Annotated in this window: 27 protein-coding genes; 8 read left to right on the top strand and 19 right to left on the bottom strand. The window is 67.7% G+C overall.

The window, feature by feature from the left end:
• Both I2H31_RS16420 and I2H31_RS16415 read left to right on the top strand, forming a co-directional pair.
• A partial coding sequence (locus tag I2H31_RS16420) for a hypothetical protein (protein ID WP_196294132.1) occupies positions 1 to 777 on the top strand: 777 nt, incomplete at its 5' end.
• A 117-nt stretch (positions 778 to 894) separates the two neighbouring features.
• The gene (locus I2H31_RS16415) at positions 895 to 5,310 is read left to right on the top strand and encodes an nSTAND1 domain-containing NTPase (RefSeq protein ID WP_196294131.1); all 4,416 of its coding nucleotides are present in this window, start codon (positions 895 to 897) and stop codon (positions 5,308 to 5,310) included.
• 90 nt (positions 5,311 to 5,400) lie between these two features.
• Here I2H31_RS16415 and I2H31_RS16410 read toward each other — a convergent pair whose 3' ends face one another.
• Both I2H31_RS16410 and I2H31_RS16405 read right to left on the bottom strand, forming a co-directional pair.
• Positions 5,401 to 7,398, bottom strand: a complete 1,998-nt coding sequence (locus I2H31_RS16410; RefSeq protein WP_196294130.1) for a DUF4231 domain-containing protein — start codon at positions 7,396 to 7,398, stop codon at positions 5,401 to 5,403.
• A 53-nt stretch (positions 7,399 to 7,451) separates the two neighbouring features.
• Positions 7,452 to 8,114, bottom strand: a complete 663-nt coding sequence (locus I2H31_RS16405; RefSeq protein ID WP_196294129.1) for a glycoside hydrolase family 108 protein — start codon at positions 8,112 to 8,114, stop codon at positions 7,452 to 7,454.
• A 217-nt stretch (positions 8,115 to 8,331) separates the two neighbouring features.
• Here I2H31_RS16405 and I2H31_RS16400 point away from each other — a divergent pair, with 217 nt between their 5' ends.
• The 3 genes from I2H31_RS16400 (at position 8,332) to I2H31_RS16390 (ending at position 11,416) form a co-directional block, all read left to right on the top strand.
• Positions 8,332 to 10,029: a hypothetical protein gene (locus I2H31_RS16400; protein ID WP_196294128.1), complete on the top strand. Its 1,698-nt coding sequence runs from the start codon at positions 8,332 to 8,334 to the stop codon at positions 10,027 to 10,029.
• An 84-nt stretch (positions 10,030 to 10,113) separates the two neighbouring features.
• On the top strand, positions 10,114 to 10,968 hold the full coding sequence (locus I2H31_RS25260) for a peptidoglycan recognition protein family protein (protein ID WP_230687873.1): 855 nt from the start codon (positions 10,114 to 10,116) through the stop codon (positions 10,966 to 10,968).
• Positions 10,969 to 11,113: 145 nt separating this feature from the next.
• Complete coding sequence (locus tag I2H31_RS16390) at positions 11,114 to 11,416, top strand: hypothetical protein (protein ID WP_196294127.1); 303 nt, start codon at positions 11,114 to 11,116, stop codon at positions 11,414 to 11,416.
• A 7-nt stretch (positions 11,417 to 11,423) separates the two neighbouring features.
• Here the strand turns inward: I2H31_RS16390 and I2H31_RS16385 are convergent, their stop codons facing one another.
• Positions 11,424 to 13,442: a glycoside hydrolase family 18 protein gene (locus I2H31_RS16385; protein WP_196294126.1), complete on the bottom strand. Its 2,019-nt coding sequence runs from the start codon at positions 13,440 to 13,442 to the stop codon at positions 11,424 to 11,426.
• Positions 13,443 to 13,677: 235 nt separating this feature from the next.
• On the opposite strand from I2H31_RS16385, the gene I2H31_RS16380 reads away from it, so the two are divergent.
• On the top strand, positions 13,678 to 16,818 hold the full coding sequence (locus I2H31_RS16380; protein ID WP_196294125.1) for an eCIS core domain-containing protein: 3,141 nt from the start codon (positions 13,678 to 13,680) through the stop codon (positions 16,816 to 16,818).
• A gap of 29 nt (positions 16,819 to 16,847) precedes the next feature.
• Here the strand turns inward: I2H31_RS16380 and I2H31_RS16375 are convergent, their stop codons facing one another.
• Entirely contained in the window at positions 16,848 to 17,468 is a 621-nt protein-coding gene (locus tag I2H31_RS16375; protein ID WP_196294124.1) for a class I SAM-dependent methyltransferase, read from the bottom strand.
• A gap of 97 nt (positions 17,469 to 17,565) precedes the next feature.
• Here I2H31_RS16375 and I2H31_RS16370 point away from each other — a divergent pair, with 97 nt between their 5' ends.
• Entirely contained in the window at positions 17,566 to 19,014 is a 1,449-nt protein-coding gene (locus I2H31_RS16370) for an eCIS core domain-containing protein (protein WP_196294123.1), read from the top strand.
• Between the two features lie 16 nt (positions 19,015 to 19,030).
• Here I2H31_RS16370 and I2H31_RS16365 read toward each other — a convergent pair whose 3' ends face one another.
• From I2H31_RS16365 to I2H31_RS16295, 15 genes are all read right to left on the bottom strand, one after another.
• Positions 19,031 to 20,386 carry an ATP-binding protein gene (locus I2H31_RS16365; RefSeq protein ID WP_196294122.1) on the bottom strand — a complete coding sequence of 452 codons (1,356 nt, stop codon included), beginning with the start codon at positions 20,384 to 20,386 and terminating at the stop codon, positions 19,031 to 19,033.
• A complete protein-coding gene (locus tag I2H31_RS25500; RefSeq protein ID WP_196294121.1) occupies positions 20,377 to 24,951 on the bottom strand; it encodes a contractile injection system tape measure protein in 4,575 nt (1,524 codons plus the stop codon). The genes I2H31_RS16365 and I2H31_RS25500 overlap by 10 nt, the downstream gene beginning before the upstream one ends.
• A gap of 6 nt (positions 24,952 to 24,957) precedes the next feature.
• Positions 24,958 to 27,516, bottom strand: coding sequence for a hypothetical protein (locus I2H31_RS16355; RefSeq protein ID WP_196294120.1), 2,559 nt, complete (start codon positions 27,514 to 27,516; stop codon positions 24,958 to 24,960).
• 70 nt (positions 27,517 to 27,586) lie between these two features.
• Positions 27,587 to 28,486: a hypothetical protein gene (locus tag I2H31_RS16350; protein WP_196294119.1), complete on the bottom strand. Its 900-nt coding sequence runs from the start codon at positions 28,484 to 28,486 to the stop codon at positions 27,587 to 27,589.
• 270 nt (positions 28,487 to 28,756) lie between these two features.
• Positions 28,757 to 32,518, bottom strand: coding sequence for a baseplate J/gp47 family protein (locus I2H31_RS16345; RefSeq protein ID WP_196294118.1), 3,762 nt, complete (start codon positions 32,516 to 32,518; stop codon positions 28,757 to 28,759).
• 3 nt (positions 32,519 to 32,521) lie between these two features.
• The gene (locus I2H31_RS16340; RefSeq protein WP_196294117.1) at positions 32,522 to 32,944 is read right to left on the bottom strand and encodes a GPW/gp25 family protein; all 423 of its coding nucleotides are present in this window, start codon (positions 32,942 to 32,944) and stop codon (positions 32,522 to 32,524) included.
• A 5-nt stretch (positions 32,945 to 32,949) separates the two neighbouring features.
• Positions 32,950 to 33,249: a PAAR domain-containing protein gene (locus tag I2H31_RS16335; protein ID WP_196294116.1), complete on the bottom strand. Its 300-nt coding sequence runs from the start codon at positions 33,247 to 33,249 to the stop codon at positions 32,950 to 32,952.
• 61 nt (positions 33,250 to 33,310) lie between these two features.
• Positions 33,311 to 35,122, bottom strand: coding sequence for a type VI secretion system tip protein VgrG (vgrG, locus tag I2H31_RS16330; protein WP_196294115.1), 1,812 nt, complete (start codon positions 35,120 to 35,122; stop codon positions 33,311 to 33,313).
• A 38-nt stretch (positions 35,123 to 35,160) separates the two neighbouring features.
• Positions 35,161 to 35,820, bottom strand: a complete 660-nt coding sequence (locus I2H31_RS16325) for a CIS tube protein (protein ID WP_196294114.1) — start codon at positions 35,818 to 35,820, stop codon at positions 35,161 to 35,163.
• 79 nt (positions 35,821 to 35,899) lie between these two features.
• Entirely contained in the window at positions 35,900 to 36,079 is a 180-nt protein-coding gene (locus I2H31_RS16320) for a DUF5908 family protein (protein WP_196294113.1), read from the bottom strand.
• A 6-nt stretch (positions 36,080 to 36,085) separates the two neighbouring features.
• Positions 36,086 to 36,544 carry a phage tail protein gene (locus tag I2H31_RS16315; protein WP_196294112.1) on the bottom strand — a complete coding sequence of 153 codons (459 nt, stop codon included), beginning with the start codon at positions 36,542 to 36,544 and terminating at the stop codon, positions 36,086 to 36,088.
• An 18-nt stretch (positions 36,545 to 36,562) separates the two neighbouring features.
• Positions 36,563 to 37,027 (bottom strand): phage tail protein, encoded by a 465-nt coding sequence (locus I2H31_RS16310; RefSeq protein ID WP_196294111.1) that lies wholly within the window; start codon positions 37,025 to 37,027, stop codon positions 36,563 to 36,565.
• A gap of 69 nt (positions 37,028 to 37,096) precedes the next feature.
• On the bottom strand, positions 37,097 to 38,746 hold the full coding sequence (locus I2H31_RS16305; RefSeq protein ID WP_196294110.1) for a phage tail sheath family protein: 1,650 nt from the start codon (positions 38,744 to 38,746) through the stop codon (positions 37,097 to 37,099).
• Positions 38,747 to 38,793: 47 nt separating this feature from the next.
• Positions 38,794 to 39,843 carry a hypothetical protein gene (locus I2H31_RS16300; RefSeq protein ID WP_196294109.1) on the bottom strand — a complete coding sequence of 350 codons (1,050 nt, stop codon included), beginning with the start codon at positions 39,841 to 39,843 and terminating at the stop codon, positions 38,794 to 38,796.
• Complete coding sequence (locus tag I2H31_RS16295) at positions 39,840 to 40,415, bottom strand: DUF4255 domain-containing protein (protein ID WP_196294108.1); 576 nt, start codon at positions 40,413 to 40,415, stop codon at positions 39,840 to 39,842. Before I2H31_RS16295 ends, I2H31_RS16300 begins: the two co-directional genes overlap by 4 nt.
• An 847-nt stretch (positions 40,416 to 41,262) precedes the next feature.
• Between I2H31_RS16295 and I2H31_RS16290 the strand changes: the two genes are divergently transcribed.
• A complete protein-coding gene (locus I2H31_RS16290; protein ID WP_196294107.1) occupies positions 41,263 to 42,348 on the top strand; it encodes an efflux RND transporter periplasmic adaptor subunit in 1,086 nt (361 codons plus the stop codon).
• Positions 42,349 to 42,365: the final 17 nt, after the last annotated feature.

The raw sequence follows: 42,365 nt of genomic DNA, 5'->3' as shown, positions 1-42,365 counted from the left end.
AACTTCGACTGCCCGCTCGACGAGGACGAGTACCGGGCGCGCACGGGCGAGGCGCTGGCCCAGGCCGACTGCGCCATCCACCTGCTGGGCAACGAGTTCGGCCGCCGCTTCGAGGAAGACGAGGACTGCTCCTTTCCCATGTTTGCCTACCGCGAAGCCCGGGCCGCGGCAGCCAGCCGGCCGTTTTTCCGGCAAGTGGTCTGGTTTTGCCCCGATGAGGCGCAGCCCGTGAAGCCGGCCCAACAGGCGTTCATGGCCACCATCCGCAACGAGCTGACGCGGCAATGCACCCTCACCAACGCCACCAGCGCCATGCAGGTGGTGGAAGACGTGCGCACCTCCCTGGGCCGGGCCACCCCGCCGCCGGCCGCCGCCGTGGAAAAGGAAAACGACATTTTCTTCGTGTACAACGCGCAGGACAGCGAGGAGGCCAACGCCATCACGGACGAGCTGAGCGAGGCGTTTCCGCTGGAAATCCTGACCATTGAGCCCGACAGCGAAGACGCCTACAAGGACCTGGCGGTGAGTGCCATCCCGAAAAGCCGGCTGGCGGTGGTGTACTTCAAGCACAGCGCCGACTGGGCCCTGCCCTTCGTCAAGCAGGTCTGGCGCCTGGTGGGCGGGGCCGGCTCCACCACCCCCATCCTGTTCGTGGGCGAGGACGACCCGGTGCAAAACAAGATGCGCGGCTTCAAAGCCCCCAAGGTCATTTCCAGCATTCAACCCCACCTGGGCGTGAGCGAGGAAGTTCGCCGCGTGCTCAGCCAGCAACCGTAAGCCGCCGGGCGGCCCGGCAGCGGTGCCGCCGGACTTCCGGGTATTTACGCCACTATTTTTCTTTCCGGCCCCGCCTTACGCAAGTGAAGGCCCCGGGTCTTTTCCGCTTACCCTGCCATGGCCCCTTCTCCCGACTCTGACCCGCTGGTGCTAGGCGCTGACGAACCAATCTGCCCGTACACGGGGCTGCGCACGTTCACGGAGGAGGAGGCCATCTATTTCCGGGGGCGGGAGGGGCACGTGGGCAAGTGCCTGGCGTTGCTGGCGGCCGAGCGGTTCGTGATGATAACTGGGGCCTCGGGCGACGGCAAGTCGTCGCTGGTGTTTGCCGGGCTGCTGCCCGAGGTGCGCGCCGGCTTCGTGCGCGCCCGCCACGGCACCTGGGCCGTGGCCACCTTCCGCCCCGAGCGAAGCCCCCTGCACAACCTGGCCCGCGCCCTGGCCCCGGCCCTGGGCCTGCCCGACCAGGTGAGCAGCGTCGAAACCGAGCTGCAGCAGGGCTTCTCGGCCTTGGTGCAGCTCTACCAAACGTCGGCCCTGAACCCGCCCGCGCCCGACCCGGCCCTGCCCGCGGCGGACCAGCGCCGGCAGCAGCGGCAAGCCGCGAACCTGCTGCTGGTGGTGGACCAGTTCGAGGAGTTCTTCACCAACCCCGAGAACTACGAGGGCGATGCCCCCAACGCGGCGGCCCAAACCACGGTGAACCTGCTGCTGGAAACCGCCCGCCTGGCCCGCGAGCAGCAGCTGCCGCTCTACATCGTGTGCACCATGCGCTCGGACTTCGTGGGCCAGTGCGCCGAGTTCCGCGGCCTGATTGAGCAGGTCGGTGCCAGCCAGTACTTCGTGCCCCGCCTGCTGCGCCACGAGTTTGCTCAGGTCATCCGCGACCCGGCTTTGCTCAGCGGCAACCGCATCAGCGAGCGGCTGGTGCAGCGGCTGCTGCTCGACACCGACCAGGGGCAGGACCAACTGCCGGTGTTGCAACATGCGCTGCGCCGCATCTGGCTGGCCGCCGACGAAGGGCGCGAGCAGATGGACCTCCTTCACTACGCCATGGTGGGCGGGCTCAGCGACGAGCTGCCCCCCGCCGACCGCCCCCGCTTCGAGGCCTGGAAAGCCACCCTGCCGCCGGCCGAACGCGGGTTTTTGCTCGATAACCCCGGGCTGCGCAACGTGCTGGACGCTCACGCCAACCAGCTGCATTTCGAAGCCAACGACTTATACAACCGCGACTTCGCGCCGCCCTTGCCGCCGGGCACGGCCGAGCGGGTCATCGAGCAAACCTTCCGGGTGCTCACGCGCACCGATGGCCAGCGCGTGGTGCGCAACCGCCTCACCGGCGCCCAAATCACGGCCATCATCGACGACCCGCTGCTGCCCTGGCCGGTCATCTGCCGCATCCTGCGCCCGTTTCGGCGGCCCGATTCCACGTTTCTGTCGCCCTTTCTGAGCGAAGACGAGGACGACCGCGCCGTGCTGCCGCCCGACGCCGTGCTCGACATCAGCCACGAGAGCCTGATTCGCAACTGGCAGCATCTCAGCGCCTGGTCGAAGACTGAGGCCCAGAACGTGCGCATCGCCGCCAACCTGCTGCAAGAAGCCGCCCGCTGGCAGGCCAGCGACGAGAGCGTGGGCTTTCTGCTGCCCATCGGCCTCTACACGTTTTTTGCGCAGTGGGTGGCCGCTAAGGGCGGCCTGACGGCCTGGCTGGCTTATTACTACCAAACCGGCTCGGACCCGGCCCAGCGCCTGGCCCACGCCGAAGAGCTGCGGGCCCTGCTTGCGCGCTACCTCCAGAAGAGTAAAAACCGGCTGTGGGCGCAGCTGCAGCTGGCCCGCTACGGCGTGCGCCGCCTGCTGCTGGCCGTGCTGCTGCCGCTGGTGCTGGGCGGGCTGGCCTGGACGGCCTGGCAGTGGCGGCAGCGGCAGGACGACTACGTGGCCTACAACATTGTGGAACAGCGCGCCCCGCTGCTGACGTCGTCGTACGTGCCGGTGCGGGAAAAGGCCCTGTTTGTGCTGGCCGCCGACCGCCTCGGGGGCATGGCTTACACGCCCTGGCTGGGCGGGCGCGCCGCCGCTGACTACGCCTTCCCGCGCATGCTGGACGCGCTGCACAACGACACGCTGGCCCTGAACATCGAACTGGGCATGTTTTCGGCCGTGGACCGGGGCGGGCTGAGCTTCGACTCGGTGGAGCGCGAAAACCCCATCATTCTGCGCCTGCTGCACGACCTGACCCACCGCCTCGACCAGGCCGGGGGCCTCACGCAGCTGCCCGCCGGCCCGCCGGCCCCTGGCCCCCAGCAGCGGGCCCTGGCCGTGCTCACGGCCCGCGCCGTGATGGCGCTCACCTACTACCAGCTCAACAGCGAGCAGCAGCGCACCGGCCTGCCCGCCCCGCCCGCCGCCCGGGCCGCCGAAATGGCCCGCCTGCTGGCCACGCGGGCGCGCCTGCTGGAGCGGCTGCGGGCCTACGTGGCGCAGGAGGTGCGCACCGCCGCCGGCGCGCCGCCCAGCCCGGTGGCCCTGAGCTTTTGCCTGCGGGTGCTGCTGGGGCAGGGCACGTTTGCGCCGGCCCAGCTGGCGTTTCTGGAAGGCATGAACCCCTATGGGACGGCCGCGGCGCGGGCCCAGTTCCAGCGGCTGTACTCGCCCACCTACTACCTCTACGACGAGCGCGGGGCCTACACCGGCAACAGCGGCGGCTACCTCACGGCCGCCATCGTGCTGGCCGCGCTGCGCCAGCCGGCCCAGGTGCAGCAGTGCCTCGCGCAGCTGAAAAATGACGCCGTCAACATCCGGGAAATCGACGGGGCCTTCGTGCTGCTGCCCTACCTGGTGAAGTACGAGCTGCTGACGCCCACCAACGTGTACCCGCTGCTGAACGCGTGCAGCCAAGTGGGCAATTTTTCGCTGAACGAGGCGTACTCGGCGCTGGTGTACAGCCTGCTGAGCGTGCGGCCCGTGAACCGGTCGCACGACGTGAGCCAGCCGTATAGTCCCGTCACCCTCAACCAGGTCGACGTGGTGCGGCTGGGGGGAGTCAACCCGGCTGTGCTCAACATCGACCGCGTTAGCTTCTCCATTCCGCTGGCCAGCCGCGACAAAGCCTGGCAGGCCGTGCTGGCCGCCACTCCCGTCGTGGCCGACCACGCCACCATCTTCACCGTGAGCAGCCTGGGGCAGGCCGATATCCTGCGGGTGAAGGTGGTGATGAGCGAAAACAAGCTCCCGCCCGGCCTCAACTACCTCCGCTACCTGTTTATGAGTGCGTTTGCGGCGCCATTGTATGCCACGTACCTGCAGGAATTCAAACACCAGCCAGCCGAGGCGGCCCGCACGTTTGCGCGCGCGGCCGCCGAAATAGAACAGTTGAACAGCCTGCTGGATAAGCTGGCTGCTCCGCGGCAAAAAGGGCAGGAGGGACCCATTTTTCGGCTGGGCATCAGCCCCTGGCACTGGAACCTGGGGCCGAACCAGAGCACGCAGGTCCGGGCTATCGCCGAGGGAGAAGACCCCATCGCCTTTCTGCGCCAGCCCAGCCGGCCCAAGACGCGCGACTTTGGCGGGTTTTACACCTGCCCATTTGATGCCTTCTTTGCGTACGAGGTGCGCCAGCTTGCCGCCAGCCCCAACCCCCTGCGCGGAGAAATAGACCAACTTGACAGCCTGGCCTTTGTGGAAGCCGTTTTCCCCGACCGCTACTCCCGCACCCGCACCCGCTCGCTGTGGGCCGAGGCCATGAGCCGGCCGCCTCAGTTCCAGCCCAACCTGGTGTGGCTGCGCGCCGTGGCCCGCTACCAGATGCCCGGCGACACCCTGCGCCGGCGGCGCAACGCCGTGCTGCTGACCGTGTCGGAGGCGTTGCAGGACACGGCCAAGCTCCAGCGCATCCGGCTCACGCCGGCGCTGCGCCGGTTCCTGCAGGAGGTGGACCGGCAGCCCCGGTTCTGCCACGACCTGCTGCTGGTGCTGTTTTCGGACCTGGCCGCGGCCCTGGCCCACGCCGGGCGCACGCCCGAAGCCTTTGCCCTGGCCAAGCAGCTGGACCTCTGGGACGAGGACCCCACCCAGCTGCGGGTGGCCGAGCAGGTGCTGCTCACCGGCCGCTCGGTGCGCCCGGCGCAGGCCGACAGCTTCCTGCTGAGCTACGGCGAACGCATTCGCCTCAGCCCCCAAACCACGCCCCTCAACGCCTTCGCGCTGTTTTATTCGCGCAGCTACCTCACCACGCCCCACGCCGGGCAGCTGCGCGACATCGTGAACCGGCTGGCCGAGGAGGTGAACGCGCCTTCCCTGTTCTGCGAGCGGGCCATTGGCTACACCCTGGCCGGGCAGAGCCACTTGGCCGTGCGCGAAGCCCCTACCTACCTGCCCGAGCAGCAGCGCCAGATGTATTTCAACAACATCCTGGTCAGCCTGGCCCACCTGCACACCCAGTCCCACGCCGACGGCTGGCACGAATACGACCACACCATGATTTGCGGCCCCATTCCCGGCACGCCGGACTACATCGGGCCGATGTACTAGGGCTTAATGCCGCGGGCGTTTGGGCGGGCTGATGACCAAAGCCGTCAGCCCGCCCAAACGCCCGCGAACCTGTTGTTGCATTACCGGGAATTATCCCAGCGCTTCCTCTTCTTCCTCTTCCGCTACTGGCGCTTTGCTGGCCGCGGCGCGCGAGCGTTGGGGCCCTGCTTCGTCTGCTTCTTCGCCGAGCTCATCGTCGGGATTCTCGTCTTCGAGGATGCGGGGGCCGCCGGGAGCGTCGTCGCCGGCCACGGGCGGGAGCTTCGCGCCGTAGAGGAACAGCGGGTCGGCGGGGCCGCCGGCGGCGCCCTCTTCCTCGCCGCTGGCGGCCAGCTGTTTCTCGCGCCGGGCCACCAGGGCCGCCACTTTGGCTTCTTCGCGCTCGCGGGCCGCGTTTTGATTTTTGTGCAGCTCGGCCAGCGCGTTTTGCATGTGCTGCACCCAGCCTTCGAGGTCGATTTGCAGCACCTGCTCGGTTTTTTCCACCAGCGTGTCGGCGCTGGCGGCGGTGCTGCGGTCTTCGGGCGGCAGGGCCAGCCACCAGGCGCGCACATTAGCCAGGTTGGTGGCGGCCAGGTTGTATTTGCCGAGGTTGGTGCCCACTTGCCGGTAGCCCAGGTAGGTGCCGATGCCCGCCACCACGGCCGTGGTCAGGGCAATCCAAATTTGCATCCCAATGGCCGCCAGGTAAGTGCCCAAAGCCCCTATCAGAAACGTGGCCCACGACAGCGCCTTGAGCTGCCGCTCCAACTGCACCGCCTTACCCCGAAAATACCCCAGCTGGTCGTCGAGGCGCACTTCCACGTAGCGCGCCGGGCTGAGGTAGCCCAGGCCGTCGTCGTGGGGCCCGGAGTAGGGCGGGAAGCCCTGCCGCTTATCGTAGGGCACCAGCGAGGACGTGTTGACCTCCGTGCTCATGGTGTGGCTGGTGATGTCCATAACGCGCTGGGCCAGCTCGCCGGGCGGGTTGGCGGCGGCGCCCTCGGCATAGTACATGGCCCGGGCCCGGTAGCGGTAGATTTCGCGCTTCACAGCCTCGGCCCCGGCCCGCAACTGCAGCCACTTGTTGCCCTGCTTAAACTGGTTGGCCACCGTCACGAGCAGCGTGAGCGTGATGGGCACCAGCAGCAGCACCTGGTAGAGGCCCCACCACTGGTACTGCCGCGTCTGCCAGAGCGCACCCAGGCCAATTTTGGGCGCGTACATCTGCTGCACCAGGGCCAGGGCCGTGCCCGCAATGCCGAGCCAGATGATGGCCCGCTGCAGCCGGTCGAACTTGACCTGCTGGCGGTTGGCGTTGTGGTCGTAGTCGGCAAAGGTTTCCCAGGCCTGCAGCAGCACCGGGTCGTTGCCCAGCTCGCGCAGCAAGGCATTTTCCAGGCCTTCCACCGATTTTTTCAGGGGGTAGAAGCGCAGGCGGCCTTCGGTCAGGATTTCGGCCCAGGCCGGGTCGTCGGCCAGTTCGGCACGGGCAGCCCAGGCAGTGGCCAGCTGGTCGGCCAGCCCGCCGGAGCCGGTGAGCACCACAATGGGCAGGCCCAGGCGCACGGCCTGCACCACCTCGGTGCGGGCCACCGGGCCGCCGCCCACCAGCAGCACCACCGCCGGGCGCGGCTGCCCCCCGCGGCCGGCCAGCTCGTGCACCAGCCCCAGCAGAGTGGGGGTTTCGTCGCCCCAGTGGGTGCCCGGCGTGAGCACGAAGTGCGAATGGTTGGGCTCGGCCACGGCCCCGCCGGCCGGGGCCTGCGGGTAGCCCACCAGGCTGGCCGGGGCCACGCCCACCAGCGGCGTGCGGTGGGCCAGCACGGCCACGGCCTCGCCCAGCAGCGCCATCACCCCCGACTGAGTGCCGCCGTCCACCAGCACGGCCCGGGCGCCCAGCGCCGCGTGGGCCACCCCGCGCTCAAACAGCAGGCCGAGCCGGGGCAGCAGGTCGGGGTCCAGGCTGTTGGCGCCGCCGATGACGGCCATCACCGCGTCGTAGGCGGGCAGGCCCAGCTGGTCGGCAATGGCGGGCAGGTCCTCGCCCTCGCTGGTGCGCAGCACGGTGCTCAGCCGGGGCCCGAAGGCGATGGTCGACTTGTTCATCTCAATCTAGAAGGAAGGAAAGTGGTAGAAGCAAAAAAGCGGGCCGGGGCCTTTCAGGAAACAAACGGCACCTGGGTGCGGCTGAGCCAGGACGCCAGGTACTGCTTCATGCGCCCGTCGGGCCGCACGTTCAGCTTGTTGTGCAGGAAGTCGCGCCAGGCGGCCATGTTGGGCGTCGACGTGAGGGGGCAGCCGGCCCGGTAGTAGTAGAAGGCGCGGCGCATTTCCACCAGGCTCAGGTAAAAGAGGGGCGGCAGGGTGCTGTTGAGGGCCTCAATGGTCAGCGGCCCAATCTTGCCGTCAACCTGTATCGCCGCGCCGTACTCGGTGCTGAGCAGGAATTGGAGCATTTTGGCCGGGCGGCTGATGCCGGCGTTCACGCCGTGGTCGGCCAGCTGCTCGGCCACCGATTGCGACTCGACCTCGTTGAGGCGCAGCGGGTTCCAGTACAGGGCCTGGTAAAACTGCTTGATGTTTTCTCCCAGCCCGGCGTTGCTGCCCAGCGCTTTGTTGATGGTGCCCCAGGAGGCCTTCGGCACGGGGCTGGTGAGGCCCAGCTGTTTTTTTACGGCGTCGACGATGGGCCATCCCGCCCAGTTGCGGTTGTAGACGCGGGCAATGCCGCGGTAGGTTTCGCCGCCCGGGTCGGTCGGGTGGTGGCAGTAGTTGCCCTCGTTGCGCAGGAGCTTGGGAAAGTACCCCGAAAAATCTGCCATGAAAATATAGAAGGTAACAGGAGTGGGTAGATGAACGATGGGCCGCGGCAGCTGTAAATTGTTCAGCGCTCGCAAGGTAAGGCCGCTTTGGCCAGCAATCAAAGCCCCAAACCATAGCCCCGAACCAGCCAGTTGCGGAAGACCGGCGCTGCGGTCCGGGGCAGTATATTGGCCCCCGATTGACCGGCCGGCCCTTCGGCGCTGCTTCCTGATATATATGCACATACCATTACGGATTTCCAGCCGCCTGCTGATGGCCGGCGGGCTAGTGTTCGGGCTGGCCGGCGCGGCCTCGGGGCAGCAGCCCACGCTGCGCCGCGTTTACCCCACGGGCGCCTTCGGGCAGGATTCTACGCTCCGGCTCGGCAGCACTGTCACGCTGGAAGTCAGCGGGCTGCCCGTCGGGCAGGCTGGTGGCCGTTCGGCCCGCGGCCTGACACTTTACCTCAACGGCATCCCCCTGCACGGGCTGGCCCCGCTGGCCGTGTACACCCTGGCTGATACGGCCGCGCCGGCCGCGGCCGTCCGCCGAACCGCCGCCCGCCCGGCCCCCGCCCGCGCCGACAGCCTGGGTGCCGGCGGCTGGCCCGGGGCTGCGGCCCCCGCCGCCGTGGCACCTGTCGCCGCCGCGCCGCCCGATTCCTCAGCCGCACCGAGCGGCGCCCTTACCCGCGTGGTGTTTGCCCTGCGACGCGATGCTGCTCGCGACTACTGGGCCCTGGCCGACGGCGCGCCCTGGCAGGAGGCCCACCCGGTGCGCCTGGGCCTGGGCACGGCCCGCCAGCTGCTCACCCACCCGGCCACCCGCCGGGCCGGCACCGTGCTGCTGGCGCCCGGCCAGGGCTGGCTGGTGGGGCTGGGGCTGGCGGCATTGGCGGGCATTTTGCTGCTGGTGGCCGCGGCCCGCTCGTGGCTGCTCCGGGTGCCCGTGCCCCGGCCCACCGACGACGACGGCTACCTGCTGCCCCTGGCCGATGCCGCACCGCCCTACAGCTTGGCCCGCGCGCAGCTGGCGTGGTGGGGCTTCCTGGTGCTGGGCGGCGGGCTGGCGAGCGGCGGCCTCACGGGGGCGCTGCCGGCCGTGCCGGTGGCCACGCTGGTGCTGCTGGGCATCAGCGCGGGCACGGCGGCGCTGGCCGCCTGGGCCGCGCCGACTGAGGACCCCGACCAACGGCTCCACAGCCGGGGCTGGCTGGCCGATTTGCTGTGCGACGAGCGCGGGCTGGCCATTCAGCGCCTCCAGTTCGTGCTGGTTTCGCTGGTATTGGGCGGTTGCCTCGTGGCGACGGTGTACGCGACGGGCGTGCTGCCGGCCTGGCCGCTCGGGCTGCCCTTGTTGCTGGCTTTCAGCAGCCTGGCCTACTTAGGGTCGAAGCGGTGGTGGCCTTATCGTTTGCCGGCTGAGCCGGCCCTGCCCGCGGCGCCGGCCGTAGTGGCCCCGTTGCCGGCCTGGCCGGCGCCCGCCCCGCCTCCTGCCCCAGCGCCCGCCTGGCCGGCCTTTGCGGAGCCAGCAGCCGCTGCCGCGCCGGTGGTGGCTGTGGCGCCGGCCGCTGTGGCCTGGCCGGAGCCGGCTGCGGCCCCGCAGGAGGTGTTTCCGGCTACACCGGCGCCACCTCCTGCGGAACCCGCGCCGGCCCCTGCTGTACCCGTGTCGCCTCCGGAAGCGCCCGTGCCGGCCCCCGTGGCGCCGAACCTGCCGGTGGTAGCCGCTACGCTGTTGCCGGCGGTGCCGGACGAACCCGCTTCACTGCCGGACCTGCCGAACCTGCCGGCTCCGGCCACGGCGGGCGTGGCGGATGCTCCAGCCCCCAGCCCGTCGCTGGCCGATTTGGAAACGGGCGAGGTGCTCTACCACGAGGAAGACGACATGGGCCCCCCGGAAGGCTACGACGCCGGCTGGCCCGTGGGCGGCTGAGGCCCACCGGGCGGCGCGCCGCCGACGTAACTATTCCTATATTTTACTTAATTTACGCCCTGCTTTCTTCTACCCTGCGAACCCATGCGCCTGTTTCCCGACCGCGAATACACCATTACGCCGAACTGGCTGCCGGCGCCTTCGAAGCGGCGCAGCAAGCTGCCGGCCAACAAAATCCGGTTTTTGGTGGCCCACGACACCGGCAACCCCGGCTCGACGGCGGCCGGCAACGTGAAGTACTACGAGAAGTCCTGCCAGGAGGCCAGCGCCTCGGCGCACATCTTCGTGGATGACAAGCAGATAATTGAATGCGTGCCGGCCCTGACGACGGACCGGCCCGAAAAGGCCTGGCACGTGCGCTACAACTGCCCCGAAAAGGAAGACCTGCGCCGCTACAAGTGCCACGCCAACGACGCGGCCATTGGCTTCGAGTACTGCTACGGCGCCAACATCAATGCCGACGAAGCCTACAAGCGCTTCGTGTGGGTGCTGGCCTACGCCTGCTGGAAGTTTACGCTCGACCCGGCCCGCGACATCATCGGCCACCACGAACTCGACCCTTCCCGCAAAACCGACCCGGTTTCGGGCCTGAAAAAAAGCGGCCGCACCTTCGCCCAACTGCTGCGCGACGTGGCCGACGCCCTGGCCCGCTACAGCGGCGCGGGCGTCGGCCCGGCCGGGCTTGCGCCCGCGGCCCCGGCTCTTGGGCCCGATGCCTGGATGAGCGCGCCGCCCACGGGCACCATCACGGTGCGCGCCCGCCTGAACCTGCGCTACGGCCAACCCTCGCGGGAGGCCCCGGGCCGCGTGGTGCCGGCCGGGCAGCAGCTGGAGTACACCGGCCGCGTGCTGGGCGAAGACATCGGCGGCAACAACCGCTGGTACGCGCTGGAGGACGACGAATACTGCTGGAGCGGCGGCATTCTGGGAAACGGCTAGCGCCGACCAGGCCAGCATCGTCCACGCTTTTTGTTGTTATTTCCGGTCATAGGCCGGACTTTTGCCGGGCTGTCGGGCTGGCCGCCGGTTGTTGCTGAGTGGCAGCGGCTTTCACGGCCCGGTTTACCTTTTTACTCTTTCGTTTATGGCAGCGCCCGCTTCCAAGCCTTTCCTCGTTCGTGAGCTGCTGTGGCTGCTGGTTATTCTGGTGGCGGCCGTGCCGCTGGCCATGCTCCTGTACACGCTCATCGACCACGCCACCAGCCCGGAGCAGTCTACTACCCTGAAGGACGGCCTGCAGAGCCTGCTGGGCACGGAACTGGCGGTGGAAGTGGCGCTCTACGTCCTGGCCGTGCTGAGCTGCTACATGGGCCGGCTGGGCACGGCGGCCGCGGCCCGGCTGGCCCAGGCCATTCCGCAGGAAACCCGCCGGCCCCGCCCGGCCTAGCGCCCGCCTAGGGCAGGTAGGCCGGGCGGGCGCGCCGGTAGGCCAGCCACAGCCCCGCCAGCACCGCAAGGGCCCCCAGCCAGGCCAGCCATATCTTGTACTCGGCGAAGTTGCCCACGCAGCTCACGTAGAGGCCCAGCAGGGCCGCTACGCCCAGCAGCACGGCCAGCATCCAGGTGCGGCGGCGGCCGAAGGGCACCCAGTAGCGGGCCGTGCGGGCCGCGCCCACCACCATGCCCACCCAGGCCCCGGCCAGCAGCACCGCCAGCGCCAGCAGCAGCAGCCGCATCAGCACGGAGGTTTCTATCCAGTGGCCCACCGACTGCGCCGTTTTCAGGAGCGTGCCCGTGCTGTCGGTGGCCAACGGGCTTTCTTTCTGAACCAGGGCCAGCGGCTTGCGGGCGGTGTCGGCCGGCGCCAGGGCCACCGGGGCGGGGGCCAGGGTATCGGCCGCGGCCACGGTGGCGGTGTCGGCCGCGGCCCCGCCGACGGGCTGGGTGAGGCGGGTGCGCAGGTAGCCCCACAGCGGCGCATCGGGCGCATCAAAACCCAGCGCCCAAATGCCCACGCCGCCCACTTGCTGGCTGAGCACCCAATTGTAGCGGGCCGCCAGACTGGCCGAGTCGTCGGCCCAGGCCAGGTACGACGCATTCACCAGCGCGCCCCGGTCGGCAACGGGCGGCGCCGGCCAGCCCAGCCGCAGGCCGCCGCTGGCAATGTCCGACTTTTGCGACGTGGGCGGCCAGGCCGCCAGGGTACGGCTGGTCAGGTACCAGTAGGGGCGGGGGGGAATGGGAGTGCCTTCGGGCGGCATCTTCTTGCCGGGGGCGTCAAACCGCGTCCACACCTTGGCCAGCGAGGCCAGTCCCACCAGCAGCTGTTTCGGCCCAATACGCTGATTCAGGTAATAAGTAACCGACGAGGCCAGCCCCTGCGTGGCCCAGGCGGTGCTGGGCTGCAACGGGGCCAGCGGCCCCGGGTCGGCCGTGCGGAGGGTGGTCGTGTAGTCAAAGGCTTGCAGCACAAACAAATCGACCGATGGGCTGAGGGCCGCCAGCCCGCCATACACCTGCGCCGAATCGACGGCGGGCAGGCCCAGCGTGAGCGTGGCCGTGGCCGGCAGGGCCTTGCGCAAGGCCTGCACCAGGTCCAGCACGGCCACCGGCCGGGTGTCCGAGCTGCCGGCGGCGGGCAGCGCGGGCGCGGGTTTCGGGGCGGCATTTCCGGCGCCCCCCCGGAGCAGGTCGTCGTAGTGCGCGGAGTCGGCCTGCGCCTTCCGGTAGGCATCCAAGTCCTTCGGCCGGGTGGCTTTCCCGGCCTTCTTCTGCTTGGCAAAAGCATCCCGGGTGAGCTGCAGGGTTTTGGTGGTTTGATTTAACGCGTTCTGATTGTTTTTGCGCTCGGTGGGAGTCAGGGCCGGGGCATTGCCGGCGCTTTTGGGGGCGGCGGGGGCGGGCCGGGCCGCCTCCGCCGCCACTGCCCGAAACCGGAAGGCCAGGTCGAGGTGGACGCCGTCGGCCTGCACCGCCTTCACTTGCTGCGCCAGCGCCTGCGCCAACGCTTGCCGCCTCGGCCCGCCCGCCGGCTCAAACAAGGCCGCGTTGCGGGCCGGCTCCTGGTAGCTCACGGCCAGCAGCACCCGGCACTCGGGGTTGGCTTGGTGCACTAGGCCAACGGCTTTGGCGGCGTCGCCGGAGGTTGGGGGCGCCAGCTTGCCCGCCTCGTTGGCTTGGTAGCCGTCGTAGGCCACGTGCGTCAGCAACGAAAATTCCACCTGCTGGGCGTAGTCCAGCGGCATCCAGGCGGGCAGCCAGCCAAACACGTTCGTGCTGGGCCGGCTGCCCGCCGGCATACCGGCCCGCAGCCGGCTGGGCGCGGGCGGCGCGGGTGCCCCGGGCTTGTAGCGGGCTTGGTCGGGGGGGAAGTAAGCGGCGGGGCTGTGGATAGACGGCTGCCCCTGCGCCTGTGCCCACAGCGGCAGCAGCAACGCCCACGCCAGGAGCCGGGTAGGTAAAAGGAAGTTCATACGCTCGACCAAAAACCCGGCGGTGGAAACGGCCCGACGACTACGCAACCAAACGGTCGTCGGCCCGGGCCCTTGTGCCGCCAGGCGTGATGAGTACAAACGTAAGCAGAAAGTAACCAGAAGCACTGCCCGGCCCTGGCGCAAGCAGCAATGCAGAGCCTTCACAATTAGCTGCTTGGCTGCCAGCCATAAAAGCGCTATTATTGCCTGCTGGCATCTACCCGCCTTTCATTGCATGAAAAAGTCTGCTTCCCACCGCCCGGGCGCTCCGGCCGCCGATGCCCAAGCCTCCAGCCAGGCCCAGGCCCAAGCCGATGAGCGCCCGGCCGCCGTGGCCCAGCGCCAGACCCTGAACGCCATTGCCAACAGCCCGCGCCAGGTGGCCCAGCGCCAGCAGGCGCCCGCCGCCCTGCCGGCCCGCAACGCCACGGGCCTGCCCGACCAGCTCAAGGCCGGGGTGGAGCAGCTCTCGGGCCACTCGCTGGACGACGTGCGGGTGCACCGCAACTCCGCGAAACCGGGGCAGCTGCAGGCCCACGCCTACGCCCAGGGCAGCGAGATTCACGTGGCGCCGGGGCAGGAGCAGCACCTGCCCCACGAGGCCTGGCACGTGGTGCAGCAGAAAGAGGGCCGGGTAAAGCCCACGATGCAGCTCAGGGGCGTCGGCATCAACGACGACGCCGGCCTGGAGCGCGAAGCCAGCCAGATGGGCGAGCGGGCCCTGGTAGCCCAGCCCGCGGCCCTTGCCCCCACGGCACCCGCCCCGCCGGTGGCCGCCCCGGGCGTGGCCGTGCAGCGGCACTTCGACGGCCACCCCTCGCCTGAAATGGTGGCCTTCCTTGCCAATGAGCGGGGCTTGGAACCCGACCAGGTCACGGCGTTGGTAAACGCTGCTCGGGACCTCACGCAAAACTTTGGCCCCCTGGAGAATTACCTCCAATCGCCCGGCCTCATTGGCGCGTTGCCGCAACCGGTGGCCGACTTGGCTGGCCCGCCCGATACGGAGATGCAGGAAGAGCCCCAGCCAGTGGGGCTGGGCACGGCTCCACCCCCGGTTTTTGCGTGGGGCGGCATGGAAATGGCCTCAAGCGTGGGCCCCGAAGCACTGGAAGAGCGCACGAGCGGGAGCACCCCGCAGAAAAAGCGCCCCATTACGACCGCCCCGCGGGCGCAAAAAACCGTTTCCTCGAAGGGCAAGGGCAACAAGCACCAGAAGTCGTGGGATGAATCGGCGGAGATTAATAGCTCGCCCGTTCGGTACGTGGACGACTGGCAGGAGCCGAATTCGCCACAACAAGATTTCGATTTTAACCAGACGCGGTCCGAGGAAGATTATCAGCAACAGCAGGCCGAGGAGTATGATAACTGGGAGCAGGAGTACGAAGACTACTTAGCTGAGCTGGGAGCCGGTTACGGTGCCGACGGCGAACAGGCATCTCACCAGGAGGAACGCGAAGAAAAGCAGCCGCACCTGGGGCAGGGCAGCCAGGACGAGGAACTGCTGGAGACTTTGGTGCCAACCGTGGAAGGCAGCAAACAGCCCGAAGAAGAACGCCAAACCGAAGCGCAGGAAGAGGGAAGCCAGAAAGACGAAGAGCTTACGGACGACGAGGAAGAAGCCGAGGTTTTCAACGCGGCCCGCGAGCTGCAGGTCGTCAGCTTCGGCGAGAATGACGTGCAGGTGCTGACCGAAAAATTCCAGCACAAGGGCGTGGACCGGCGCCGGCCCGTGGAATGGAAAATCCCCTTCACGAAGTGGGGTGGCGGCGCGCAGGGCAAAGGCCGGACCACGCCCACGCCCATGAGCTTGTTCAGCGTGTCCGACGATGGGCAGAGCGTGATGCCCGACCAGGATTTTGACGAAGAAGGGCGGTACCAGAAAGGCCACATGGTGCCGGCTTCTTCCGGCGCGCACAACCACTACGCCCTCACCACGCCCATGGAGCAGCACACGAACCAGGTGGGCGCCTGGAAAAAAACGGAAGAAGCCATCGACCGCATCCTGCTCAAGCCCAACCGCGGCAGCCAGACCGCCCGGCCCAAAAGCGATGCCGAGGAAAGCCTGGCCCTGGTCATTCAGGGCTTCTACAACGCCAAAGACCCCGACGAGGGCCGGGGGTTTGTGCACATCAACGCCCAGTACAAAGGCTCCGACGGCCGCATTCCTTCCAGCTACCGGGTGAAGCTGTTCGGCGTCGGCGAAGGCGAAGAAGTACATCTGTTGCACACTTTTGAGGGCATTAAAAACGAGTATAGCGCCGAAAACCGCAACAAAATGCCCTCCGATAACCTGCGGAACCTGTTCCGGCAGATGGACGCGAAAATGCGCGCCCTCGACCAACGGGCGCTGGCCGCAAGCAAGCAAGGCCAGCGGCACCCCACCGACACCCAATGGACCCCGCTGGCGCCAGAAACCGATTCGCTAGGCAAGGCACGCCCGGCGCGGGGAATCCCCGAGAAGCACGTGCCCCGGCCGCACCGAGCTCTTGATGTGCTGGTGGAAGAACTGAGAAATTTAGGGGCTGACCGATACCAGCAGGTGCTGGACACGCTGACGGAAGAAGAACAAGACGTCGTACACGCGGCCGTGGGCACCGCCTATGGCGGCGGGCAGGCCTTCAACTGGGCGCAGCGCGACCTGGCCGAGCGCCACGCCCGCCATCTGGACCCCGACGACCGGCAACGCTTTCTGTCCGACACCCGCAGCGACGTCACGGCTTCGCTGGCCGACGACAAACTCCGGGATATGTACACCGATAGCCACGCCGAGCTTCAGCACGGCGGGGGCGGAAAACGCCCCGAAGCCGACCACCACGTGCCACGCAGCACGGGCTCGGGCACGAACTTTTTCTCGAACCTGCTGTGGGTGAGCCACGACCAGAACCTTTCGGCCAAAGCCCAAAACAAGCCGGTGAATTTGCTGAACCCTCACCGCGTGCCGCCCTCGAACAAGTCGTTGGCTCTCTCCGACGACCAGGAGCTTGACGACAACAGCCTGGGGCTGCCCTCTAAAAAACGCGGGAAACCCAGCAAGCAAGCCCTCAGCACCGTGGCGAAGGGTGGCGATGACCCCGAGACTGTGACGGAAGACACGTGGGATGAATGGCAAGCCGAAACCAAGGGGGAAGGCGTGTCCGTAGCAACGGCCAAAGACCTGGACGAATGGGCAACCACCAGCTACAGCAGCATGCGGAAAGATGCCGAGCAAGTCGCGACCCATAAAATGAATAAAATATTTGCTCTGCCTCTGTATAAAAAACTGCTGGTCGAAGCTGAAAAAAGCCGCAAGGACGACAACAAAGCCAGGGGCGTCATGCCCTGGGACATCATTGCCCTGTCGCAAAAAGCCAAAATGGAAGGGTTGCCTAAGAAGTAAGGAGCAGCCCCGCGCAAGAGCGGACCGCCTCAGCCCCGGTACACAAACACCGTAAAGTCATCGGGCCAGTAGCCCTGCACCAACGCCACCCGCGCGGCCAGCGTTTGGCAGAAGGCCACAATCTCGGCCGGCTCGTAGGCCACCAGCAGCCCGTCGGGGCCGGGCGCCTGGCTCAGCAGGTTGAAGCCCAGCCCCAGCCGGCAGGCGCCGTACAGCCGCTCGATGGCCCGCCAGATGAAGTCCGGGTTTCGGTGCCGGTAGCTGAGCGCGCCGCTGGCCAGCACGTAGTCGGCCGGGGGCAGCGAGGCGCGCAGGAAGTCGCCGCCGCCCAGCGTCACGTGCCGGTCGGCGCCGTGGCGGGCCTGGGCCACGTCGAGCAGCTCGGGCAGCTGCTCGATGCCGCAGTAGCGCACCCCGGCAAAGCGCTGCTGCAGAAACGGGTACAGGTCGGCGTGGCCGCAGCCCACGTCCAGCACGGCGCAGTCGGTGAGGTCGGCAATGCCGGCCAGGGCCGCGAAGCGGGCCTGCTGGCCTTCGGGGCGGGCCCAGCCCAGGGCCGCCACGCTGTCGGCGCCGTGTTCCTGCATGCGCAGGCGGTGGTAGCGCACAATGGCGGCCGTGTCGAGCAGGTGGTTGATGGGGTCGGACATGGCGGAAACAGCTGAGCGCGTGGGCAGCCGCGGAGCACGGCACAAGGATAGCACTTGCTATATTACGGCCGAATTGACGATTGCTACCCCGTTGTCTATGAAGGCTTCCCTCCCCGCGCGGGCTACCCGCGCCGCCGTGCCCGCCCTGCACGCCCACGCCCAGGCGCAGGCCGACCAACGCCCCAGCGCCGTGGCCCAGCGCCAGGCCCTGGCCGCCCTCGACGGCAGCCCCCGCCAAGTGGCCCAGCGCCGGGCCCTGGGCACTCTCGCCGCCAGCCCGCGCCAGACCGCCCAGCGGCAGGCCCGGGTGGCCAATTTGCCGGCCCGCAACACCACCGGCCTGCCCAACCAGTTGAAGGCCGGCGTGGAAAGCCTGTCCGGGCACTCGTTCGACGACGTGCGCGTGCATTACAATTCCAGCAAACCCGCCACGCTGCAGGCGCTGGCCTACGCCCAGGGAACGGACATCCACATTGGGCCGGGGCAGGAGCAGCACCTGCCCCACGAGGCCTGGCACGTGGCCCAGCAAAAGCAGGGCCGCGTGCGGGCCACCACGCAGCTGCGCAGCGGCATGCCGGTCAACGATACCCAGCCCCTCGAACAAGAAGCCGACCTCATGGGCCGCCGGGCGGCCAAAGGCGAAACCAGCCCGGGCCCCGCCCCGGCCCTGACCACCGGCCAGGCCCCGGCCCAAGCCGTGATGCAGCCGCTGTGGGTGTATCTGGACAACCTCAGCGGCACCCGCCTGAACCTGCGGGCCACTTCCGACCCCACCGTGTACGAGCTCAGCAGCGACGGCAGCAAGTACAAGGTTATCAGCACCGCCGGGGGCAACACCATTGTACAAAAAATGCCTGCCCCGACGGCTTCTGCCCCTTACGAGGACTGGATGTATGACGGCTTCTCAGAATACCAGGACTGGACCAAGCAGTCAACCCGCGTTTCGATGCCCGGCCCCTGGGGCGGTGGCAACATCAACGCAACGCACAAGCGGGGAGCTCCGAAGATTTCTTCCCGCCAACAAGATTTTGGCAAAGCCAAGATGGGGGATACGTACACGGAATACGTGCGAGGCGCCACCTCCGGGGGGCATACCGACCAGGAAGTAGCCAACGACCTACTTAGCTTGGATGACACGGTGTTGAGCAGCCATTTGGAGCAGCGGGCGGCTTCCATGCTGCACGTTACGGTGTACCTGGCGGAGGAATGGCGCAAGCAGGGGGCCGCCAAAATCTACCGGGCTTTTCTGCGAAAAGTAATTGCCGGCCAAGCCACCATGGCCGACTTAATCACGGAATTCAAGTTCGTGGCGAGCGCACAGGAAGGCCGCAAGCAAGTGGCCCGTTTTTCGGACGTGCACAATGGTCACCGCGACCAGACGGACCTTTCGGCCTCCGAACAACTGCTTTATGGGCACATGAGCCCGACGCGGGACGAAGACTACGACACCGACGAAGACATGGAAGAGGATAAGAAACTGGCTGGCACCCGGGATTTTAGTGCCGATAACCGAGGCGTGAAGGGCTGGAAGAACCCCTGGCTGTAGCGGTGCCGGCGGCCCGCTAGGCCGTTTTGCCTTCCTTAGCCAGCTCGCGCTGCAAGCCGCGGCGCAGGTCGTCGGCCGTTACGGGCTGGGCGCGCTGCAGGTGCACCAGCACGCAGTAGCGCAGCACGTTGATGATGGCCCCGCCGGCCACTTTGTACTGCTCGGCCAGGGCTCGGAAGTCCACGTCGGGGGCCAGGGGCACGGCTTTGGCGAAAGCCTTGCGCCAGAGCTTTTCGCGCTCGGCCGGGCCGGGCAGCGGAAAGTGAATCATGGCCTGAAAGCGGCGGGCGAAGGCTTCGTCCACGTTGCCCTTGAGGTTGGAGGCCAGCACGATGACGCCCGCGAAGTCCTCGATGCGCTGGAGCAGGTAGGCGATTTCCTGGTTGGCGTGGCGGTCGTTGGCGGTGGTGGCGGTGCTGCGCTTGCCAAACAAGGCGTCGGCTTCGTCGAAAAACAAAATCCACTGCCGCCGCTCGGCCGTGTCGAACACGCGGGCCAGGTTTTTCTCGGTCTCGCCGATGTACTTCGACACTATCATCGACAAGTCGACGCGGTACACCTCGTGGCCCGTGGCCTGGCCCAGCAGGCAGGCCGTGAGGGTTTTGCCGGTGCCGGGCGGGCCGTAGAACAAGGCCCGGTAGCCGGGCTTGAGGTGGCGGCGCAGGTGCGCGTCGGCCATGATGTCGTCCTGATGCGTGAGCCAGGTGCGCATTTCTTCGAGCTGGTCGAGCACCGGGTAGTCGAGCACGAGGTCGTCCCAGGCCAGGGGCGTGGTCACGCGCTGGGCCGGGAAGTCGAGGCTGTAGTGGGGGCGGGGCCGCTCGCCGGTGGTGAGCAGGGCCAGGGCATCGGGCGGCACGGTGAGGCCGCCGCTCAGGGGCGGCTCGCCGGGCTCGGAGCTGCTCAGCTGCACGAGGCGGGCGGCGGCCAGCGGCGACTCGTCCCAGAGGCTGGTTTGGTAGTGCAGGCGGCGGGTCAGGTCGTCACCGGCCAGCAGGAACAGGGCCGTTTCGCCGGTGGGCAAAAAGCCGGCGTGGCCCTTGCCGCGCAAGCCGCCGAACTCGGTGAAGGGCCGGTCGTAGGTGCTGTTGCGGGCAAAAAAGAGGTCGAGCAGCTGCGGGCGCAGGTAGGGGGCCAGCGCCAGGGCCAGCACCAGGCGCTCGTCGCGGCCCAGCTGCTCGCGCGCCACCAGGGCGGCGAAGAAGTCGGTTTTGGCCGATGGCAGCTTGGGCGCGGGCAGCTCGGCGGGGGCGTCAGGAGCTGTTTCCAGGCCAAAGTAGCGCTTCACGCGGGCGTCGAGGGTTTCGGCCAGCCAGTCGAGCTCGCGGGCGAGGGTGCTGCCCGGGGCAGCGGGAGGGGATTTTAACGCCATGTTACGTAGAGGGGCAGCGGCATCCAGGGCAGCTTGATGGTGGAAATGGACCAAGGTAGCCGGTCGACCAGAATGTCGACGGTTTTGGTTTCGACGGTGAGCGTCACGCGCTCGGCCAGGAAGTCGAGCTTGCCCGGCCGCTGCAAAAACGTTTCGCGCAAGCCCGTCACGCTGGTGTTGCCCAGGGCCTGCCACTGCGTTATCACGGCTTGCAGCAGGCCTTCGGCGGTGTTGCGCTCCGCGGGCGTGAGGGGCAGGGCGCGGGCCAGGGGCCGGGCCGTGGCCACGCCGCACAATAGTTTGTTGAGCACCAGCAGGTATTCGGGCGCTTCTTCCTCGCCCGTCACCAGGAACTGCAGCAGGTGGCTGGCCCGCTCGGCCTGGTCCGGCGCCTTGAGCTGCCGCTGCTCCAGGTAGCCCAGCCGGTCGAAAAGCGGCACCAGAAACGGCCACAGCAGCACCAGGCCCGCGTTGGCTATGTACACCGTTTCGGTCGGCCCCGCCTCTTCCCCCGAGGGTCTCAGCTTCAGCGAGCCCGGCCGGCCCTCCGGCGCCCCCGTGCCCGGCGCCAGCGCCGGCCCTGAGCCCGTTCCGCCGCTGCCCGCGCCACCAGCCGCGGCATTCGCCGGAGCCCGCCGGCCCGCCGAAGCCTCGCCGGCACGGGCCGCTAGCAGGGCAGCCAGCGGCCCCGGCACCCGCACCCGGCGGCGTAGCAATGCCTGCAACACTTGCCGGGCCGTTTGGGCGGGCGGCCGGCGGGCGTTTTCGGCCCGCAGCAACTGGTCGAGCAGCGCAGCCAATTGTTGCGGCCGCGCCCCGCCGGCCACCGCCACGGCCAGTACGGCCGCCCACACGCCGGCTGGCCCGTCGGCGGCCTGCACCAGGCCCAGCGTATGCAGGTGCAGCCATCCCCGCGCCACCTGCGCCAGCGGCCGGTACGCGGCCGGCCACCAGTGCCGGAGCACGCGCTCCGGGGCCGTGAGCGGCAGCAGTGCCGCCAGGCGCTGCCGGGCCGTGGCCACGCCCAGGTAAGCCCGGGCCCGGCTTAGCACCGCCGCTGCCTGGGCGGGGGGCAGGGCCGCCAGCGCTCGGGCCGCACTGTCGGCGGCCGGGGCCGCGCCCTGCTGCAGGTAGTGCTCTACCGCGCCCCAGGCTAGCTCGGCTGCCTCTGAGAAAGGAGCTGCGCCGGCCGCCGCGGTAGCGCTTTGCGCTCGTCGCGGCCGGGCAGCATCGGGCACTGCCAGCGTGGCTTGCAGCAGGGCCGCAAAGAAAGGGTCGGCTGCCAGGGTCGGGTGCTGGCGCAGCAGCGCCGCGGCCCAGGCCAGCACCGAGCGCCAGGCCAGCCCGCTGGCCGCGGCCAGGCGTTGGGCGGCCGCCAGCGGGTTGGCCACGGCGGCCGGGGCTCCCGCATAAGCCAGGTAGGCTTCCTGCAAAAACAGTCGTCGCCGCTCCTGGCTGGCCCCGGCTGGCCGGCGCAGGCTGCGGTCGAGCGCCGCCAGGGCCGGCCGCACCAGCTGCCGCCGGCCCCGGCCCACGCCCGGCGGGGGCAAGAGCTCGTGCAGCAAGCTGAAATCGGCCAGCGCGGCCAGGTGCCGCTGCACCGCCGCCTCCCGGCCGTGCCGCTGCAGAAATGCGCGCACTGGCTGGGAGGCCGGCTGCAGCGCCGGGCTCAGGGTGGTGGGCAGCAGCGGCCCGGCGTGCCACCACGGCGCTTTGCCATGCAGCAGGTAATGAAACAACAAGTCGTGGCGGCCCGGCGCGGTGTCGTCCGGGGTCGGTGGCTTGCCCGTCCCGCTGGCCAGCCTCCGGCCGGGAGCAGTAGCGGCTGGCTCTTCCGGCAACCCCACTACCTTGCCCAAGCCAAAAGGCCCTGCCAGTGCTTCGGGACCAATGGTGGCGGTTGCCGGGCGGCTGCTTAGTCTCATTGGGTTCAGAAGCGCAGCTGCCAGCAGCTGCCAGCCGGGCGCCGCCGCCAGGGCCGGCTGGCGCTGCCCCAGCTTGCGCAGCCGGGTGGCAGTGGCCCGGTGAGGCAGGCCGTAGGCCGTGGCCAGGCGCGCGAGCAGGGCACCTGCGCCGGCCGGCCGGAAGTGGCCCAGCAGCACCGCTACCCGCAGCAGGGCGTTCAGCCGTTGGCTCCCGGCCAGCTCCCGACTGGCTAAGCTTTCCAGGGCGGCCAGCCCTTGCCGGGCGGCCGGGCGCGCCCGGGCCAGCAGCCGGCGCAACAAGGGGAAATCAAGCAGTGCCGTTTGGCCCGGCCAGTGCGAGTCGCGGGCAAGCTGGGCACTCAGCCAGGCCGCCACCTGCGCCGGCTCGCGGGCCGCCAGCCAGCGCAGCAACGGCGCGGGCCCTTTCGCCAACGCAGAAGCAGACGGGCGGTAGGCGGCCAATTGGGCCAGCCCTTCGGCCGCAGTGGAGGGCCAGGCCAGATGCAAGTCGGCCGCGCCGCTACCGGCGTGTTTTTGCCAGAAGCGGGAGGCAGCCGTTGCAGCTAGTAGCCACCGGGTGGCTTCGGGTCGTTGGCTGGGAGAGCCGACTGCTTCCTGAATAGGGCTGTCTGATACAACTGGCCGCATTTCTGGCTCGGCCGATGCTTCTTCGTGAAACAGGCCTTCTTCAATCCTTGGCTCACGCTGGCCGGACTTGCTTGTTCGTTTACGTCGGTTCGCAAGCTGCTCACCTTGCTGTGAAGAGTAAGTGCCAACGCCTCTTAATCCATCCACTAGCCATTTAAAAAAGGAGCTGCCGGCCAGCACCGGCCAGCGGTGCAGTTGCTGCCGCAGGTAGCTCAGCAACGCCCGGCCGGGCAGGCGATGCACTTGCAGCACTCGTTGCAGGTCGTTGGCGCCAGGGCCAGCAGTCCCGGCCCGCCCGCGCAGGTGGAACATCAGGTAGGCCTCTCGTAGCAACTGCTGCCGACTGGTTCTGCCGGAGCTTGAAAACTGGCCAGCCGGCTCGCCCAGCAGGGCGGCCAGCGCGGCGCGGGTAGCGGTAAGGCGCTGGCTGGCTCGCGCCGCCGTTGGCAGCAGCTGGCTCAGCAGCTCAAAGCCCGCCAGGGCCGCCAGGCGTTGCAGCACCTCCGGGCGGCCCTGGTGCAGGTGCAGGAAGTCAGTGAGCGCGCCGTCGTGCCGGACCAGCAACTCCCTTAGCTCGCGCCGCAGCTGGGCCGGGGAAGTCAGCTGATTTCCCCGCAAGCTGATTTCGCCGGTCAGCAGATAGTGGAACAGCTGCTCGCGGGTGCTGCCGTCGGCTGCGGCGGCCGCTATCAGCCCTGGCACTTGCACCGGCAGCCAGCGCTGCAAAGCCGGAGTGGCACCATCGGCCGGAAAGGCCAACAGGTGGACCAGGGCTTGCTGCCATAGCTGGGGGCGCTGGGCCGCGCCGGCCGGGCCCGCTAGCTCATCGAGCAAGGCCAGCACGGGCCGGGCCTGGCCCAGCGCCAGCCGCCGTATCAGCTCGGGGTGCTGGCTTGGGGGGAGCAGGGCCAGCAGGCCGGCCGCGGCTTTGCGCGCCCCTGCCGCCCGCGCCAGGGCCAGCAGGGCGCCCCGGCCCTGGCGCAGCACCTGCGCCGCTTCAGCAGCCAGCTCAGCCAGCGTGAGGGGCGGGCCCGGGGCGGGAGGCAAGGAGCCGCGGCGCAGGTAGTAGCTCAGGGCTGCATTCACATCAGGCGGGGCAGCAGGTGCGGCGGCCTGGAGCTCGGGGCCGGATTTTAACTGCTGCTGATAGAGTGTGTGCACGATGCCGGGCAGCGTGGTGGCCTGGGGCTGCGGCGGGCCGGCCAGCGGCAGCACCGCCACCAGCTGCAGCAGCAGCGCGGTCAGGTCGAGGCCGTAGTGGGCGGCCAGCCCACGCAACTGCCGCTCCACGAAGGCCTGGCGGTTGAACTGGGTGTGCCAGCCAGTGAGCAGGTCGGCCAGCACCAGCTCGTGCAGCACCTGGCGCAGCGCTGGCTCGGGAGCCGGCACCAGCGGCCGGCGGCGGTGGGCGGCCAGCGTATCGGTCAAATACGCGCGCACCAGGGGGGCGTCGGTCGGGGCCAGCAGGCCGATTACCTGGTCGATGGTGGCCGGGGCCAGCTGGCCCGCCAGGCGCTGCCGCGGCCACAGCTGCTGCCCCACTTGCCGCAGCAGCGCCACCAGCGCCTGCGGGTGCTGCCGGAGCGCGCGCGCCACCGCCGCATCCAACTCAAAAGCACTGGTGCTCAGCTGCCAGGGAAGCCGGCCGTTCACCAGATAATACCGCAACCCGGCCAGCGGGTCGGCCGCCGCGGTTTGGCCGGGGCCCGCCTGCGCCCCGAGGCTGGCCAGGGCGCGGCGCAGGGCTTCGCGCAGGTGTTCGGGCAGGTCCTGCTCCAGGCGGTCGGGGGCAATGGGGGGCAGCTCCAGCACCAGCTGGGGCAGGTGGCGCACCGGGCCAGGGGCAGCCACGCGGGCCAGCTCGTCGGCCAGCACGGCTTCCAGCTGCGCATGAAACAGCCGGCTGAACCGCTCGGGCAGCTCGCGGCCCAGCCCAACGCTGGCGGTTTGCACATCGAAGCGCAGTTGGCGAATGGTGGCGGCGGGCTCCATCAGGGGCTAGCGGACCGGGGCGGCGCCGGCGGCCAGCAGGTCTTCCAGAAAAGCGCGGGCGCGCAGCTGGGCCGCGGCCAGCGTCACGCGCTCGGGCAGGCCGTCGGCGCGCAGCAGGTCGCTGGTGTGAGCCAGCACGCCGTACAGGTGCTCCCACTCGCGCATCTGCGGATAATCCAGCCACACCATGTTCACCAGCACGTGCGCCGGGGCATACTGGCGGATGAGCCGCTCCAGGGTGGCCCGGTTGGCTGAGGGCTGCCGCACTCCGTCGGGGCCCGGCTGGGTGCGGTAGCGGTAGGCGTAGCCGGGCAGCAGCATGGTGGCCTGGCAGTGGTAAAACTCGTCGGGTACTAGTCCCGAATTGGGTTCGCGGGCGGCCAGAGGCTCCAGCACCACGTGGTCGAGCAGGCACACGCGCTCCAGCTGGCGGTCGAAGTCGGCCGCGAAGGCCAGCAGCCGTTGCGCCACCGAGTCGATGCCCGGGGCGCCGCCGGGCGGGGGCGGGGCGCCGGCCAGCGTCACCTCCCAGATGTCGTGCGGGTGGTCGGAGTCTACGTTCAGGCGCAGCGTGTCGGGGCCCAGGGCCAGCAGGTCGGGGCGGCGGCGCTGGCCTTCCAACACGTCGAGCACCCGCGTAAAATGCTGAGCCGGCCCGCGCACCACCAGCCGGGGCGGGGTGTTGGGGTGGGGCTGGGTGCCCAGCTGCACCTGCCGCTCCAGCAGGTACAGCTGCTCGCCCCGCGCCCACTTGCGGGCCAGCGACTCCACCCCGGCCAGCAAAAACAAAAACAGCTCCAGCCCCGACTCGCCCCGCGCGGGCTGGCCGGGGGCCGTGGGCAGCGGCACCCACGCCGCGCCCCGGTGGTAGGTGGCCTGGTCGAGCTGGGCCAGCAGCTGCTCGTAGCCCACCACGGCGGCTTCCTCCTCGCCCAGGGCCGCGTCCAGGGTTTCGTGGCGCAGCCGCACGGTGTAGCCGAAGCGCGCCAGCATATGGGCCAGGAAATCGCGGCGGCGGGCCAGGTTGGGGCCGTTGCTGGCGGCGAGGGCGGCGAGGCTGCGGCGGTAGGCGTTGCGGGGCTGCGCCTTGTAGGCGTCCCACTTGGCTTCGGTGCCCCGGCGGTCCTTCCAGCCCCAGCTCTCGTCGGGGCTGATGTTGGTGCCGGGCAGCAGCGGGGCCACGTGCGGCACGTCGTAGAGTAGCCCGCTGTAATACGTTTCGGGCTGCGAGGCAATGGAGAAAAAGTCGCCCACGTGCGCCAGCTGCGCGCAAAAGTCGGCCAGCAGCTGGTCAAACAGCAGCATGTAGCCCTTCAGCTGCATAATGTGGGCCCGGCCCAGGGCCGACGTGTCGGGCAGAGGCCCGTCTTCGCCCACGCCGTAAAGGGTAGGTAGCAGGCGCTGCACCGAGCTGTAGCGGCCCAGGTTGGCGTAGCGGCCGGGGCGCCGCGGCAGCCGGAGCTGGCCCGGCCCGCCTTCGCCCTGGCGGCGCTGGTTGGCCGTCCGCACCAGCTTGCGGTAGGCGCGCAGCACCAGCTGCTGGTCCACCACAATGGGCACGCCCTGCCGGGTGAGCGTGAGGCGGCGCAGGCTTTCGGTGGCGTCGAGGCTACCCACCTCGTTGTCGGCGAACACCAGCTGCTCGACGGCGGTGGTTTGGTCGGCACCGGGCGCGCCGTCGTAGAGCTGCAGGTCAATTACCTGGTACTGGCCGGTGAGGCCGCCGGCCAGGCCGGTTTGGCGCAGCAGCGTGCCCAGCACCACCTGCCGGGTCTGGGGCCGGAAAGTGCTTTGCACATACAGCTGGTTTTGCACGCGGGGGCCCGAAAAAATGTCTTCCACGGCCATGTGTTGCCGCAGGGCATCGCGGGCCCGCATGGTTTCCAGGCTGGGGTCGATGACCTCGCTCAGCTCGTGGAGCAGCTCGGCCAGCACGGTCACCGAGTTTTGGTCGGGCCCCAAGTCGAAGCGGCCGCCCACCACCACGGGGTGCAGGTTCAGCAGCACCGCCGGGCCAAATACCTCGCCCAGGTTGCGGTTCCGGTTGAGGGTGTGCTGCACCTGGGCCAGCAGCCGGGCGCGCTCAGGGGCGCCCAGCGGGCTGGCCTCGCCGGGCGGCTCGGGGTAGAGCTCCAGGGCCACGCGGTAGTGGCCGGCGGCGGCCGCGGGCTGGCCGGGGTCGCGGGGCAGCAGAGTCACCCAGGCATTTTCCACCTGCCCATGAAACCGGTCCAGCACCAGCTTTTTGTAGTCGTCCAGCGTCACCGGGTGGTTGGCAAACGCCTGGTGCGGGGGCACCAGCAGGCGGTTGTCGGCGCGGGCCAGCGGGGGCACGGCCAGCAGGTCGGCCATGGGCAGGGCCGCCCGGTAGCTCACGTCGGTCAGCGCGAAGCACAGGGCTTCGAGCAGCGTCACGCCGGGGTCGTGGTCGTTGTAGTCGGTCCAGACCAGCCCGCTCAGCCGCTGCAGATGCCGCAGCCCCTCGGCGCGCAGGGCCGCGTAGTCCTGCCCGGCCGGCAGCGGCAGGTCGGTGACCAGGGGTTTGAGGGTGTCGTCGTCGAGCACGGCGGGCAAAGAAAACAGAAAAGAACGGCCGGCTTAGCTAGCCCGAACCGGCTGGCTGAGCCGGCCCGGTTTATAGCACCTGCGCGGGCGCGGCCGCAGGGACCACCACGGCGGCCGCGGCCGTAGCCGCTGGCGCAACCGGGCGGCGGTCGTCGAACAGCTGGGTAATGTGGTACACAATGCGGCTGCCGTCGCCAAACGAACTGGCCGTGCGCATCTGCAGGGCATAATTGTCGACCCCGCCCACCCAGCGGAACTTGATTTTCTGAAACCAGCCCCAAAACCAGGCATCGCGCTGGTACACGCGGCTGCGCGAGCGCCCAAACGCGCTCAGCGCCGTGGCGTGGGTGATGGCGTAGCGCCCGCTGCCGGAGGGGCCGTAGGCGGCGGCCACTATCTCAAAGGCATTCAGGCCATTCAGGCCCGATATGATGGTTTTCCACTCGCCGTCGGCCGCTACCTCGTTGCTGGGCTGGGCGGCGTCCACGTACATGCCGATGCGGCCCTGGCTGGCCACGAAGCCGCGCACGTCGAGCTGGTCGGTGGGCCGGGTGGTGCCGATGCCCACTTTGCCGTCGGCCTGCAGGTGCAGCCGGCTCACGTTGGGCGGCGGCCCGGTGGCGGCGGGCCGGGCCTTGGCGCCCACTTCGTCGGGCGGGCTCGGCACCGAAAAGCTCAGCCCGCCGCCCGGCTGCCCGTCGGCGGGGGGCGGCAGCTCCAGCAGCCACGAGGGCAGCTTGGCTTCCAGCTTCTTAAGGTCCTGGTAGAGGGCCAATAGGCGGCTGCGCTCCTCCGAGCCGGCCACCTGCCAGCCATTGTCCGGCGAGTGCGTGAAGCCGTCGTCCAGCCGGTTCACAGCCGAGTCAATCAGGTCGGCAAAGTGCTGCTCAGTGGGCAGGCTGCCCTTGCGGAAGTAGTTTTTGAGCGTTTTCCGGTCCTTGGGCACGCTCAGGGGAGTAGAAGCAGGCATAAAGTAAAGGTAGATGGAAATAAAGGTAGACAGAAATGGAGTTTGGCGGAAGCGGTGCCTATGACCTGTGGTTCTGCTTTGAGGCTTTTGATGTCGTTTTTTGGTGTCAATTTAGAAAGAACGTCATGCTGAGCGCAGCCGAATTATCTCGCGGGCAGCAGTACTCAAAATGAATACAACGAAGCGAGCGTCATGCTTCGACAAGCTCAGCATGACGTTCTTTATTATTTATAGGTCATAGAGTTTACAACTTCACTATCCCTACTTTAATCAAAACTCGTCGGCCACCGCCAGGTCCTGCTCAATCCGCAGGTGGCCGATGCCAGTCGGCGCCGGCGCGGCGGGCGTTGTCACCCGGGGCACCACGTACAGCTCGTGGCGGGGCGCCGACACCAGCACGGCCCAGGGCGCCAGCGCCCCCAGCTCGGCCACCGGTTTGCGGGGGTCGGTGGCCGAATCGTAGAAGCGGTGCCGCCCATCAAGCACCCCGGTCTTCACGGCCGAGAGCCCTGTGCTGCCCGCCACATAGGGCTGCTGGTGCAGAAAAGCCGCGATGCCAGGCAGCGTCAGACGCTTGTGAAAACCGCCCTGCTGCACGCTCTCCTGGCCCCAGGGCGAGAGGTAGGCCGCCAGTGCCGCCTGCAGCTGGGGCTCGTAGGCGGCCTGCCCCCCACCGGCCGCCGGCCGAAACGCCACCGTGGCCCGTACCTGCACCTGCTCATAGGCGGGGTTGCGCACCCGCACCCGCACGGCCGGCGAGGCGCGCTCCTGCAAGTACTGTTGCATGAGGACCAACTGTCCGTTGCCGAATAGCGGCAGCGGGTTGCCGGGCACCAAGTCGTACCTCGGCAGGGCCACCACTTCCACCACTCCCGCCGGGCGGCGGGCACGGCGCGGGCCGGTGTCGCCGGGGTCTTCTTCGGGCAGGGGCAGTTGGTCGGCCGTGAGGCACTTGGCGCTGTGCACGTCGGGAAACTGCTCCAGCAGCAGCCGCTCGTAGTCCCAGGGCGTCAGGGCGCGGCCGCGGTGGCGCAATTGCTCGCTCACGCGGGTGTAGTAGGCGGGCTGGGTTTCGGCCGCCCGCCCGCCCCAGGAGGGAACGGGCTGCGTTACGGCCACCACGCCCGGCAGCGGCGAGAGCAGGCGCACCAGCGTGCCGGGCGCCAGCGGCCCCTGAAAGGGCGCCGGCGCGGGGTCGCCGGTGGTGAGGCGAGTGGCCTGCACCAGGCGCAGGTGCAGGGCCCGCACCAGCCCGAAGGCGGCCGTGCGGTCGGGCACGGTAGCCCGCAGCCAGCACCAGCCGCTGGGCAGCAACTGGTGTTGTGTGATGCCCGGGCCGTTGGGCAGCGTCAGCACCACCCGGCAGCTGTTGGCGAAGCCCGGGGCCACATCGGCGTAGCCGCTGGCCTGGGCCAGCGGCCGCCACTCGTCGCCGTCCAGAAACGTCCACTCGGGCGTGGGCGGCACGTCGTCCGTATCCGTCGGCACGGCCAGCTCAAACAGCAGGCTCACGTCGCGACCGGCGGCGTCGGGGCTGAGGCTCACCAGCAGCGTGCCTTCGCGGTCCAGCAGCGGCAGCAGGCGCACGGCGCCGGCGTTGGCCGGCTCGTAGCCGAAAAACGGGTGCAGGTGGTAGAAAGTCGCCGGGCTGTTGGCCTGGCCGGGCACCAGCACTTCCTCGGCCGTGTAGCTGACGGTGAGCTGCTGCAGCACGGGCACGAAGGGCACCTGGGGCAGCGGCCGGGGACGGCGCCGGTGGCGGTGGTTGTAGCGCACGGCGTCAGCCAGGGCCTGCGGGTAGAGGTCGGCGCCGAAGCCCGGGGCCGGGCCGGCCAGTACGAGGCGCACCAGCCCGGTCGAGCCGTTGGGGGCCGGCGTGAGGCGGCCGGGCCGCTCCAGCTTCACCAGCGTCTGGGGGGCCAGGGCGGGCCCGCGCCCCGTGCCGGGGGCAAACAGGCGCGTCTTGGCCTTGGGCACAGCCGCCTGCCAGCGGTAGTCGGCCAGGTAGCCCACCTTCACCTGAAAAGCGTCGTCGGCAAACAGCTGCGCGGCGTTGTCGGCGTAGCCCGCGTAGTAGGCGGCCAGCCCCTGGCGCGGCAGGTTTTGCCAAGTCAGGGCCAAGGTGATGCCGGTCACGTTCTTGCCCAGCAGCTCGGCCACGCCCACCACCAGGCCGGCCCCGGGCATGGCGCGCGAACCAAATGGGTAAAATGGCCCGCTGCCATCAAGCGTGCCCAGCTGGTTGGAAAGTTCGGTGGGACGCAGATGCCGCACGCTGGCCTGCACCCGCAGCTCCACGGGCACCAGGTTGGCGAAATAGGAGTAGCCGTAGGTGGTGGCGCCGGGGTTGAGCAGCAGGCGTACCACGGGCTGGCTGGTGCTCAGGCGCTCACCGTGGCGCTCGGGGCCGTAGGGCACCAGCGGAGGCTGGTCGCGCTCCAGCCGCAGCGTCCAGTTGATGGTGACCGCGGCGGGGTCCAAGTCCACGCTCACCACTTGCAGCGGCAGCCAGCCCGAGGGCCCCGTGCCCTGCGCCACAAACGCGCCGAATAGCACCCGCTGCTGCTCCTGGGCATCGCGGGGCACCCCCGGGGCACTGGTGGCCAGCAGGTCTTGAAATTCGGCAAAGCTGGTGGCGGTGGCCCGTAGCCGCAGGGTTATCTCGCGCAGGCCTTCCTGCAGGGCCAGCGTGGGCGCGGCCACCGCAAAGCCCACCTCCGCGGGCCGCAGCGGGTCGATGGAAGCCAGGTGCTGGGCGGGGTCGGCGCCGAAGAGCGGCCAGCGGGCGTCGTTTTCGGCCCCCGGCCAGGCCCCGGTGGCGGGGTCGCGCATGGCCGAGTTGAACACGCCCGTGACCCGGCGCCGGGCCTTGATTTTGGCGCCGTCGTTGGCCACCAGCAGCGTGGCCAGCGCCGCCACGCGCCAGCTGCCCAGCTCGGCGTCGGCGTCGGTGGCGAAGAGGATGCGCCGCTTGGCCTCGTCCTTGCCGCCGTCGAGCACGGTGCCGGCCGGCAGCACGTAGCGGGTGCGGCCCTCGGCCAGTGCGAACGCCAGGTAGGTGCGGTCGGGCTGGCTGGGGCGGTGCCGGGCGTGCAGCACGTCCTCGTAATAATAGTTGAGGTGCCGCCGCGGAATGTCGTTCAGCTCGCGCTGGGCGTGGGCGTACAGTTCCACAAAGCCCACCAGCAACCCCAGCTCGGGGTGCAGGCCGGCGCGGCTGTTCAGGGTGTCGTCCAGCTCCAGCCGGGCCACTTCCACCAGGGTGGCCTGGGCCTTGTAGGTCTGCCACAGCAGTTCGCCCAGCAGCCGGATTACCTCTTCGGGCTTTCGGGTGCCGTTGCGCAGCTGGTCGGCGTAGTCTTCGTGGGCGCGGGCGTCGGCGACGGGGTCGGGCCGCGTCACGCCGCCCGGCAGCACGGCCCCAAAATCGCGCACCAAGCCCTTGGATAAGGCCTGCGCCACCGAGCCCTCCGGCCCAGCCGAGAGGCGGCGCGGGCCGTCGCCCAGCGCGGGGCCGGTGCGCAGCAGCAGGTACTCGTAGTGCGCGGCCTCGTACAGGCCCGGCAGCAGTTCGCGCACCATGCGCGCCAGGGCCCCCGCAAACCGCGGCTGCTGGTTGCTGCCGCGGTGGTACAGCACCCAGCGGTTGAGCTTGGCCAACTCGTACGCCAGCAGCTTCACCAAGAGCTGCCGGGCCTGCAGGCGGTGCGCCGGCGAGGTGGAGCTTTCGTACAGCACGGCCATCTTGGCCGATACGGCGTCGGTGCGGCGGCCCAGCGGCTGGGTGGCCACTTCGGCCAGCAGCAGCAGGCTGCGGTGCCGGGCCAGGTCCCACACGCCCTGGGCGGCCACGGCGGGGTTGGTGCAAAAAGCCACCTGCCGCGAAAACCGCGACAGGTACGCCAGCAGCTGCGGCAGCGTGCGCCCGTCCAGGGCCAGGCGGTCGGGCGGCAGCATGGCGGGCATCCGCTCGGCCTGCGAGGCTCCTCCGCTGTTGTACTGCCCCAACGGGCGCTCGGCTGGCTGCGCCATAAGTTAAGTGTCCAGCAAAGTGGCTTCGCGGTAGTAGAAAGGGTACACCACGTTGTGCCGGCTGTTGATGGTGCGGATGGTGTAGTCCACTTCCAGCAGCAGCAGGCCATCGTTGATTTGGTCGGTGCTGGCCCGCACCTGGCCCGCAATCACGCGCGGCTCGAAGTGCAGAATGGCCCGCTCCACCACCTGCTGCAGCTCGGTGAGCCGCGTGAGGGTGGGCGTTTCAAACAAAAACTGCCGCAACGGGCAGCCATACTCGGGGTTCATGATGCGTTCGCCGGGTTCGGTGTGCAGCAGGATGTAGATGCTCTGCTGCACGTCTTCCTCGTCGCGCGTCAGGGCCAGAGATTTGGTGCCGGTGTCGAAGCGGGGCGGAAACGACCAGCCCTGCCCCAGAAACGTTGAACTGCGTTCGTGTGCCATCGTTTTCAGCCTCCTATCATGACCGTGGGCAGCCCCAGCGCAATGGTGCCGCCGTGCGCCGTGGGGTCGCCCATGCGGGCCGCCGGCTTGCCGCCAATCAGCACCGTAGTCGAGCCCATGACAATGGAATCGGGCGGGCCCACGCAGGTGGCCATATCGCCCACCACGGCCGCCGGCAGCTTGCCGATGAGCACCGTGGGCTCGCCCGGCCCCAGCACGGGCCCGCCCACGTGCGGAATGGGCGGCAGGCCCGGCGTCACCATCGGGCAGGTGTGCATATCGGTGAGGCGGGCAGCGGGCGGCATGGTTGCTTTATAATGGAAGGTAGAAGAATGTAAAAATAAGAAAGCAGGCGCTGGGTGCAAATCAGTTAATCATGACTATCGCGCCTTTCACCGTGGTGGTGGCGCTGGCCGAAAGCTCGGCTACGCCGCTGCTTTTCAGGGTGAGGGAGGCGTCGGCCGTGACGCTCACGGTGGGCGCCTTCACCGTCGCGCCCTGCGCCCCCTTGATGCTGACGTTGCCCGTGGTCGATTCCAGCGTCAGGTCCTGGTCGGCCTTGAGGCTGAGCGTCGACTTGCTGACCACCGAAATGCCCTGGTCCGAGAGGGTCACGGTATTGCCCTGCTGGTCGGTGAGGGCCAGGCCCTTGCCGCCGTCAGCATCGCTGATGACGAGCTTGTTGCCGGCGGGGGTTTTCAGGGTGATGATTTTCTTGTCGTCGTCGAATTCCAGGGTGAGCTTGTTTTTCGTCACAATGGCTTTGGTGGAATTCTTGTCGTCGGGGGTGTAGGCCGGCTTGCGGTTTTTGGTGTACACCGAGCCCAGGATGATGGGCGAGCTGCTCGCCCCGCCCAGAAAGCCCACAATGACCTGGTCGCCCACTTCGGGGAAAAAGTACATGCCCGCGCCGTCGGTGGCGTAGGGCTGGGCCAGGCGGGCCCACAGCTCGGCCTTGTCGAGGTCGTTGAGGGTGATTTGGACCCGGTACTTGCTTTCGTCGTCGGGCTGAATGGCCTTCACCACGGCTTTGTACAGCCCGTTGGCGCCGCCGGCCACCACCTTGGCCGTCTCGGCCGAAGGGCTCACGTCGGGCTTGGTTTCGGCAAACCACTTTTCGTTCATGCCCAGCGTCAGCGTCGTCTTCCAGTCGCCGCCGCTAATGGCGTGCGCCACCTTCGACACAAACCCGTTGCCGCTGAAGCGCTTGCCGATGCGGCTCAGGCTCACGAGGCTGCCCGGCGCTATGTCCACCCCCGGCGTTTCCACCGTGCCCTGCACCTTGGCCAGCGTGCGCTTGGCGAGCATGGTGTCGGCCATTTTTTGCAGCGGCCCCTGCTCAATGTCGGCCGTGGCAAACATCTTGTAGTCGGTCTGGCCCAGGGCATCGGCCAGGGTGCTGCTTTCCACGTTGCCGGGCGTTTTCAGGTCGGGCGTTTTGGCGGTCACTTCCACGGCCTCGCCGGTGTCGAGCGACCACGACTGCGCCGTGACGCTGCTCAGCTGGGTGCGGGCATCCACCTGCAGCGAAAAGCTGTACACGTTGGTGCCGTATTCCAGGGCCAGCACCGGCTCGCCCAGGGTGGCCAGCGTCTTCGTCTCGAATTGGCCCTGGTCGCTCACCACCACCTGCCCGCTCATCTCGGCCCGCGTCACAATGTAGTCCCAGTCGGTAAGGTCCTGCTGCACAGCCTGCTCCGGGTCGGTGGTGGCGGCGATGGTGGACGAGAGGCCCAGGCCGGGGTGCTTGCCCAGAATTTCGGTGATGGTGTCGCTGACCGGCTGCTTTTTGTGGGCCCGCGTCTGGCGCACGCCCGACAGCTTCACGGCTTTGTCCTTGCACGACACCGTGATTTTCACGCCCTGCGCCCCCTGCGAGCCCAACTGGTAGCCCGTCACGATGCCGCTGAAAATCTTTTTGTTCACGTTGTCGTAGCCCACCGAAATGTCAATCGGGGTGCCGGGCTCGAACGTGTCGGAATCCGTAACCGGGAACTCGGCCGTGGCCATGTCGCCGTCAATGAGCACCACCTGGGCCGTGCTGATGGCGTTCACGCCCTTCGACACCGAAATGGAGAGCACCCGGTACGTGTCGTTGATGGCCGTCACGTTTTCTCCCCCCACCGTGATGCTGTACGACACCAGCCCGGCGGTCACGAAACTTGCGGTTGCTGCCATTAACTCTGAATGCGAATTATCAATTGAAGGTCAGCTGCCTACGCGCGCAGGGGCGGAAACCGCAGCCGCGTGCCGGGCGTGAGGTGGCTGAAATTGACCAGGTTGTTGCGCTCGGCCACCTGAATGTAGTACTGCGCGCTGCCGTAGATGCGGTAGCAGAGCTGCGGCAGGGTGTCGCCGGCTTGCACCACGTGGTGGTGCGTCAGGTCAGCCGACTGCGGGTCGGCTTCCAGGGCCAGCGTTTTCGCGTCGATGAAGCTCACGAAGCTCAGGTCCACCTTGGCCCGCACCGGCGACCCGTCGGGCCGAAACAGTGAGTAGCTGACGTTGAAGCTCGTGGCCCGGCCGTTGAAGACCAGCTTGCCCCAGCTCACCTGCACGTAGTACGGGCTGTGAATGGCCCCGTGATAGAGAAACACCAGGCTGCGCAGGGTCTTTATTTCGGTGCTGACTTCTAATGTTTTGCCGTCAATCGGGCGGGTGCCGTCCAGCACCAGGCTGAACGCGAGCTTGCCCTGGCTGGCGTAGTTGAAGCGCGGCGTGTCGCCGGGGCTGCCCGGCGGGTGCGGCGTGTCGTAGGAGTTTTCGCTGTTGTGCGAAATGGTTTCCGGGTTCAGAAACACGCTGTGCTTGGGCCCCGCCGCCGACTGGAATTTGCCGTCGGTGAAGGCCTGCAAGGTCATTTTAACCAGCGCCATGGTGCTAAGGTAGAAAGGAGTAAGCGGTGGCCGCGGCGCGGGGCGTCCAGTGGGCCCGCGCCGGGTTTCGTGTCGGGTTTCAGCGTTCCGCGCGGCGGCTCAGTTCGTCCAGCACTTCCTGCACGCAGGCGCGCGTGAGCTCCTGCTGCCAGCGCTGCAGGTCGGGCCCGCCCAGCCCGCCCGCGGGGGGCGGCTGGGCGGGCCGGGCGTCGTCCTGCACCGTCACTTTTATTACGAGTTCGCGGATTTCAATGGGCATCAGTCCTTAGCTGGTCGGCACGCGCTGAAAGTTGGCAAAAGCAAATTCGATGGTTTCGATGGCCAGCGCGTTTTCCTGCGACCGGAAATCCGACATCTTCCACTTCACCGGCCAGGCATCGCGAAACGCCCAGGCGGCCAGCGGCTTGTGCTCGGCGTTCAGCAGGTGCAGCTGAATGTCGTGCAGCACCAGCGGCGTCGTGAAGTCGGCCGAAAGCGTGCTGTTGCACCACTCGGCCAGCTGGGAGTTGGCGCTCACGAAGCCCCGGCGCAGCACCAAGTTGTGGTACTTCACCGTCTTGGGCAGCCGGTGCGCGTAGTCGTTCTGGCCGCCTTCGCGGATTTCCTCCATCTCCCATTCCACGTCGAGCCCCGATGCTTCCTGAAAGCCGTTGTCGCGCGCCGAGCTGATGCCCGCAAACCGCAGCCGGAAATAGAAGCTGGGCGGCGGATAAAACGGAGTCATCGGCGGCCGTCGTTAGCGTTAGCCATTGGCCACCACCAGGGTTTCGTAGGCCAACTCAATGGTTTCGATGGCCGCTTCGTTGCCGTCGGCCTTCAGGTCGGTGCCCTGAATCTTGGTCGGCCAGGCGTTGTTCAGCGTCCAGGTCATGGTGGGCGCGCCCGACTCGTCGAGCAGCTTAATCACCACCGTCTGCCGCTGCATGGTGTTCATCTTGATGGTGGAGTACCAGGCCCAGAACTTGTTGTCCTTGACGAAGATACCCTTCTTGAGCGTTACGTTGCCCACCTTCTGCAGGCCGGGCATCTTGATGGGCGAGAACACCGGGCTGTTGCCGTGCCGGTACTCAATGGGTTGCGACTCGGTGTCGAGGCCGCTCACCTCGTGGAAGTAGTTGCCCACGCCGCCGCCCAGGCCGTCGACCTGGAAGTAAAACTTGGGTAGAGGCCAGATATTCTGACTTTGGGCGCTGCCGTCGTCTGCCATGATGTTTGGGAGGAAAAGTAGAAATGAAAATGATGCGCTTTAGAAAAGGAGCCGCGGGGCCGGGCCGGCCTACGACTTCTGCATTTGCTGCTGGAAGGTGAGTTCGATGAACTCGGCCGGGCGCACGATGGACACCAGCACGGTCACGTTCATGTAGCCGTCGAGGATGTCGTCGGCGGTCATGGTGCTGCCCAGGCCGATGAGCACCTGGTAGGCGTCGTCGGGCACGGAGCCGGCCAGCGCGCCCTGCTTCCAGAGGTTGAACAGGAAGCTGTTGATGGCGCTCTTGACGGTCACCCAGGTGTTGGCGTCGTTGGGCTCGAAGACGTAGGCGTGGGCCGCCAGCTTCACCGACTGCTCAATCATTATCATAGTGCGGCGCACGTTGATGTAGCGCCAGTCCTGGCTGTTGCCGTCGAGGGTGCGGGCGCCCCACACCATCACGCCCATGCCCTTGAAGGCCCGGATGACGTTGATGGACTTGCCTGTGGTGGGGTCGATGTTGAGGCGGCCCTGGTCTTTGTCGCTGAGCGACACCGTGGGCGACACCACCGCGTTGAGGCTCCAGTTGGCGGGGGCTTTCCACACGCCGCGGCTGCTGTCCACGGCCGTGTACACGCCGGCCATGGCCGCCGACACCGGCATGGTGTTCAGGTAGGTCGTCATGGCCTTGATGATGAGCTTGTAGTCGGGGTAGAGCGTGCGCAGCGAGTTGTCGATGGCGCGGCGCTTGTCCACCACGGCCTGCGCGTGGCTGTAGCCTTCGGGCGCGGGGTCGGGGGTGGGCACGTTGGAGTCGACGAGCAGCAGCGCGGCCACGTCGAAGATGTTCTGGGCTTTGAGCGGGTCGGGTTCCAGCGCCAGCTCGGGCACCTTCATTTCCTCGGTGCCCGCCGGCCGCGTGGTGCCGGCTTTCAAATCAGCGTCCAGGGGGTTGAGGAGGCCGCGCAGCAGGGTTAGCGAGGCCGCGTCGAGGTTGTAGAAGGAGAGGTCGGTGTCGGCGATGACCGAGGTGTTGACCCAGGGGAAGTACGCGACGCCGTAGTTGAGGAAGTTCTGGCCCACGCCGGTGCGGAACGCCAGAACCTTGTCGGTGATGTCGTCCACTTTCGTCACGGCGCCTTCGCGCACGTCAAACATGGCGATGCGGCTCTGCACGTTGGCGCAGTGGGCCAGCATGGCTGTCATCACGTCATTGTAGTCGCCGTCGTTGTCGAGGCGCAGCGCGTCGGGGCACAGCAGCATGGTGGGGTCCTGCTCGTACACCAGTGTGCCAATGGCATTGATGAACAGGTCTTTGGTCAGGTCGGTGGCGTAGTTGCCAATCGAGAGAATGTAGCAGGTCGAGCCCCCGTTGATATAGAACAGCCGGATGGCGTTGTAGAGGTAGTAAAGCTTGTCGTTTTCAGCCGGCACCAGCTGGTACATCTTGCCGGGGGACGCGAGCAAGCCGATTTTGGACGCCTCAATCATCGGGTTGTCGTTCGCGGCGTAGTCGGCCAGCGTGAATTTCTGCACGAAGCCCGTGCCGAAGTAGTCCTCAAACTGCTTGAGGGAGTCGACCCGGGTCGGGATGTTGGTCAGGTCCTTGCCGTTGTAGGTCGCCTTCTGCGTGAAGCCGATGAACACCGGTAGGGCCGTTTCGACCTGCACCACGGAGTTGGGAAATGCATTCTTCTCGACGATGTACACGCCGGGGGTAGTATAGGGAGCTGCCATTAGGTAAAAAAAGAAGGTGGAGTAAAGGAACGAGAAGCGCGTTTCGGCTACAATTGTACAAAGATGTCCGTGATAATCAATTGTTCTATCGATTTATTTATTAATCGAAGTGCTGAAGGACTTGCATAAGGCAATGCGGGGTGCATTACGCGGGGTGCCCGGCCGGCTTCGGGCAGCACCAGCCGGCAGGCCGCGCCGGGGTAGCGCTCGGCCAGCGGCTGGTCGGCCGTGGCCAAGAAACTGAGGGCCGTGCCCGGCAGCCCGGGGGCCTGCTCGAAACCGACGGGGGCTTCCCCTGCGTCGATGGCCAGGCCTTCGGGCAGGGGGCGGCTGCTCATCAGCTGGTACTGCCAGTAGGTGCGCCGCGCCGCCAGGCCCAGCGTATAGGTGGCGCCGGGCGTGGCCAGCACGGCCGGGCCCAGCTCCAGCACGGCCCAGGGGCAGGCCGGCGCAGGGAAGTCGGCGGCAAAAAACACGTCGGGCGCGGCCTTGCCCAGGCGCAGCTCGTAGGCGCCGTTGCCTTCGGCGCGCAGGTTGACGGGCAGCGTTTCGGCCGTGGGCAGCAGGGCGGTTTCCCACACGGTGGGGCCGTCAGGGTAGTGGCGCAGGGCGGCGGTGCGGGTGCCGGCCGGCAGCGCCTGCTGAAACACCAGCGGGCGCAGGGGCAGGCGGTCGGCCTCGCTCAGCACGTCGCCCGGGTGCAGGCGCAACGCGTTGGCGGGCGCCGGGGCCAGGTAGCGCACGCTGGCCGGGGCGGGCCCGGGGGGCACTGGCGCGCTGGCTTTCTTGCCGGCCTTCTTGCCGGTGGGCGCCGGGGCGGGCAGCAGGCCGGTGTAAATGGCAAAGCTGGCGTCGGGCGGGTGCAGGCTGAACACCAGCGGGAAGGCGGCGCGCAGGCCGTCCGGGGGCGGGCTGCCGGCCGCGCCGGCGTAGATGATTTCGAAGCCCGTGGAGCTAGGGCGCAGGAGCAGGCCTACCCGCCGCAGCCGCTCGGTGGTGAGGCCGCTGGGCCGGGCGGCCAGCCCGCGCATGAGGCCGTCGGCGAAGTAGGCGTGGCGCATCTCGACGCGGCACAGCACCTGGTAGCTGGTGGTCATGGCGCGGCGCGGGGAGTGGGGTTGACGCCGAGGCCGGTGAGGGCCGGGGTGCGGTCCTGCACCGCGCCGTCCTGAATGGTGACGAGCTTGACCTTGTAGAGGGCCGAGGGCGTGTACTTGCTGCCCAGCACGCCCCACAAGTTGCTCAGTTCGTGGTAGGTCAGGGTTTCCAGCTCCACCACCAGGCGGTCGAAGCTGCGGTCGAGGCGGGGCGAATTCTGGGGCGTGAAGACGGGCCGGCCCTGAAAAAAGGCCAGCGTGCTGCTCAGAAACTTGAGGGCCTCGTCGTAGTCACCAAAGTTGGCCGCAAACAGCACCCACAGGTTGAGCTTGATGGCGGGGTTGAGCCGTAGCTCGCCGTTGCCGCTGCGCTCGGCCTGCAGGTTGCGCACGGTCGATTCCGGGGCCAGGTTCACTAGCGTCACGCTCACTTTGTTGGCGATGGCGGTGGCCGGGGTGCCGTCCGGGTTGAGGTGGGCCGACAGCACGGCCCGGTCCTCCAGAAGCTGGAAAGAGCGGCCGAAGTAGTCGTTTAGTTCGGTAGCGAGGAAGAGCAAAGCTTTGTCAAGCATCGCGGCAAAGGAAAGCGGTAGTACCGGTATATCCTATTCAATCATCATAAAATAAAACCTTGTTTTTTCGATGGTTACCCTTGGTAATCAACGGGCGGTGACGGGCACCCAAACGCTACTTTGCACAACCAGAATGGGGCGCTCCCTCGCGCCGTGGCAGAAGCTGCGTGCCTGTTTTTTGCTTCCGGCCGGCCGCATCCCGGCCCAGCGGCTGGCAAAGCCGCCAAGGCACCATCCCAACCGGGCCGCAGCGAAGCCAGCGGGGGCAGACCTCGCTTTATGAAGTTTTTCATCGGTAGCTGGGTGCGTCCGGCTTGCACGGGCCGGCTTCTTGGCCGCTCGGAAGTTGGACGTATTTTAAAGTATTTATTATAGTAAGTTCTTAGCGAGCGGATTAGCTTGTTGAATACGGTTGACCATTGAGTCGGCCGGTCGATGAAAAGCCCCCGGCGAAGCGGGCGGGTTTACGGGGGCGGTTGGGTTGTTCCTTCATTTCGGCTTCATGCCATTGGGCGTTGGTTTGCAGCGTCAACCCCCGACACAAGCTGTGCAGCATTGGCCTTCCCACCCCAGATGTTATGCTTTCAGTTTGGATTTGGACCCGGCAATTTCCCGCCCGCCGGCCACCAACGGCTTTCTGCTACATGAGCAAAGCTGATTTCGAGCATGTACAACCATCCATTACGCAACCGCGGGAAGTCGATGGAATGGGTGGCCCGGCCCCGGCTGCCGCGGGCCGGCCAACTCCTCAATTTCTGGAAAACCAGGCGATTGGCGCTGGTTCTGCTTCCCATCTTACCCCGATTCAATGCATTACCCCAAGCCCGTTGTATTCTCTAAGGTCCTTATGAAAAGAATGTTGATGCTCCTGAGTTGCGGGGCACTATTGTACACCAGCGGCTGCAAAGAAGAAAAAAAGGAAGTAGAAGAGCCGCTGAAACTGGTGGCTACCAGCCCGCTGCTGAAAGACACGACCATCACCAAAGAGTACGTGGCCCAGATTCACTCCTTCCAGCGCATCGAGCTGCGGGCGCTGGAAAAGGGCTACCTGGAAAAGATTTTCGTGGACGAGGGACAACTGGTGCGGCAGGGCCAGACCATGTTTCAGATTAAGCCCACGGTGTACCAGGCCGAGCTGAAAAAGTCGCAGGCCGAGGCCAACTACGTGGGCCTGGAGTACCAGAATACCAAGAAGCTGGCCGACAAGAACATCGTATCCGGCAGCGAGTTAGCGCTAGCGCAGGCCAAGTTCGACAAGGCCAACGCCGAAGTCTCGCTGGCCCAGACGCACCTGCAGTTCACGACGGTGAAGGCGCCCTTCAGCGGCATCATGGACCACTTCCAGGCCCGGCTGGGCAGCCTCGTGGACGAGGGCGACCTGCTGACGACGCTCTCCGACAACAGCAAAATGTGGGTGTACTACAACGTGCCCGAGGCGGAGTACCTGGCCTACAAGGCGCACGCCAAAACCAACGACAAGGCCGCGCACGTGAAGCTGCGCATGGCCAACAACGAGGTGTTCGACCAGACCGGCATCGTGCAAACCATCGAGGCCGACTTCAACAACGAAACCGGCAACATCGCCTTCCGCGCCACTTTCCCGAACCCCGACGGCTTGCTGCGCAACGGCGAAACCGGCAGCGTGCTCATGACCGTGCCGCTGAAAGGCGCCCTGATTATCCCCCAGAAAGCCACGTTCGAGATTCTGGAGAAAAAGTACGTCTTCGTGGTCGACAAAAACAACGTGGTGCACCAGCGCGAAATCGGCATTGCCTCCGAAATGCCCGACCTCTACGTCCTCAAATCCGGCATTAATGCCACCGACCGGATTCTGCTCGAAGGCCTGCGCAAGGTGAAGGACGGCGACAAAGTGGCCTATGATTTCCGGGAGCCGCAGGACGTCATCTCGCACCTGAAAGTGTACAGCGAATAGGGTCCGGCCGTCCTGTT

This window comes from Hymenobacter ruricola, from assembly GCF_015694525.1.
GTDB lineage: Bacteria > Bacteroidota > Bacteroidia > Cytophagales > Hymenobacteraceae > Hymenobacter > Hymenobacter ruricola.
Note: the sequence above shows the minus strand (reverse complement) of the source record. Positions and strands in the feature narration are given on the sequence as shown.

What these genes read in the sequence shown, in the direction of transcription:
- I2H31_RS16415 (WP_196294131.1), top strand. Translation starts at nt 895, where the DNA reads ATGGCCCCTTCTCCCGACTCTGACCCGCTGGTGCTAGGCGCTGACGAA.
- I2H31_RS16410 (WP_196294130.1), bottom strand. Translation starts at nt 7,398, where the DNA reads ATGAACAAGTCGACCATCGCCTTCGGGCCCCGGCTGAGCACCGTGCTG.
- I2H31_RS16405 (WP_196294129.1), bottom strand. Translation starts at nt 8,114, where the DNA reads ATGGCAGATTTTTCGGGGTACTTTCCCAAGCTCCTGCGCAACGAGGGC.
- I2H31_RS16400 (WP_196294128.1), top strand. Translation starts at nt 8,332, where the DNA reads ATGCACATACCATTACGGATTTCCAGCCGCCTGCTGATGGCCGGCGGG.
- I2H31_RS25260 (WP_230687873.1), top strand. Translation starts at nt 10,114, where the DNA reads ATGCGCCTGTTTCCCGACCGCGAATACACCATTACGCCGAACTGGCTG.
- I2H31_RS16390 (WP_196294127.1), top strand. Translation starts at nt 11,114, where the DNA reads ATGGCAGCGCCCGCTTCCAAGCCTTTCCTCGTTCGTGAGCTGCTGTGG.
- I2H31_RS16385 (WP_196294126.1), bottom strand. Translation starts at nt 13,442, where the DNA reads ATGAACTTCCTTTTACCTACCCGGCTCCTGGCGTGGGCGTTGCTGCTG.
- I2H31_RS16380 (WP_196294125.1), top strand. Translation starts at nt 13,678, where the DNA reads ATGAAAAAGTCTGCTTCCCACCGCCCGGGCGCTCCGGCCGCCGATGCC.
- I2H31_RS16375 (WP_196294124.1), bottom strand. Translation starts at nt 17,468, where the DNA reads ATGTCCGACCCCATCAACCACCTGCTCGACACGGCCGCCATTGTGCGC.
- I2H31_RS16370 (WP_196294123.1), top strand. Translation starts at nt 17,566, where the DNA reads ATGAAGGCTTCCCTCCCCGCGCGGGCTACCCGCGCCGCCGTGCCCGCC.
- I2H31_RS16365 (WP_196294122.1), bottom strand. Translation starts at nt 20,386, where the DNA reads ATGGCGTTAAAATCCCCTCCCGCTGCCCCGGGCAGCACCCTCGCCCGC.
- I2H31_RS25500 (WP_196294121.1), bottom strand. Translation starts at nt 24,951, where the DNA reads ATGGAGCCCGCCGCCACCATTCGCCAACTGCGCTTCGATGTGCAAACC.
- I2H31_RS16350 (WP_196294119.1), bottom strand. Translation starts at nt 28,486, where the DNA reads ATGCCTGCTTCTACTCCCCTGAGCGTGCCCAAGGACCGGAAAACGCTC.
- I2H31_RS16345 (WP_196294118.1), bottom strand. Translation starts at nt 32,518, where the DNA reads ATGGCGCAGCCAGCCGAGCGCCCGTTGGGGCAGTACAACAGCGGAGGA.
- I2H31_RS16340 (WP_196294117.1), bottom strand. Translation starts at nt 32,944, where the DNA reads ATGGCACACGAACGCAGTTCAACGTTTCTGGGGCAGGGCTGGTCGTTT.
- I2H31_RS16335 (WP_196294116.1), bottom strand. Translation starts at nt 33,249, where the DNA reads ATGCCGCCCGCTGCCCGCCTCACCGATATGCACACCTGCCCGATGGTG.
- vgrG (WP_196294115.1), bottom strand. Translation starts at nt 35,122, where the DNA reads ATGGCAGCAACCGCAAGTTTCGTGACCGCCGGGCTGGTGTCGTACAGC.
- I2H31_RS16325 (WP_196294114.1), bottom strand. Translation starts at nt 35,820, where the DNA reads ATGGCGCTGGTTAAAATGACCTTGCAGGCCTTCACCGACGGCAAATTC.
- I2H31_RS16320 (WP_196294113.1), bottom strand. Translation starts at nt 36,079, where the DNA reads ATGCCCATTGAAATCCGCGAACTCGTAATAAAAGTGACGGTGCAGGAC.
- I2H31_RS16315 (WP_196294112.1), bottom strand. Translation starts at nt 36,544, where the DNA reads ATGACTCCGTTTTATCCGCCGCCCAGCTTCTATTTCCGGCTGCGGTTT.
- I2H31_RS16310 (WP_196294111.1), bottom strand. Translation starts at nt 37,027, where the DNA reads ATGGCAGACGACGGCAGCGCCCAAAGTCAGAATATCTGGCCTCTACCC.
- I2H31_RS16305 (WP_196294110.1), bottom strand. Translation starts at nt 38,746, where the DNA reads ATGGCAGCTCCCTATACTACCCCCGGCGTGTACATCGTCGAGAAGAAT.
- I2H31_RS16300 (WP_196294109.1), bottom strand. Translation starts at nt 39,843, where the DNA reads ATGACCACCAGCTACCAGGTGCTGTGCCGCGTCGAGATGCGCCACGCC.
- I2H31_RS16295 (WP_196294108.1), bottom strand. Translation starts at nt 40,415, where the DNA reads ATGCTTGACAAAGCTTTGCTCTTCCTCGCTACCGAACTAAACGACTAC.
- I2H31_RS16290 (WP_196294107.1), top strand. Translation starts at nt 41,263, where the DNA reads ATGAAAAGAATGTTGATGCTCCTGAGTTGCGGGGCACTATTGTACACC.